Origin of the sequence: Bradyrhizobium sp. TM239 (genome assembly GCF_036247985.1) — a bacterium.
GTDB classification, from domain to species: Bacteria; Pseudomonadota; Alphaproteobacteria; order Rhizobiales; family Xanthobacteraceae; genus Bradyrhizobium; species Bradyrhizobium ottawaense.
In genome coordinates this window covers 1-56,585 of the sequence record NZ_BTIR01000025.1, presented here as the reverse complement: position 1 = coordinate 56,585, position 56,585 = coordinate 1, and the positions used below count along the sequence as shown (strand labels likewise).

Annotated in this window: 56 protein-coding genes and 1 pseudogene (1 of these 57 running past the window's edge); 41 read left to right on the top strand and 16 right to left on the bottom strand. The window is 63.7% G+C overall.

Going from position 1 to position 56,585, the window contains the following annotated elements; genetic code table 11:
- From AABA84_RS32200 to AABA84_RS32170, 7 genes are all read right to left on the bottom strand, one after another.
- Positions 1–299, bottom strand: the 5' portion of a protein-coding gene (locus AABA84_RS32200; RefSeq protein WP_338314137.1) for a hypothetical protein. Its footprint begins 232 nt before the window's first position; the window shows 299 of its 531 coding nt (coding positions 1–299); the start codon lies at positions 297–299; the stop codon falls past the left edge of the window.
- A complete protein-coding gene (locus AABA84_RS32195; RefSeq protein ID WP_338314136.1) occupies positions 296–1,453 on the bottom strand; it encodes a MotA/TolQ/ExbB proton channel family protein in 1,158 nt (385 codons plus the stop codon). Before AABA84_RS32195 ends, AABA84_RS32200 begins: the two co-directional genes overlap by 4 nt.
- 2 nt (positions 1,454–1,455) lie before the next feature.
- Positions 1,456–3,582, bottom strand: a complete 2,127-nt coding sequence (sctV, locus tag AABA84_RS32190) for a type III secretion system export apparatus subunit SctV (RefSeq protein WP_338307343.1) — start codon at positions 3,580–3,582, stop codon at positions 1,456–1,458.
- A 70-nt stretch (positions 3,583–3,652) separates the two neighbouring features.
- Entirely contained in the window at positions 3,653–5,059 is a 1,407-nt protein-coding gene (locus AABA84_RS32185) for a hypothetical protein (protein ID WP_338314135.1), read from the bottom strand.
- Between the two features lie 129 nt (positions 5,060–5,188).
- Positions 5,189–6,199, bottom strand: a complete 1,011-nt coding sequence (locus AABA84_RS32180) for a hypothetical protein (RefSeq protein ID WP_338314134.1) — start codon at positions 6,197–6,199, stop codon at positions 5,189–5,191.
- Positions 6,196–6,807 carry a hypothetical protein gene (locus AABA84_RS32175; protein ID WP_338314133.1) on the bottom strand — a complete coding sequence of 204 codons (612 nt, stop codon included), beginning with the start codon at positions 6,805–6,807 and terminating at the stop codon, positions 6,196–6,198. The genes AABA84_RS32180 and AABA84_RS32175 overlap by 4 nt, the downstream gene beginning before the upstream one ends.
- Positions 6,808–6,812: 5 nt before the next feature.
- Complete coding sequence (locus AABA84_RS32170) at positions 6,813–7,289, bottom strand: pathogenicity island protein (protein ID WP_338307339.1); 477 nt, start codon at positions 7,287–7,289, stop codon at positions 6,813–6,815.
- Between the two features lie 371 nt (positions 7,290–7,660).
- Here AABA84_RS32170 and AABA84_RS32165 point away from each other — a divergent pair, with 371 nt between their 5' ends.
- The 3 genes from AABA84_RS32165 (at position 7,661) to AABA84_RS32155 (ending at position 9,924) form a co-directional block, all read left to right on the top strand.
- Positions 7,661–8,047: a hypothetical protein gene (locus AABA84_RS32165; RefSeq protein ID WP_338314132.1), complete on the top strand. Its 387-nt coding sequence runs from the start codon at positions 7,661–7,663 to the stop codon at positions 8,045–8,047.
- Positions 8,048–8,189: 142 nt separating this feature from the next.
- A complete protein-coding gene (locus AABA84_RS32160; protein WP_338314131.1) occupies positions 8,190–8,930 on the top strand; it encodes a hypothetical protein in 741 nt (246 codons plus the stop codon).
- 238 nt (positions 8,931–9,168) lie between these two features.
- Positions 9,169–9,924, top strand: coding sequence for a hypothetical protein (locus AABA84_RS32155; RefSeq protein WP_338314130.1), 756 nt, complete (start codon positions 9,169–9,171; stop codon positions 9,922–9,924).
- A 152-nt stretch (positions 9,925–10,076) separates the two neighbouring features.
- Here AABA84_RS32155 and AABA84_RS32150 read toward each other — a convergent pair whose 3' ends face one another.
- From AABA84_RS32150 to AABA84_RS32140, 3 genes are all read right to left on the bottom strand, one after another.
- Positions 10,077–11,156, bottom strand: a complete 1,080-nt coding sequence (locus AABA84_RS32150; protein WP_212252492.1) for a YeeE/YedE family protein — start codon at positions 11,154–11,156, stop codon at positions 10,077–10,079.
- 71 nt (positions 11,157–11,227) lie between these two features.
- A complete protein-coding gene (locus AABA84_RS32145; RefSeq protein WP_028137430.1) occupies positions 11,228–11,578 on the bottom strand; it encodes an ArsR/SmtB family transcription factor in 351 nt (116 codons plus the stop codon).
- A gap of 37 nt (positions 11,579–11,615) precedes the next feature.
- Positions 11,616–11,987, bottom strand: coding sequence for a thioredoxin (locus AABA84_RS32140; protein WP_338314162.1), 372 nt, complete (start codon positions 11,985–11,987; stop codon positions 11,616–11,618).
- 104 nt (positions 11,988–12,091) lie between these two features.
- On the opposite strand from AABA84_RS32140, the gene AABA84_RS32135 reads away from it, so the two are divergent.
- A complete protein-coding gene (locus AABA84_RS32135; RefSeq protein WP_338314129.1) occupies positions 12,092–12,823 on the top strand; it encodes a cytochrome c biogenesis CcdA family protein in 732 nt (243 codons plus the stop codon).
- Between the two features lie 2 nt (positions 12,824–12,825).
- Here AABA84_RS32135 and AABA84_RS32130 read toward each other — a convergent pair whose 3' ends face one another.
- A complete protein-coding gene (locus tag AABA84_RS32130) occupies positions 12,826–13,530 on the bottom strand; it encodes a hypothetical protein (protein WP_338314128.1) in 705 nt (234 codons plus the stop codon).
- A 47-nt stretch (positions 13,531–13,577) separates the two neighbouring features.
- On the opposite strand from AABA84_RS32130, the gene AABA84_RS32125 reads away from it, so the two are divergent.
- From AABA84_RS32125 to AABA84_RS31990, 28 genes and pseudogenes are all read left to right on the top strand, one after another.
- Positions 13,578–14,192 carry a SoxW family protein gene (locus AABA84_RS32125; protein WP_338314127.1) on the top strand — a complete coding sequence of 205 codons (615 nt, stop codon included), beginning with the start codon at positions 13,578–13,580 and terminating at the stop codon, positions 14,190–14,192.
- A 129-nt stretch (positions 14,193–14,321) separates the two neighbouring features.
- Entirely contained in the window at positions 14,322–14,777 is a 456-nt protein-coding gene (soxX, locus tag AABA84_RS32120; protein ID WP_212252483.1) for a sulfur oxidation c-type cytochrome SoxX, read from the top strand.
- 18 nt (positions 14,778–14,795) lie between these two features.
- Positions 14,796–15,248: a thiosulfate oxidation carrier protein SoxY gene (soxY, locus tag AABA84_RS32115; protein ID WP_338314126.1), complete on the top strand. Its 453-nt coding sequence runs from the start codon at positions 14,796–14,798 to the stop codon at positions 15,246–15,248.
- Between the two features lie 17 nt (positions 15,249–15,265).
- Positions 15,266–15,592 carry a thiosulfate oxidation carrier complex protein SoxZ gene (gene soxZ, locus AABA84_RS32110; protein ID WP_212252479.1) on the top strand — a complete coding sequence of 109 codons (327 nt, stop codon included), beginning with the start codon at positions 15,266–15,268 and terminating at the stop codon, positions 15,590–15,592.
- 29 nt (positions 15,593–15,621) lie between these two features.
- The gene (gene soxA, locus AABA84_RS32105; RefSeq protein ID WP_338314125.1) at positions 15,622–16,446 is read left to right on the top strand and encodes a sulfur oxidation c-type cytochrome SoxA; all 825 of its coding nucleotides are present in this window, start codon (positions 15,622–15,624) and stop codon (positions 16,444–16,446) included.
- Positions 16,447–16,473: 27 nt separating this feature from the next.
- Complete coding sequence (gene soxB / locus AABA84_RS32100) at positions 16,474–18,165, top strand: thiosulfohydrolase SoxB (protein ID WP_338314124.1); 1,692 nt, start codon at positions 16,474–16,476, stop codon at positions 18,163–18,165.
- Positions 18,166–18,171: 6 nt separating this feature from the next.
- Complete coding sequence (soxC, locus tag AABA84_RS32095; protein WP_338314123.1) at positions 18,172–19,443, top strand: sulfite dehydrogenase; 1,272 nt, start codon at positions 18,172–18,174, stop codon at positions 19,441–19,443.
- Complete coding sequence (locus AABA84_RS32090; protein ID WP_338314122.1) at positions 19,427–20,119, top strand: c-type cytochrome; 693 nt, start codon at positions 19,427–19,429, stop codon at positions 20,117–20,119. Before soxC ends, AABA84_RS32090 begins: the two co-directional genes overlap by 17 nt.
- A 26-nt stretch (positions 20,120–20,145) precedes the next feature.
- Positions 20,146–20,580, top strand: coding sequence for a DsrE family protein (locus tag AABA84_RS32085; protein WP_338314161.1), 435 nt, complete (start codon positions 20,146–20,148; stop codon positions 20,578–20,580).
- 14 nt (positions 20,581–20,594) lie between these two features.
- On the top strand, positions 20,595–21,500 hold the full coding sequence (locus AABA84_RS32080; protein WP_338314121.1) for an alpha/beta hydrolase: 906 nt from the start codon (positions 20,595–20,597) through the stop codon (positions 21,498–21,500).
- 10 nt (positions 21,501–21,510) lie between these two features.
- Complete coding sequence (locus AABA84_RS32075) at positions 21,511–21,954, top strand: DsrE family protein (protein ID WP_338307325.1); 444 nt, start codon at positions 21,511–21,513, stop codon at positions 21,952–21,954.
- A gap of 115 nt (positions 21,955–22,069) precedes the next feature.
- Positions 22,070–23,155, top strand: coding sequence for a YeeE/YedE family protein (locus AABA84_RS32070; protein WP_338314120.1), 1,086 nt, complete (start codon positions 22,070–22,072; stop codon positions 23,153–23,155).
- A gap of 151 nt (positions 23,156–23,306) precedes the next feature.
- Complete coding sequence (locus AABA84_RS32065) at positions 23,307–24,566, top strand: extracellular solute-binding protein (RefSeq protein ID WP_338314119.1); 1,260 nt, start codon at positions 23,307–23,309, stop codon at positions 24,564–24,566.
- Positions 24,567–24,568: 2 nt separating this feature from the next.
- On the top strand, positions 24,569–25,510 hold the full coding sequence (locus AABA84_RS32060; RefSeq protein ID WP_338314160.1) for a carbohydrate ABC transporter permease: 942 nt from the start codon (positions 24,569–24,571) through the stop codon (positions 25,508–25,510).
- On the top strand, positions 25,503–26,351 hold the full coding sequence (locus tag AABA84_RS32055) for a carbohydrate ABC transporter permease (RefSeq protein ID WP_338314118.1): 849 nt from the start codon (positions 25,503–25,505) through the stop codon (positions 26,349–26,351). Before AABA84_RS32060 ends, AABA84_RS32055 begins: the two co-directional genes overlap by 8 nt.
- Before the next feature lie 22 nt (positions 26,352–26,373).
- Positions 26,374–27,471: a Gfo/Idh/MocA family protein gene (locus AABA84_RS32050; RefSeq protein WP_338314117.1), complete on the top strand. Its 1,098-nt coding sequence runs from the start codon at positions 26,374–26,376 to the stop codon at positions 27,469–27,471.
- A gap of 10 nt (positions 27,472–27,481) precedes the next feature.
- Positions 27,482–28,126 carry a ThuA domain-containing protein gene (locus AABA84_RS32045; protein WP_212252458.1) on the top strand — a complete coding sequence of 215 codons (645 nt, stop codon included), beginning with the start codon at positions 27,482–27,484 and terminating at the stop codon, positions 28,124–28,126.
- Positions 28,123–29,172 carry a LacI family DNA-binding transcriptional regulator gene (locus AABA84_RS32040; protein WP_338314116.1) on the top strand — a complete coding sequence of 350 codons (1,050 nt, stop codon included), beginning with the start codon at positions 28,123–28,125 and terminating at the stop codon, positions 29,170–29,172. The genes AABA84_RS32045 and AABA84_RS32040 overlap by 4 nt, the downstream gene beginning before the upstream one ends.
- Positions 29,173–29,187: 15 nt before the next feature.
- A pseudogene (locus tag AABA84_RS32035) lies at positions 29,188–29,379 on the top strand (UbiD family decarboxylase); the annotation flags it as partial.
- Positions 29,380–29,520: 141 nt separating this feature from the next.
- The gene (locus AABA84_RS32030) at positions 29,521–30,360 is read left to right on the top strand and encodes a helix-turn-helix transcriptional regulator (protein ID WP_338314115.1); all 840 of its coding nucleotides are present in this window, start codon (positions 29,521–29,523) and stop codon (positions 30,358–30,360) included.
- Between the two features lie 143 nt (positions 30,361–30,503).
- The gene (locus AABA84_RS32025; protein ID WP_338314114.1) at positions 30,504–33,512 is read left to right on the top strand and encodes a xanthine dehydrogenase family protein molybdopterin-binding subunit; all 3,009 of its coding nucleotides are present in this window, start codon (positions 30,504–30,506) and stop codon (positions 33,510–33,512) included.
- The gene (locus AABA84_RS32020; protein WP_338314113.1) at positions 33,509–34,324 is read left to right on the top strand and encodes an FAD binding domain-containing protein; all 816 of its coding nucleotides are present in this window, start codon (positions 33,509–33,511) and stop codon (positions 34,322–34,324) included. The genes AABA84_RS32025 and AABA84_RS32020 overlap by 4 nt, the downstream gene beginning before the upstream one ends.
- Complete coding sequence (locus tag AABA84_RS32015; protein ID WP_338314112.1) at positions 34,321–34,839, top strand: (2Fe-2S)-binding protein; 519 nt, start codon at positions 34,321–34,323, stop codon at positions 34,837–34,839. Before AABA84_RS32020 ends, AABA84_RS32015 begins: the two co-directional genes overlap by 4 nt.
- The gene (locus tag AABA84_RS32010) at positions 34,832–36,376 is read left to right on the top strand and encodes an AMP-binding protein (RefSeq protein ID WP_338314111.1); all 1,545 of its coding nucleotides are present in this window, start codon (positions 34,832–34,834) and stop codon (positions 36,374–36,376) included. The genes AABA84_RS32015 and AABA84_RS32010 overlap by 8 nt, the downstream gene beginning before the upstream one ends.
- Before the next feature lie 29 nt (positions 36,377–36,405).
- A complete protein-coding gene (locus AABA84_RS32005; protein WP_338307315.1) occupies positions 36,406–37,212 on the top strand; it encodes an enoyl-CoA hydratase/isomerase family protein in 807 nt (268 codons plus the stop codon).
- A gap of 76 nt (positions 37,213–37,288) precedes the next feature.
- Positions 37,289–38,620 carry an MFS transporter gene (locus tag AABA84_RS32000; protein WP_338314110.1) on the top strand — a complete coding sequence of 444 codons (1,332 nt, stop codon included), beginning with the start codon at positions 37,289–37,291 and terminating at the stop codon, positions 38,618–38,620.
- Between the two features lie 738 nt (positions 38,621–39,358).
- A complete protein-coding gene (locus tag AABA84_RS31995) occupies positions 39,359–40,558 on the top strand; it encodes an ABC transporter substrate-binding protein (protein WP_338314109.1) in 1,200 nt (399 codons plus the stop codon).
- Between the two features lie 111 nt (positions 40,559–40,669).
- Positions 40,670–42,472, top strand: a complete 1,803-nt coding sequence (locus tag AABA84_RS31990; protein ID WP_338314108.1) for an AMP-binding protein — start codon at positions 40,670–40,672, stop codon at positions 42,470–42,472.
- Between the two features lie 95 nt (positions 42,473–42,567).
- Here the strand turns inward: AABA84_RS31990 and AABA84_RS31985 are convergent, their stop codons facing one another.
- Entirely contained in the window at positions 42,568–43,080 is a 513-nt protein-coding gene (locus tag AABA84_RS31985; protein ID WP_212252439.1) for a winged helix-turn-helix transcriptional regulator, read from the bottom strand.
- Positions 43,081–43,311: 231 nt separating this feature from the next.
- Between AABA84_RS31985 and AABA84_RS31980 the strand changes: the two genes are divergently transcribed.
- The 7 genes from AABA84_RS31980 to AABA84_RS31950 all read left to right on the top strand — a co-directional run bounded on the left by AABA84_RS31980 (position 43,312) and on the right by AABA84_RS31950 (position 50,216).
- On the top strand, positions 43,312–43,941 hold the full coding sequence (locus AABA84_RS31980) for a 2-hydroxychromene-2-carboxylate isomerase (RefSeq protein WP_338314107.1): 630 nt from the start codon (positions 43,312–43,314) through the stop codon (positions 43,939–43,941).
- 226 nt (positions 43,942–44,167) lie between these two features.
- Positions 44,168–44,905, top strand: coding sequence for an SDR family oxidoreductase (locus tag AABA84_RS31975; protein WP_338314106.1), 738 nt, complete (start codon positions 44,168–44,170; stop codon positions 44,903–44,905).
- Positions 44,906–44,918: 13 nt separating this feature from the next.
- Entirely contained in the window at positions 44,919–46,100 is a 1,182-nt protein-coding gene (locus AABA84_RS31970; RefSeq protein ID WP_212252433.1) for an acyl-CoA dehydrogenase family protein, read from the top strand.
- A gap of 24 nt (positions 46,101–46,124) precedes the next feature.
- Complete coding sequence (locus AABA84_RS31965) at positions 46,125–47,255, top strand: acyl-CoA dehydrogenase family protein (protein WP_212252430.1); 1,131 nt, start codon at positions 46,125–46,127, stop codon at positions 47,253–47,255.
- A 15-nt stretch (positions 47,256–47,270) separates the two neighbouring features.
- Complete coding sequence (locus tag AABA84_RS31960; protein ID WP_212252428.1) at positions 47,271–48,458, top strand: acetyl-CoA C-acyltransferase; 1,188 nt, start codon at positions 47,271–47,273, stop codon at positions 48,456–48,458.
- A 22-nt stretch (positions 48,459–48,480) separates the two neighbouring features.
- On the top strand, positions 48,481–49,485 hold the full coding sequence (locus AABA84_RS31955) for an NAD(P)H-dependent flavin oxidoreductase (RefSeq protein WP_212252426.1): 1,005 nt from the start codon (positions 48,481–48,483) through the stop codon (positions 49,483–49,485).
- Between the two features lie 119 nt (positions 49,486–49,604).
- Positions 49,605–50,216 carry a TetR/AcrR family transcriptional regulator gene (locus tag AABA84_RS31950; protein WP_338307307.1) on the top strand — a complete coding sequence of 204 codons (612 nt, stop codon included), beginning with the start codon at positions 49,605–49,607 and terminating at the stop codon, positions 50,214–50,216.
- A gap of 85 nt (positions 50,217–50,301) precedes the next feature.
- Here the strand turns inward: AABA84_RS31950 and AABA84_RS31945 are convergent, their stop codons facing one another.
- The 3 genes from AABA84_RS31945 to AABA84_RS31935 all read right to left on the bottom strand — a co-directional run bounded on the left by AABA84_RS31945 (position 50,302) and on the right by AABA84_RS31935 (position 53,564).
- Positions 50,302–51,462, bottom strand: coding sequence for an iron-containing alcohol dehydrogenase (locus tag AABA84_RS31945; protein WP_212252423.1), 1,161 nt, complete (start codon positions 51,460–51,462; stop codon positions 50,302–50,304).
- 990 nt (positions 51,463–52,452) lie between these two features.
- A complete protein-coding gene (locus tag AABA84_RS31940) occupies positions 52,453–52,668 on the bottom strand; it encodes a hypothetical protein (RefSeq protein WP_212252421.1) in 216 nt (71 codons plus the stop codon).
- A gap of 704 nt (positions 52,669–53,372) precedes the next feature.
- The gene (locus tag AABA84_RS31935) at positions 53,373–53,564 is read right to left on the bottom strand and encodes a hypothetical protein (protein WP_212252419.1); all 192 of its coding nucleotides are present in this window, start codon (positions 53,562–53,564) and stop codon (positions 53,373–53,375) included.
- Positions 53,565–53,794: 230 nt separating this feature from the next.
- On the opposite strand from AABA84_RS31935, the gene AABA84_RS31930 reads away from it, so the two are divergent.
- Together AABA84_RS31930 and AABA84_RS31925 are read left to right on the top strand one after the other, a co-directional pair.
- A complete protein-coding gene (locus AABA84_RS31930; RefSeq protein WP_212252417.1) occupies positions 53,795–54,913 on the top strand; it encodes a serine/threonine protein kinase in 1,119 nt (372 codons plus the stop codon).
- Positions 54,900–55,976 (top strand): nucleotidyltransferase family protein, encoded by a 1,077-nt coding sequence (locus AABA84_RS31925; RefSeq protein ID WP_246550952.1) that lies wholly within the window; start codon positions 54,900–54,902, stop codon positions 55,974–55,976. The genes AABA84_RS31930 and AABA84_RS31925 overlap by 14 nt, the downstream gene beginning before the upstream one ends.
- A gap of 134 nt (positions 55,977–56,110) precedes the next feature.
- On the opposite strand, the gene AABA84_RS31920 is transcribed toward AABA84_RS31925, so the two are convergent.
- Positions 56,111–56,494: an H-NS histone family protein gene (locus AABA84_RS31920; protein ID WP_212252415.1), complete on the bottom strand. Its 384-nt coding sequence runs from the start codon at positions 56,492–56,494 to the stop codon at positions 56,111–56,113.
- Positions 56,495–56,585 lie beyond the last annotated feature (91 nt).

The following is a 56,585-nucleotide window of genomic DNA, read 5'->3' as shown; positions in this document are numbered from 1 at the left end:
CGGTCCAGCGGAATCAGATTGGCCGGGGAGCCGTCGATCGCAAGTCCGGCTCTGGTTGCCAGCCAAGGCGTGACGCGGCGCCCCTCCAGCTGAAAGTCGACATCAGCCGGAAGCGCTCCGATGGCGTCTGCCGTCGATGCATTTCGTTGTGGCAGGCTGGGCAGGACGGCAAGGACCGCCAGCACGATGACCGCCGCGACGCTGAGCAGGAGATCTGCCAGCGGATCGCTCGCCAGCACGGGATCGAGCTCGTCGCGCTCGGGCATGACGGCCTCGAAGCCGTTGGGCGGGTTGATCATCGGGCTTCCCGCGCGTTGTCCACGATCAGCATGCACATGGCGGCCAGCTCGGTTTCCCGCTTCTCGAGCAGACCAAGGGCGAGCGAGCAGACGATGCTCGCAATCAATCCGAGCAACGTGGTCTCGAACTTGACGGCGAGCCCGGCGAGGCTTGCGGAAATGTCGATGTTGTGCCCCGACGACGCGTTCAGGTCGTGCGGAAGGTCCGATATTGCGCTTGCCAGGCCGATCACCGTGCCGAGAAAGCCGAGCAACGGCAGCAGCGGCAACAGCGACCGGACGAACTGGCGTGACGCCGACTGGAAGCGGTCGAACGACAGGGCCGCCAGGCGCGACGGAGCGGCTACCTCCGGTCCTGCGCCGTCAATCGCGGCGTTCAGCAGCCGGACCGCACGGGTGTGGGCGGCTGGTGCGAGCTGCCGTGTCAGGATGGCGGAAAGATCGGGGTGACGACCCTTGTCGCGCTCGGTTTCGATCATGCGGCTGAAGCCGGCGATGACCCGGCTGTCCGCAACATGCAAATGCGCGGCTTCGAAGATCGAGGCCATCACGACGAAGAACAGGAAGATGATGGCGCTATGCACGACGGTCCGTCCGAGCACGGCCGACACGACGGCGGATTGCACCGGTCCGGGGCCGGGTGCCATGACGTGAGGGATCACCAGGTAGAACAGCAGAATAAGGAAGCAGGCGAGGGCGACCGGCGCCGCGGTCGACTGCATCTCGACCGGCCCGGTCCGGTCGAGCGGCCTTAGCCAGAAGCGGGCGAAGGCAAGATGATTTTCGCTCGCCAATGCACGGCTTGCGATGAGCGTGACGAGAAGCTGGGGCCAGACAGAAGAGCGGGCGACGAGGGCGACGATCGGCTCGCCGGCCGACAGGGCCTGCACGATCAACGGAAACAGCAGCGCGTGAATCGTTCCGGCGATGATGCCACCTCGCAGCCATCGGTGGTGGATCTTCCATGCGCCGAACGACGTCATGAGAAGCACGGCAGCGGCGATGGCGGGCCAGTGTTCGAGGCCTCCCGAGCCGAGATAGAGCAGGTAGGAAACGATGAATCCGACACTGTAGATGCGCACCCGCCAATATTCGACGCGAAGCCGGGACTCGATCTGGCCGGGCAGCTCTGGGCGTTCTGCGAAGGCGGTCAAGGTCACGCGGCGGAGAGCTGGTTGACGAGCTTGATTCTCTCGAGCGGCTGCACGTTCGAGCTCGGCTCGAGTTCCTGATAGGACAGCACGGCGAGGTCGGGGAAGTCGCGCTCGATCACCTTGCGCATGAAACGCCTTATGTCCATCGGCGCCAGCAGCACGGGCGACAGGCTATGCTGGCCGGAGCTGCGGATCACGTTCTTCATCGAGGCGATGAGCTGGCGATGGATGTCGGGAGCGAGCGCAAGGTAGGAGGCGCCGCTGGTCTGCCGGACGGCGCCGCGCACCGCGTCCTCGATCTCCTTGGACAGCAGATAGGCGGGGATGATGTTCTGGCCGCCCGAGAATTTGTGGGTGATGTAGCGGGACATCGCGCCGCGCATGTGCTCGACGAGGATGATGGGATCCTTTTCCCGCTGCCCCCATTCGACCAGCCCTTCGAGGATGGTTCGCATGTCGCGGATCGAGATCTGCTCCATGACCAGCCGTTGCAGGACGTCGGTGATGGTGATGACTGGAAGAACGCGCGTGGCCTCGCGCACGAGCTCCGCGAAATTGTCCTCCATCTGGTTCATCAGGTACATGGTCTCCTGAATGCCGATGAATTCCGACGCGTGGCTCTTCAGCACGTGAGCGAGGTGATAGGTCAGCATGCTGGAGGGCGTCATGATCTGCATGCCGGCGCGCTCGACCAGCGGCAGATGCTTCATCTGAACCCAATAGCTCGGCGTGTTCGGCAGAAAGTCCTCGCCGCGTTCGAACGGGATCTCGAACATGTTGAGGTTGTCCTCGGTCTCGCGCACGATGAACCAGTTCGGCTGGAGCATTCCCGCGGCCACCGGAATCTCGTTCACCAGGATGCGGTATTGGCCCTCGCGAAGATTGTCGTTCAGGCGAAGGTGAACGCCCGGGAACGGAACACCGAGATCGAAATAGAGCGCCCGGCGCACGCGCGCCACCTCGCGGTCGAGCTTGTTCGGGCGGATCGTGTTGCGGACTGCGGAGGAGAGGTCGACGATCAGGGGAACGACGAGGGTGAACTTGACGTTCTCGATCGGCTCGTTGTCCTCGGCATCTTCCTTCGGGAAGGAGGGCACGTCGCCTCCGGACAGCGCGGCGGCGAGCGCGGGCATCTCTTGCGTGCGCTGGTCGGACAGATTGCGCTTGCGGGCGCGGGCGGTCAGAATGCCGGCGGCGGCGCAGGCCATCGACAAAGCGATGAAGACGATCGGAGGGAAACCGGGAACGATGGCGAAAATGCCGAGGATCCCGGCCGTGATCATCAAGGCCTTCGGCTCGTTCATGAGCTGGGAGGCGATGTCGGTGCCGAGGTCCTTGTTCTCCTCGGAGGAGACGCGGGTGACGATGAAGCCGGCGGTGATCGAGATGAACAGCGCGGGGATCTGCGAGACCAGGCCGTCGCCGATGGTGAGCAGCGAATAGCGCTCCAGCGCCTCGGCGGCCGTCATGCCGTGCTGCAAGGTCCCGATGGCGATGCCGCCAATGAGGTTGATGGCGATGATGATGAGGCCCGCGATGGCATCGCCCTTGACGAATTTCATGGCGCCGTCCATGGCGCCATAGAGTTGGCTTTCCTTCTCGAGCTTGTTGCGGCGGCGTTTCGCCTCGCTGAGCTCGATCTGGCCGCCGCGCATGTCGGAATCGATCGACATCTGCTTGCCAGGCATCGAATCCAGCGAGAACCGCGCCGACACCTCCGCAACGCGTTCGGATCCCTTGGTGATGACCATGAAATTGACGATGGTCAGGATCAGGAACACCACGAGGCCGACGACGAGATTGCCGGCGACCACGAACTGGCCGAACGTCTCGACGATGTGACCGGCGTCGGCCTGGATCAGGATAAGGCGGGTCGTGGAGATCGCCAGCGCAAGTCGAAACAGCGTGGTGAGCAGCAGGATCGAGGGAAAGGAGGACAGCTCGACCACGTTCTGAAGATAGACCGACGCCATCAGCAGGATGGCCGCGAGCGTCAGGTTGATGCCGATCAGAAGGTCGATCACCTGCGTCGGCAGTGGCAGGATCATCATGAAGACGATGCAGACCAGCATGAAGGCCAGCATCAGGTCGTTTCGCTTGGAGATCGTTCGCAGGAAGCCGGTCAGCATTTTCAATTCCTCTTATCGTCTTGCGGCGGTCGCGGCTGTAGTCCCCGCGTCTCGGCTCGCGCGGACGGAGCTAGATTGGAATCCGCAACCGGCCCGAGCCGTCCTGCAGGTTCGCGGGCGTGAGCCCGTGTCCCGAAGGGTCGGTTGGGGCCGTTGGCGGATTGAGGAGGTGGTTCAGCGTCGCCACAAGCCGGTCGGCGCGGTCGACCAACTGATTGACCGCGTTTTGATCGAACGCATCGCGGCGCTGAGATCGGTCCGCGATCTCGCGCGCGTCCGCGGTCCTGTCGGTGGACGCAGCGGCATCGGTGTTCGCGGCAAGCCCGTGCTGCAAGACCGCTGCCGCGTCGTGGGCGGCGTTGGAAGAGTCGCCGTCGCGCACGTCGATCGGGAGAGTGGAGTTCCGCGATCCGTCAGGAGCAGGCGCGATCCCGCGGTCATGGCGGCGGTCGGCCCGCACCGGATCGTCCTCGCGCACATCTGCGATGTCGTCCGTCGAGGGGAGCCTGGCCAGCGCGGCGATGATCGCCGCCGCCTCAGTCCGTCGGGTGTCGTTGGACAGTGCAGACGGATCATTGGACGATGCAAGTCGCGGGGGCAGCTCGCTCGCAAGTGCTGGATCGGGGCGGGCCGTCTCCTGCGATTGCCGGCCGGCTCGCGCGACGGTGTCTTCCTTTGCGTCTCGAGTCGTCGTTTCCCGGTCCTCGGCCTGATTGTCGTCAGCGATTGCACTTCTCAGTGTTGCCGCCGTGTCGGCGTTCTGCCGCGACGCGACAGCGGCCTGCTGTGTCGTGATCTCCTTCTCATCGGCGGTCCGGTCCTGCAGCAGCTGTTGCTCCTTGATCGCTTGAGCTTCGTTGAGGAATTGCTGCACGTCGGCATAGATGCTCTCGATCAGGCTGATCGAGCTGTCGTTGTCCGCGCCAACGGCGCGCTGCTCGCTGGCGAGGTTGCGGCTGATTGCGGCTGCGATCGACGCAAAACCGGCGAGGAAGCCCGATTGCAGGCTGGCGATCCTCGCGGCGTTTGCGTCCGATTGGGTCTGGAGAGTTCCGATCGCCTGCGTCAGCGCGGCGATCGAGGCCTGGATGGCCGCGATCGCATCCAGGTCGGCCTTGACCAGATCGGGATCGGGAGAGTCGAGTTGCTGGTCGTGCTGCAGCTTGTCCTGGGCGGCGACGAGATCGGACGTGGCGCTGCTCTTCTGCTGCTGCAGGCCAGCGATCTCGGCCGCATTGGCGGCATTCTGATCGAGCAGTCGTTGTCGCTGGATGGCATTGGCGCCGATCGCGCCAATCACGCCGGCAAAGCCCGTCAGGAGGGCGCGAATCCGGTTCGCCGCGGCCTTGTCGCCGTCGCTCCGCAGGATCGAGAGCACGAGCTGCAGGCTGGCGTCGTCGCTCGAAGGTCCGATGGGCGGCAGGCCGGTGGCAAAGGCTCCCGATGTTCCGTCCGGTCGCGGGGCGTCGGCCGGCACGTCCGGCAATTCGAGCCAGAGGGAGGAGGCATAGGGCGAGACGCCTGAGACGGAGGACATTGCATTTTTCCTTCGCTTGATGGACGGCGCGAGCCTAGTCAGGCCGCGCGGCGCCCGTTGTGCAGAAGATCACTCGATGTAGAGCCGATGCCGAGCACCGGTCCGCCCGTGAGCGTTCGCGGCCGCCCGATCTTGCGCGAGGGCCGTTTCGTCCCCGGAAAGCAGGGCGAGCTCACTGGCGATCGCGTCGACGACCGTCTCGATCGCGGTCAGCATGGCCGCCAGGCAGATGAGCAGTCGCTTGCCGGCGGGCGGCCGCGACTTCCGCAGCTTCTCGACCAGTTCGCCTTGTGCGCCCACATTGGCGAGATAGGCGAGAAGCTCTTCCTCGCTGATCCCTGGGGCGCCGGCCACGAACTGCGTCTGGTAAGGCCATCCCGGAATCATCGCGGCGTTCAATGCGAACGAAGCGATGATGCCCCGCATCTCGCTCATGGGCGAGTTGGCCGCAATCAGGTTCCCGGGACCGTGCGCCTTGTCCGCAGCACGCGGCTGCTGATCGGGCGAAGCGACGGAGTCTGCGGTCGTGAGGGACGCTGGAGGTTGCGTCCCGGCATCGATCCCTTCGCCGCGTTGCGGCTGCGCGTTCGATCCGGACGTCGCCCCTTCCCACAAGTCGGTCCGGGAACCGCTCGCGACGACCTGCTGATGCAGGGGCATCGCGAGGCGAGGGACCGATGACGGCGTGGCGAGCAACTGAGCGGCATCTTCCTTGGCAAAACCCTGCTGCTCCGCGGCGCTCTCGGGCAGCGCGGCCAGGGCCTGCCGGATTGCGGCCGATAGCGCAACTGAGGGCGCCTCGGATGCACCCGGGTTGCCGGCTCCAGTGAGGCTCATCAACAGCGCGCGGACGATCTCGGCCTCGAGCCGGTCGGAAAATGCTGCGGGAGACCGCAGGCCCGCAAAGCCGGGCGCGGTGGCCTGCGGGGAGTTTGCGCTGGCGGCGTAGCTGTTCGCCGCGGGCATCTCGGTCGATGTCCCATCATCGGAGCCAGGCGCGAGCGCCTTGGCAATTTCCACCGCCATGCTGGTGCGCATCAGATCGTCGAGCGTGTGAAGGAGACCTTCGATCGGTGTCACGGACTGGGTTCTCCCGCGATGTGCGCGCCCGGCTGTTCGGACAGGTGCAGCTCGATTGCAGCGCGGTAACGGTCGGCCTCCGCAGTCAGGGCGAGCGGTGTCTGTGTTGTCGTCTTCTGTTCGAAGGCGGCAAGCTCAGCCGCCGCCCTGGTCCAGTCGCGACGGCGGGCGCTGAGTTCGAGCAGGTGCAAGTGCGGGATGTCCCAGTGTGGCCGCAACCCCGTTGCGCGCTCGAAGGCGGCCACCGCTTCAGGCCAGAGCGAACGCGCCCTCAGGCAGATGCCGAGGCCGACCCAGTGATCTGCGCAGCCTGCTTCGATGATGCAGAGCGCCCGGAACAGCCTCTCGGCCCTCGCGTGCTCGCCGATCGTCCCCCAGCGATGGGCCCGGGCGTACAAAAATTCGACCGGCTCGCGCTTGAGTCCGAGCGCCTGACCGAGCAGGACGCCATCTTTCAGTCGCGCGATGATCTTGCGGCCCGGCAAGCCCTTTACGGTCGCGGCCGCGACGAAGAGCTCCTCCAGCAGCAGGAATTCCGTCGCGCCGGGATCGGCATCAGCACCGGCCGGTTCCAGAGCGTCTCGATGGACTGCAGGATCGGCCGACATGGCAATCATTTCTTGAGCACGGCAATCCGATCCAGCAGCTTCCTGGCTTCTTCGAGAATGGCAGGGGCGTCGCCTCGCGGCGCTCTTGCCAGCCGCATCGACTCGGTCAGATCCTCCATCGCTTCGGCGAGCTGGCCCATGGCGAGGCAGGCGCGTCCGGAAAAGAAGTAGCCGCGGGGATCCGACGGCGCGAGCGCGACGATCGCCGATGCCGCGTGCAGAGCGAGGCTGTTTTCGCCGAGCAGCAGAGCGCAATTGGCAAGTCCAGCCTGAAGCTCGGGATCGCTGGGATCGCACACGACGAGGGCGGCATAGGTGCGGAAGGCCTCTATCGGCGCGCCCTTCTGAAGCTGATTGCGCGCGACGTCGAGGCCGAGGCGAAGATCGACCGGCTCCAGTCCGAGCGCCTTGCGAACGGCCCCCTGGGCGATGAGACGCTCCGCTTCGCCGAGCTCGGCGGCGCGTTCGCCCGTGTCGTGCATGAGAGGCCTTCGTGGAATCGCAACGGACATCTAGACGCTCGCGTTGTTTCAAGGCGTGGGTGCCGCAGGGCGGCTCCGGTTATAGCGGGGCGCTATGGGGCAATAATCCCCCGATCGTCGGAGGCGCGGCGCCGGCGGTTTGGTCAATGACGACAAAGCCTGTGCTGTAAACGAACTCTCCCTGTCATTCCTCAGATACGCAAACGAAGGTGACGGTCCGATAGACCATGAAAGAAGTGAGCGCCGTGTGCCGCATGTGACAAGGGCAATGCAATTGGCCCCGCGCGGCGGGAGTTGGCATCGCGAAGATCGGTGCGCTATATCCACGGCGGTTGATGCACCGAAGAGCAACCGCTTCTGGATGGGACCGCATGATCGAGCTCACAGCCGACGACGTACGGACACTCGCCGAGTTGGGCTTCATGGCGCTGTCGCGCGGACAGGGTACCAAGGCTGCAGCGATCTTCGCCGGCGTCCAGGCTGCGCGACCGGCGCAGGAGGCCGGCTTTATCGGCGCAGCCCTGGTCGACATGGCCGCGGGCAATTACGCCGGCGCAGTCAAGACAATGCGGGCGCTGCCGCCGACCGATACGCGGCAGGCTTTCCTGGCCATGGCCCTCTATCGCAGTGGCGATCGCATCGCAGCGCGCGAGATTCTGCTCGAGGTCATGCAGACCGCCGGCGACCGACCGGACGCTGCGCTGGCGCGTGAGTTGCTCGGCGAACTGGAGGGTACGAACGAGCCGACGCTCAGATGAGCGAGCGGTCTGGTTGAACCCGTATTCTTCGGCGTCTCCTGCACGTACTGCGTTCGCATGACGCGGAGGCTCAGAGCGGTATGCATGATGCGCGCGCCGCTCGATGGGGGCGGGTACCTCAAGTGCTGCCATGGAGAATTTGATGAGTGGCTCGACGATAGATCCGGCAATGACGCGCACGGTCCATCAGCCGTCGGCGCAGCGCACCGCGCAAGCCGAAACCACACCCGCCAAAAAGAGCGCAGGCATCTCTGGCGTGCAATCGCCTCCACCAGCGGTGAAGCCGCAGCCCGTCTCGACACCGGCAGGAGCCTCCAAGGTCGAGGAGGCGATCACTTCGTTTCTCGATCATCACTATGGTCTCGCCAAGGAATTCGCCGAGATCGACAAGCACAACGTGGCAAAGCAGGGCAAGAGCGATCCGTTCGCGCCGTTCGAGGCGGAGAAGAAGAAGCAGGCGTTGGCAAAGGACGCTGAGCTCAAGGCAAAGGCGCTGGAGTTGGCAAGCGATCAAGTCACGCTTGCAAAGGAGGAATATCAGCGACTTTACGCGGATCCCGGCGCTACTGATGCGCAGCGGACGAATGCGAACCATCGCGTCGCGCGCGCAGAAGAACTCGCCAACAAGCTGACACCGGCGGGTATCGCGGCGGATGCGGGTTTGCGGCTGACGGCGGCGATCAAGGCGGCCGCGAGAGCCGAGCAAGACCATATCGACTGGCTGAAGTCGGACCACGATCCGAAAACGCCGAACACGAATGCAGCAACCGACCGCATCCGCCGGAAAGCGGTTGAAGACGCAAACGACGTCATTCGATACGCGACACATTATCTTGACCAGCAGAAGGCGGCCGCTGCCGCCGGTGGAGCTACCGAGCCTTGATGGCGAAGAACGACTTCGCTTCGTCAACTGGCGTTTTTCAAGTGGTGCTCGCAGCGGGCGGCGCATCGAAATGCAGCGATAACAGTCATCTCGGGCACAGGCGGACGAAGGCCAGCGTGTTAGCCCAATCGCCACCCGGCATTTGCCGGAACGAGACGTGCGGCGTCGAGATCGCGGCGCCGGGGTAACTCCCGGCAATCGCGGGCCTGCGATGCGCGTCAAACAGTGAAGGATCAAAATGGGAATCGTCTCGGATATCGCCGACAAGCTGAACAGCCAGATCGTGTCGGCGCAGGACCAGAGCAAGGACGCCAAGCCGGAAGCGAGGAAAGCTCCGGTATCGTCTGGCGTCCTGGCGGACGGATTTGGTGCGGTAGCAAAGGGAAGCGAGCAGGCGGCAGCCATCGCCGTAGAGAATTTCGTGTCCTACGATCGTGCCCCTGGCAGGGATTGGGAGATCAATTCTCAATACCAGCAACACGCCGTCGCGGTCGCCAAGGCGAACTACGAGACGCAGTTGCTTGCAAAGAAAGTCGGCGAAGCCATGGGCGACCCTGCCGACCAGACGGTTCATGTCGACTACGCCAAATATCTGCTCGAACAGGCGAAAGATCCGCAGGCGCGGCTAGCTCGATCGGCCAAACAACAGGCCCAACCGATGCAGGCGGTCGAACGGAAATTCGGAGCCGCAAACAAGAAGAACGAGAGCGTAAAGGAGGACTTCGCCAACAGTCAGGCAGGTCTCCTGGACCGGGAGGTCACCGAGGCGGATCTGGGCAAGGCTGGCCGAGCGTTGCTGGCGGCGAAGAGCGATTTCAATTTGCGTGCCGAGCAGAACAAGGACCTGTGGAAGCATGCGCTGGAGGTCGCCAAGCTCGATTCGCAGCTCCGTCCATATGCAGGCGAAGTGAGGCAGGATCTGGCGGCGTGTCAGGACGGGTTCAGTGAAGCCTCGAAACGGGTCAATGAGGTCGTTGAGGCAACTTCGAACTGACCTGGGATGTCGATGACGGGCTATCTCGGCCGCGACGCCGACTGTGCGGGGCGGTTCGGCTAGGGCTCAACATGCTGAGCCCTAGCCAATTCACAGCGTCAGCGCATGGCCTCGTTCCGATCCCGTCAAGCAAGCGTTGAAGGCGAATTTCGTCAGGTCGAAACCCCGAACAGTCTGCGCACCGCCGGCAGCCACTCGCCGGTCATCGTGAACTCGAGCCCGAGGCGCGCGCCGCAGGCGATAGCCACCATCGTGACGGGCGCCGAAACCGCGAGCGTCGAAAACGCGCTCAGGCCCTGACCGATGGTGCAGCCCAACGACATGATGCCGCCGATGCCCATCAGCAGCGCGCCGATCATGTGACGCTTCAATTCGCGCGCGTCGTCGCACGCCTCCCAGCGGAAGCCGCGCGCGAGCATCGCGGCTGCAAACGAGCCTGCGACGACGCCAGCAACGGAGCCGATGCCGAGATTAAGCCGCGCGCCGGAGAAGGTGGCGATGTAGAGAATGGCGTCACCGAGCGGCGCCACGAAGGTGAGCGAGGAGACCCGCGCGGGATCGAACTCGTCGTCGGCAAGCCATCCGGTCGCAAACCAGCCGAACGCGATCGCGGCGCCGACGGCAAGACCGGACGCCAACAGCCGCGGCGACCGCATCAGCCTGCCGTCCGCAAGGGCCCAGAAGGCGAGCGCGGCGGAAATGGCCACGACGAGGATCGCGTGCATCGCGTTGCCCGCGCCGAGCAGCGACGTCAAAGTCTGGGTGCTTCCCTCGGGTAGCCGCAACGACAACGGCTCGATCAGCTTCAGGCGCAGCATGCCGGTGATGCCGCGCATGGTCGCGAGCGCCGACAGGCCGAGCACGAGAAAGACCACGATGGCGCGCAGATCGCCGCCGCCGATGCGCACCAGCGTGCCGAAGCCGCAGGTGCCGACCAGGGCCATGCCGACGCCGAACATCAGCCCGCCGATAATCGCACCGCCAAGCCCGATCGATGCCGTGAGGTAGATCGACCGCGACAGGTCGACGATGCCGAACGCGGCGAGGGCCTGGGTCGCGAGCAGGGCGACCGCCGCGGCCAGCGCGAAGGATTTCAGCCGCCGATAATCCGATCCGAAGAATGCGTCCTCGAGCATCGCCAGCGTGCAGAAACGACCCGCGCGGCCGGCAATGCCGAGCACGGCACCGGCGGCAAGCCCGCATGCAAACGCTATGGTCGAAGGGCTCAGCATTCCTCCCGCTTCTTCTTCGCTGCCTTGCGGGTAGTCTGCGCCGGTGGGGCGCGAAAAGCCAGCGCGGAGAACTACCGGCGGCGCCGGCGCACCGGCTCGCAGAACACGTCGTAAACGGCGGTGAGAATCTTGCGGACGTCTTCGCTGGCGAGACTGTAGTAGATCGTCTTGCCGTCGCGGCGGGTCGTCACCAGCCGATCGAGTCGTAGCCGCGCGAGCTGCTGCGAGACGGTCGATTGTCGCTCGCCCAGGAACTGTTCGAGCTCCGTCACGGATTTCTCGCCCTCGGCGAGGATGCAGAGCAGCAGCAATCGGGACTCGTGGGACAGCGCCTTGAGCATGTCGCTGGCCTCGCGCGCCTTCTCGATCATCTGCTCGAGTTCGGCGGAGCCCTCGATCTCCTTCAGCTTTGGCAACGGCATCGCGTCAAGTTCCTCTCAGCAAACTCCGCAAGAACGGTCACGACTTCTCGGGCTCCGATCCCGTGTTTGACAGGATTCGGTTCAAGAGGCCAAAGAAGAAGGCATCCCCCGGATAGCCGCGAATGCGCCCGATCTCACGGCCCTCTTGTACCACGACGAAGGTCGGCGTGAAGGGACCCGGATCGATTCCGGCGAGATCGGCGGGAAGGGGGCCGCTCAGGTCGACCCGGCGCAGCGGGGCGGCCCGGCTTTCCCCGGTCTTGCCGTAGATCGGGCCGATCTCGGCGTTGAAGCGCGCGCACCAGGCGCAGCCGGCGCGCTCGAACATGATGAGCTCGGCAGCGCGCGATGCGGTGGCGGGCAGCGCGAGCCCGGCCGCGAGGGCGAGCAAAACGATGATTCTGTTCATGCGGCGTAACCGGCCTTTTCGGACTTGCCTGGCGGACTTGCTTTCCAAACGTTCTCGGCGCTTTATATCATTAAATTCGTATATGTGCTAGGGATGGGGCGGAAATGACCTTGGACGTCACGCTTGGCGCGGCCTTTGTCGCGGGCCTGTTGTCGTTCCTGTCGCCCTGCATCCTGCCCCTGGTGCCGCCTTTCCTGTGCTACATGGCCGGCGTCTCGGTCACGGATCTGTCCGGCGACAGGCCGGACCTGCGGCCGCGCATCCTGCTCTCGGCGCTCTCCTTCGTGGCGGGCTTTTCGCTGGTCTTCGTCGCGCTCGGCTCGACCGCCTCGATCGCGGGACGCTTCGTCTCCGCGCACCTTTCGACTCTGGGCATCATCGCCGGCGGGCTGATCATCGTCATGGGCCTGCACTTTCTGGGGCTGCTCAGGATTCCGCTGCTCTATCGCAGCGCGACCGTGCAGGTCGACAACCGCCCGGCCGGCGTGGCGGGGGCCTTCGTCATGGGACTGGCATTTGCGTTCGGCTGGACGCCCTGTGCGGGCCCGATCCTCGCCGCCGTGCTGCTGATGGCGGGATCGGAGGACACGACCGGGCGGGGCGCGCTGCTGCTGCTCGCCTATTCGGTCGGGACCGGCATTCCCTTCCTGATCGCGGCGGCCTTCACCGGCCGCTTCATTGCCGCGCTTGGCCGCGTGCGCCGGCATCTCGGCCTGATCGAGAAGACGATGGGCGTCTTCCTGGTCGCGACCGGCCTGATGTTCCTGACCGGATTGATGCCCGCGGTCTCGGAGTGGCTGCTCGAGCACTTTCCTGGACTGACCAGCATCGGCTGAGGCTAGCCGTAACGGAAGTCGAGCAACTGGGCAAAGGACTGCAGCTCGATGAGGTAACGATGCACGAGGGGGCCGTCGCCCGCCATCGCGGCATGCGCGATCTCGCCGCTGCTGGCGAGTGCGCCATCGATCAGGCGGCGGAACTCACCTTGGGCCGCGATCTCGCTATTTGCCCATTCGTTACAGCGTGCGAGCCGATCGCGGAACGCGCCTGCGGCGGCGACGGTCTCCTCGGCGTTCGCCGGCGCCGGCTGTTCGCCGTACCTGATGGCGGCGACACGCAATGCTTCCATGGCGGGCGCGATCTCGAAGATGCAATCGCCGAGATCGTAGAGGCCTGCGCGACGCCTGAGCGCGTGAAAAGCCTGCCGAAGCGCAAGCAGCTCGCGGCCGGCGGCGACACTGTCTCCGCCGTCCAGTGCAGCCGCCGCCGTCGTCAGCCGTTCGCGACCTCGGTCGAGAAATCTCGACAACTCGGACGGTTCGTCAGCGGGCAGGGGAGCGAGCCGCTTCCACCCGGCGACCGCTTCGTCGGTCTCGATCTGCGCCAGCGCGATGTTTCCGGTGCGCGCATAGCTCGCAGCGGTGCGCAGATTGGCCATGATCGGCGCCATCGCCGAGACGACATCCGCAAGTCTATCGGCTTCCGCGCCGAGCGCGAGCGCGGTCGAAGCCAGCCACGCCAGCAGCACGATGGTGCAGCGCAAGATCGGATCTCCTTGTCACATTCGTGTATTCGAATATCATAATGAAAATGAGCAACGCGCAAGATCTTCCGACGCACAAAATCCCGACCTCGCTTCGCACGCCGACGCGACGCGGCCTACTGGCATTCGCAGCAGGCGCGGCTTTGATCGGCCGCGGCGCGGCGGCCGAGCCCGCCGTCGGAGAAGACGGGCTCTATCACGAGCCCTGGTTTCTGCAGAGTTTCCTCGATCTGCGCGAGGACCTGGAGAGCGCAGCCGCCGGCGGCAAGCGCCTCGCCATCATGTGGGAGCTGCGCGGCTGCCCCTATTGCCGCGAGACGCACCTGGTGAACTTCGCCGATGCGGGTATCGCGAGCTACATCCGCGACAATTTCGAGGTGTTGCAGCTTAATCTGATCGGCTCGCGCAAGGTGATCGACTTCGACCGCGAAGAATTGTCGGAGAAGGACCTCGCCCGGAAGTACGGCATCAGGTTCACGCCGACCTTTCAGTTTTTTCCGCCGTCCCCCGATGGTCTCGAAGCGAAGGACGCGATGGCGCGCGAAGTGGCGCGAGCACCCGGTTATCTCAAGCCGCCGCACTTCCTGACGATGTTTCGCTTCGTGCGGGAGCGCGCCTATGAGCGCGGCTCGTTCCGGGATTTCCTGGCCGCGAACGGCTGACGGGAACGCGTCCGGCGAATTTCGCTTGACGCCGCCAATCACATGAACATATCATAATAACTGAATTTGATGGATCGTGAGTCCGTCGTGATCAGAAGCGGGCGTCACCCCGCGATAAGGGTAGGGAACATGCGGCGCTCGCTTGCGGCTGCGTTTGCACTTTGTCTGTCGGCTGGCGGCGCTGTCGCCCAGGAGCCGACCAAAGAGCCGATCAGGCTCGACATCGTCAACGATTCCTTGCCGAAATCCCTGACCGGCGCACCCGGCGATGCCGCCGGCGGCAAGAAGGTGTTTCTGGCGCGCACACTCGGCAACTGCCTGGCCTGCCATCAGGTCACCAGCCTGAAGTCCGAGGAATTCCACGGCGAGTTCGGTCCATCCCTGGATGGCGTCGCCGGCCGTTACAGCGAGGCGCAATTGCGCCTCATCATCGCCGACCCCAAGCGCATCTTCACCAATACGGTCATGCCGGCGTTCTTCAGGAACGAGGGCCTGAGCCGGGTGCGACCGGAATTTGTCGGCAAGTCCATTCTGACGGCCGCGCAGGTCGAGGACGTCATCGCTTTTCTCAAGACGCTGAACTGACGGCGAGGAGGATCAGGAATGAAAGCCATCAATCGACGGCAGGCATTTGCGCTCGGGGGCGGCTTCGTCATGCTGACGCTGATGCCCATGGCGGCGGATGCCCAAGTGACGGGCGATGCGGCGAAGTGGATCGAGAAGTTCACCGGCGGCAAGCAGCCTGCCAAAGGCAAGATCGCGCTCGACTTGCCGGAGATCGCGGAGAACGGCAACACCGTGCCGCTGTCGGTGAATATCGAGAGCCCGATGACGGCGGACGCCTATGTGAAGGACGTTCTGATCATCGCCGACGGCAACCCCAATGCGGGCGTGGCGACGCTGTCGTTCACGCCGCTGTCGGGCAAGGCTGAAGCCTCGATCCGGATCCGGCTCGCGACCACGCAGAACGTGGTTGCGGTCGCGAAGATGAGTGACGGTTCGCTGTTCATGGAGCAGAAGACCGTCAAGGTCACCATCGGCGGCTGCGGCGGCTGAGGCTCAGGAGAAAACAGATGGCAGACAAACCGCGCATCAAGCTTCCCAAGGAAGCCGCCAAGGGCGAGGTGATCCAGATCAAGACCCTGGTCTCGCACGTCATGGAATCGGGCCAGCGCAAGGACGCGCAGGGCAAGACCATTCCGCGCAAGATCATCAACAAGTTCGCCTGCGAGTTCAACGGCAAGCCGGTGTTCTCCTGCGCGCTCGAGCCGGCGATCTCGGCCAATCCCTACGTCCAGTTCGACGCCAGGGTCGACGAGGCCGGAACGTTCAAGTTCGCCTGGACGGACGACGACGGCACGGTGATCACGGCCGAAGAGAAGATTGCGCTCAAGGCATGATGCGCATCGCGCATTGAGGGAGGCACGCAATGGCGCGACGATATGTTGGGTTGGCCGCTCTGGTCGTGGCCGCCGCCGCGTCGGTTGCGACGCTCGCGGTCGCAGAGGACGCCGAGCGCAAGGGCATCGCGGCGCCGCCCGGCCACGTCTTCAAGACCATCATCTCCGGCTACGAATTTCGCAGCAAGGAGACCCGCGCGTTGCAGGACGACGATCTGGAAAATCCGGGCTTCCTCGCCGTGGAGCGCGCCGCGGACGTCTGGAAAAAGGCCGAGGGCGGCGAGGGCAAGTCCTGCATGAGCTGCCATGGCGAGGCCGAGACCAGCATGAAAGGCGTCGGTGCCGCCATGCCGAAATGGGACGACAATCTGAAGAAGCCGGTCAATCTCGAGCAGCGCATCAACATCTGCCGCAGCGAGCACATGAAGGCCGAGCCCTGGAAATTCAAATCCCAGGAGCTGACCGACATGACCACCTTCGTGCGCTACCAGTCGCACGGCATGAAGGTCTCGGTGAAGACCGACGGGCCGATGTCGCCCTGGTTCGAGCGCGGCAAGCAGATCTATTATACGCGCTATGGCCAGCTCGATCTCGCCTGCGAGTCCTGCCACGAGCGCAACAACGGCAAGTTCATGCGCGCCGATTTCCTGAGCCAGGGCCAGACCAACGGCTTTCCGACCTACCGGCTGCGCGACCAGCGCCTGGTGCCGCTGCACGAGCGGTTCGAAGGCTGCATGTTCGACGTGCGCGCCGAGCCGTTCAAGCCGCTCTCGGACGAGTTCCTCGCGCTCGAGCTCTATGTCGCCTGGCGCGGCATCGGCTTGCCGGTCGAGACGCCGTCGGTGCGCAACTGAAACGATGAGCTTGCAGGAGTATTGCGCATGATCTCTCGCCGCGAGTTCATTCAGGTCGCCGCGGCCACGGCGGCGCTCTCGGCCAGCGTCGGCACTGGCCTGACCCGGGCGGTTGCCCAGCAGCGCCTGACCCAGAAAGAATTGCTGGCGTTCGAGCCGCTCGGCAACGTCACGCTGGTGCATGTCACCGATATTCACGGCCAGCTGATGCCGCTGTATTTCCGTGAGCCCTCGACCAATCTCGGCGTCGGCGAGGCCAAAGGCCTGCCGCCGCACGTCACCGGCAAGGAGTTTCTTTCCCGTTTCGGCATCGCGCCCGGCTCGTCAGCGGCCTACGCTCTGACGTCGGAGGATTTCGAGGCCCTTGCGAAGAGCTACGGCCGGATCGGCGGCCTGGATCGCGCTGCAACCGTGATCAAGGCGATCCGCGCCGAGCGCGGCGACAAGGTCGCGCTGCTCGACGGCGGGGACACCTGGCAGGGCTCGTGGTCATCGTTGAAGACGCGCGGTCAGGACATGATCGACTGCATGGCGCTGCTCAAGCCCGACGCAATGACCGGCCATTGGGAGTTCACCTACGGCGCCGATCGGGTCAAGCAGGCCATCGAAGGCCTCGGCTTCCCGTTCCTCGGTCTCAACATCCGCGACACCGAATGGAACGAGGCGGCGTTCGAGGCCTCGACCATGATCGAGCGCGGCGGCGTCAAGATCGCGGTGCTCGGCCAGGCCTTCCCCTATACGCCGGTCGCCAATCCGCGCTGGATGATTCCAAACTGGTCGTTCGGCGTGCGCGAGGAGGACGTCCAGGCGCAGGTCGACAAGGCGCGCAAGGGCGGCGCGCAGCTCGTCGTGCTGCTCTCCCACAACGGCTTCGACGTCGATCGCAAGCTTGCGAGCCGCGTCAAGGGCATCGACGTCATCCTGACCGGACATACCCACGACGCGCTGCCTGAGGCGGTGAAGGTCGGCAAGACGCTGCTGATCGCATCGGGCTCGTCCGGCAAGTTCGTGTCGCGGCTCGATCTCGATGTCCGCGACGGCGAGGTCAAGGCTTACAGGTACAAGCTCATTCCGCTGTTTTCGGATGTGATCACGGCGGACGCCGAGATGGCGGCGAAGATCGCCGAGGTCCGCAAGCCGTTCGCGACCGATCTGGCAAAAGTGCTCGGCAGGACCGACTCGCTGCTCTACCGGCGCGGCAATTTCAACGGCACGTTCGACGATCTGATCTGCCAGGCGCTGCTGCAGGAACGCGACGCCGAGATCGCGCTGTCGCCCGGCTTCCGTTGGGGCACCAGCGTGCTGCCGGGGCAGGACATCATCTTCGAGGACGTCACCAACGCAACCGCGATCACTTATCCCGCGGTCTACCGCATGGGCATGACCGGCGCGCGGCTGAAGGAGATCATCGAGGACGTCGCCGACAATCTCTTCAATGTCGATCCCTACTACCAGCAGGGCGGCGACATGGTGCGGATCGGCGGATTGTCCTACGCGATCGACGTCGCCAAGCCGCAAGGGCAGCGCATCTCGGACATGCAAATGGCCAAGACCGGCACGCCGATCGATCCCGCCCGGGAATACCAAGTCGCGGGCTGGGCCAGCGTCAACGAAGGCACCGAAGGGCCGCCGATCTGGGATGTCGTGGCCAATTACCTGACCCGACAAAAGACGGTTCGTCTCGAACCTAACAGAGCTGTCAAAGTGACCGGAGCGTAAGAAGCGATGTCGAAGATGGACAGTCCCCTGCAATCCCGACGCAGTTTCCTGGCCGCTGGCGCTGGCGTTGCGGCGTCGATGCTCGCCAAGCCCGCCGTGGCCGGCGCCGGAAATCCCGCCAACCAGCCGCCCAATGTCCCTGAATGGACCAAGTCGCTCGGCGAGGGCGTGGCGGTCCGACCCTATGGCAAGCCGTCGAAGTTCGAGAAGGACGTCGTTCGGCGCGATGTCGAATGGCTGACCGCCTCGCGCGAATCCTCGGTGAGCTTCACGCCGCTGCATGAGCTCGAAGGCATCATCACCCCGAACGGGCTCTGCTTCGAGCGGCATCACGGCGGCATTGCGGAGATCGACCCGGCCGACCATCGTCTGATGATCCATGGGCTGGTCGAGCGTCCGCTCATTCTCACGCTGGAGGAGCTGAAGCGCTATCCGCGCGTCAATCGCATCCACTTCATGGAGTGCGCTGCGAATTCGGGCATGGAATGGCGCGGAGCCCAGCTCAATGGCTGCCAGTTCACCCACGGCATGATCCATTGCGTGCAATATACCGGCGTCTCGCTGCGCACGCTGCTCGAAGAGGCCGGCGTCAAGACCAACGGCAAGTGGCTGCTGGTCGAAGGCGCCGATGCGGCCGCGATGGATCGCAGCCTGCCGATCGAGAAGGCGCTCGACGATTGCATCATCGCCTACAAGATGAACGGCGAGGCGCTCTATCCCGAGCAGGGCTACCCGATGCGGCTCGTGGTGCCGGGCTGGCAGGGTAATCTCTGGGTCAAATGGCTGCGCCGCATCAAGGTCGGCGATCAGCCCTGGCACACGCGCGAGGAGACGTCGAAATACACGGACCTCATGCCGAACGGCAAGGCGCGCCGCTTCACCTGGTCGATGGACGCCAAGTCTGTCATCACGAGTCCGAGTCCGCAGGCGCCGATCAGGCACGGCAAGGGTTTCACCATCGTCTCGGGTCTGGCATGGAGCGGCAACGGCAAGGTCAAGCGCGTCGACGTGTCGCTCGACGGCGGCCGCAATTGGTGGCCGGCGCGGCTCGACGGGCCCGTGCTCGACAAGGCGCTGACGCGCTTCTACTACGAGTTCGACTGGAACGGCGAGCCGCTGCTGCTGCAATCGCGGGTGCAGGACGAAACCGGCTATTTGCAGCCCAGCAAGGCCGAGCTGCGCAAGATCCGCGGCGTCAACTCCATCTATCACAACAATGGCATCCAGACCTGGCATGTGCAGGCCAATGGTGAGGTCGAGAATGTCGAAGTCGCTTAAGTTCATTGCAGCCGCGCTGCTCGCCAGCGCACTGGGCGCACCGGCGCTTGCGCAGCAGAAGGCGGATGCCAAGGGCGGCCCCCGCTATCACATCGGCCGCGCGCCAACTGTGGACGAGATCCGCGGCTGGGATATCGATGTGCGCCCCGACGGCCAGGGCCTGCCGGAGGGCAAGGGCACGGCCATGCAGGGCGAAAAGCTGTTCATGGACAATTGCGCGACCTGTCACGGCGAGTTCGGCGAGGGCAACGGCCGCTGGCCGGTGCTGGCCGGCGGCAAGGGCTCGCTGACCTCGGACAATCCGGTCAAGACGGTGGGCTCCTACTGGCCCTACGCGTCGACCGTGTTCGACTACGTCCGTCATGCCATGCCTTATGGCAATACGGGGTCGTTGTCCGTCGATGAGTATTATGCGCTGGTCGTCTACGTCCTCTATCTGAACGACATCGTCACCGATCAGAACTTCGAGCTGAACAAAAAGACCCTTGCCGCGATCAAGATGCCGAACGAGCAGGGCTTTGTGATGGACGACCGCGCCGCCAGCGAGAAGTTGTTCTGGCAGAAGGACCCCTGCATGAAGGATTGCATCGCCCCGGTGAAGATCACCGGGCGCGCTGCCGCCATCGACGTCACGCCTGAGGACGGCAAGGAGAAGAAGTCGAGGGGTGTGGAGTGAGAGGTGGCCGGGCGAGCCGCCGCACGCTGCTGCGCGCGGCTCTCGCGGCCGGCCTGCTCGTCGCGATCCATCCGGCCGTGACCCGGGCGGCGGAGCCGCACAGGCTCGCGCTGCAGATCAGCGACGACGACCCGGTCAAGATGCGCGCCGTCCTCGATGTCGCCGCCAACGTCTCGCGGTATTATTCCGGGCAGGGCGAGGACGTCGAAATCGTCGTCATCGCCTTCAACGGCGGCCTTGATATGCTGCTTGCGGACCGCTCGCCGGTGAAGGAGCGCCTGGCGAACTTCCTGAAATCGATGCCGAATGTGAGCTTCATCGCCTGCGGCAACACGCTGGAGACGCTGGCGGCGAAGGAGGATAAGCGGCCGCCGCTGATCGAGGGCGTCAGCGTCACGCAGGTCGGGGTTGCCGTGCTGATGGAATTGGCGGAGAAGAACTGGACGATTGTCCGGCCCTAGGGAGAGAGCCGCCGATGCGATGGTTGATGGGATTGGCTGTCTTGGTGTGGCTTGCGGCGCCTGCGAGTGCCGCCGAGCAGGAACTCGAGCTGTCGGTCCACGGCCGCACGACGCTTGCGACGCTGCGCACACCCGCGGCGATGACACCGGACACGCCGCTCGTGGTGATGACCCACGGGACGCTCGCGCACAAGGACATGGAGGTCATTCAGGGCGTTGCCAAGGCGCTGGAGCAGCGCGGCATCGCTTCGCTGGCCCATACGCTGTCGCTCGGGCTCGATCGCCGCAAGGGCATGTATGACTGCGCCGTGCGGCATGACTATGTCGTCGAGGATGCGGTTGCCGAGATCGGCGCTTGGGCCGCGCGGGCGAGGAGCATGTCCCGGCTCGTCGTCGCGTTCGGCCATTCGCGCGGCGGCAACCAGGTCGCACGGTATCTCGCAGCAAGCGAGACTCCTGCGGTGGCGGGTGGGGTGCTGCTGGCGCCGGTGACCGCAAAAGCCGAGGCCGATCTGCGTGCCTCCTACGCCAAGACCTATGGCAAGCCGCTCGAGCCGGTTCTGGAGCTGGCGACGAAAGCGGTTGTGGCGGGCCGGGGCGGGGAGTGGATGGACGTCCCGGGCTTCATCTATTGTCGCAATGCCGTGGTCACCGCGCGAGCCTTTGCGTCATTCTATGGTCGCGATACCGGCCAGGACACGGCCGCGCTCGTGGCGCGCCTGAAGCTGCCGGTGCTGGTGCTCGCCGCGACCAAGGATACCGTTGTGCCCGACGTGGCAGCCGCCTTCGCTTCGCTTGCCGGTTCGAGCGGGGGCAGGGTCCAGCTCGACAGGATCGAGGATGCCGATCATTTCTTCCGCGACCTGTTCGCGGAAGACGTCGCCGACCGCATCGCCGAGTTCATCAAGCAGACACGATAGGAGGGGGACCATGCAGCGTCGATCCATGCTTCGCGCGAGCCTTGCCGGACTATTTGGTGCGTTCGCGGTGCGCGAGGCGTCCGCGGCGACCGAAACGCCTGCGCGGCAGCGCGTCGTCTATCATCTCGCCGATGCCGACCGCGTCGTCTTCGTTCTGGGTAATCTGCAGAACCATGTCGACGGCGTCGGCGGACCCGGCAAGGCCGACATCAGGCTGGTCGTGCATGGGCCGGCGCTGCGCGCCTTCCACGCGCTCGCGGCCCAGGACCACACAATTGCGATGATGACGAAGCTCGTCGATGCCGGCGTCGGCTTCGACGCCTGCGCCAACACGATGAAGGCGCAGGGCGTCAAGCTGGACGATCTCACGCCCGGCTTCGTGGTGGCCGAGAAGGGCGGCGTGGTGCGGCTCGCCGAGCTGCAACAGCAGGGATATGCCTATTTGCGCCCCTGAGGCCGCTGTGTTCCGGCATGTAGCAGGCGCCGAGCTTTGATCTGGCTCATGGGACGTGGCGAGGAGATCGCTAGAATCGCATGCGCGCAGGAACAGCCGAGGCGGACGTGCTGACGTGCTGACGTCGATCATTGATCTCTTGGGTGAAGACCGGCTGTCATGGCTCGGCGGCCTCCTGGTCGGAGGTCTGTTCGGGTTCTTCGCGCAGCGCAGCCGCTTCTGCCTGCGTGCCGCGGCAGTCGAATTCTCCCGCGGCGAGGGCGGGCCGCGCCTTGCCGTCTGGCTGCTGACCTTTGCCGCGGCGCTGGTGGGTACGCAAGGCCTGGTCGCGCTCGGCTGGCTCGAAATATCCGAGGCGCGCCAGCTCGCGCAGCAGGGCAGCATCTCCGGCGCTCTCCTCGGCGGCGTGATGTTCGGTTGCGGGATGATTTTGGCGCGGGGCTGCGCCAGCCGGCTGTTGGTACTCTCGGCCAATGGCAATCTCCGGGCCCTGCTGTCGGGGCTGGTGTTCGCGGTGACCGCGCAGGCCTCCTATCGCGGCCTGCTGTCGCCCGCGCGCGAATGGGTGACCAATCTGTGGGTGGTCGATGGCGGCCCGTCGCGCGACATCATGGCGATGTTCGGCGCCGGCACGCCCGAGAAGCTCGCCTTCGGAAGCGTGTGGCTGATTGCGGGGCTGTCCTTCGCCTTTCGCAGCCGGCTGCCGCGCCGGCTGATCCTCGCTGCGCTTGCAACGGGGGCCGCCGTCGTCGCCGGCTGGCTCTTCACCTACCAGCTGTCGCAGGCTTCCTTCGCGCCGGTGACGCTGAAGAGCCTCACCTTCAGCGGACCGTCGGCCGAGTTGCTGATGCTGGTGCTCAACAGCGCGCAGCTCCGGCTCGGCTTCGACCTCGGCATTGTCCCCGGCGTGTTTCTAGGCTCGTTTCTGGCCGCGGCGCGTGCGCACGAACTGAGGCTCGAGGGATTCTCCGACGGGCTCGGCATGCGGCGCTATCTGCTCGGCGCGGTGCTGATGGGGTTCGGTGCGATGCTTGCCGGCGGCTGTGCGGTTGGCGCCGGCGTGACCGGTGCCTCGGTCTTCGCACTCACCGCCTGGCTCGTGCTCGGTGGCATGTGGTTTGGGGCAGGGCTCACGGATCTGCTTGTCGACCGCGCTGGCATGCCGCAGCAGACGACGAGCTTGCCGGCAGCGAGCGGCTGAAATCAACTCAGCATCAGAACACATTCGCGACTGCGCGCCGCAGGCCTCCACCTCGTCTGTCTGAGGTGCGTAGATCAGAATTTTAGTTGCGTACCTCAAAAATCGGGAGCAGGATCGCGGCAAAGAACAAGATCGGTCGGGAGGAGATGTGATGAGACTGCTCAGGAAGCTGGGACTCGCCGCTGCCGCATGCCTGCTTTTGGCCGACGCCGCCGCAGCCGATACGATCGTAAAATGGCTGCACATCGAGGCAAATCCGGCCCAGGTGAAAATCTGGGAAGAGGTCGCGCGCGCCTATGAGGCCGCCCATCCCGGCGTCAAGGTCGAGATGCAGTTCCTCGAGAACGAAGCCTACAAGGCCAAGCTGCCGACCATCCTGCAATCCAAGGACCGGCCGAACATCATCTACAGTTGGGCCGGCGGCGTCCTGAAGACCCAGATCGAGGCGGGTGTTCTCGACGACATCACCGAACAGGTGAAGGGTTACAGCGACAGTCTCACCCCGGCCGCGCTCGCCGCGTTCACCGCTAACGGCCGCGTTTATGGTCTGCCGACCGCGCTGTCGCAGGTCGGCTTCCTCTGCAACAAGGAGCTGATGGCCAAGGCGAAGGTCGATCCTGCAGGGATCAAGAGCTGGGACGATCTGCTTGCGGCTGTGAAGACGTTGAAGGCCGCCGGCGTGACCCCGATTGTGGTCGGCGGCGCCGATAAATGGCCATTGCACTTCTACTGGACCCATCTTGCGGTGCGTATCGGCGGCAAGCCGGCATTCGACGCTGCATTGCGCGGCGAGAATGGCGGCTTCGCCGGCGAGACGTTCCAGAAATCCGGCGAGCTGTTCAAGCAACTCGTCGATCTCCAGCCGTTCCAGAACGGCTTCCTCGGCTTCAAGAATCCGCAGGCCGTCGGCTATTTCGGCGACGGCAAGGCGGCGATGACGCTCGCGATCAGCACGGTCTATCATTTGCAGCGCGCTCTCGCCGCCGACAAAGTCGGATTGAGCGAAGACAAGATCTGCTGGTTCGACTTCCCGGTGGTGGCCGGCGGCAAGGGCGCGCCGACCGACACGCTCGGCGGCATCACCGGCTGGCTGGTCACCAAAGGCTCGCCGAGAGAGGCGGTCGATTTCCTGAAGTACTTCGTCTCCAAGGACGTGCAGACGCGGCTTGCGGCGGGTAACTTCATCATCCCGGTGGTGCAAGGCGCGGACGCCGGCCTCAACAATTCCTTCATGAAGTTGATCGCGACCAATCTGGCGAAGTCGAACTACCATCAGAACTTCTATGATCAGAGCCTTGGTCCGTCGGTCGGCCGGGTCGTCAACGACGTCACGGCGGAGATCGCCGGTGGCAGCATGAGCCCGCAGGATGCGGCGAAGGCGATCGAGGCGGCGTGGAAGCAGGGCAACTGACGGTGGCGCGGCGTATCGCGAACTCGCCCGCGCTTGGCGTTGCGGAGACACCGTTCGCTTCGCTCGCGGTCCGCGGCCCGGCTTGGGACGGCCGCTTCACGGTCCTGATCCTGTTCCTGCCGCCGGCGCTGCTATTGTTCACGCTTTTTGTGGTGCTGCCGATCGGCGAGGCCGCCTGGTACTCGGCCTTCAATTGGAACGGGTTCGGCAGGCCGACCAACTGGATCGGCTTCGACAATTACCGCTTCGTGCTGGAGACGCGCGCCTTCTGGCTCGCGCTGCGCAACAATGGGCTGATCATCGCGGTCTCGCTCGCGGTCCAGCTGCCGCTCGCGCTGACGCTGGCCTTGATGCTCGCCGAACGCTTTCGCGGGTCGGTGGCGCTGCGCATGCTGTTCTTCATGCCCTATATCCTGGCCGAGATCGCGACCGGGCTGATCTTCAGCTTCGTCTATGACGGCGACTACGGCCTCGTCGCCTCGATCTGGCGCAGCTTCGGCGCCGAGCCGCCGCATCTTCTGGCTTCAACCGACACCTCGATGCTGGCCGTGCTGATCGTGATCGTGTGGAAGTACTTTGGCTTCCACATGATGCTGTTCATCGCAGCGCTCCAGAGCCTCGACAAGAGCCTGATCGAGGCGGCGCGCATCGACGGGGCGACACGGTTGCAAGCCCTGCGCCATGTCGTCATTCCCTTGCTCTATCCGACGATTCGCCTCTCGGTGTTTTTCGCCATTGTCGGCTCGCTGCAGCTGTTCGACCTCGTCATGCCGCTGACACGCGGGGGACCTGCGGACTCCTCGAACACCATGGTGAGCTTTCTCTACAACAACGGCATCTCTCGCATGCGGGTCGGCTATGGCAGCGCCATCGGCGTCATCCTGTTCGCGATCTGCGTGACATTTGCCTTTACCTACAAGCGTTGGTTCATGCGCGATGAGTAGTGCGAAGATCTCCCGCACGCCGGTCGATCCCGCCGTGCTGTTCAAGGCAGTGTTCCTCGCCATCGTCGCCATCTTCGTGCTGGTGCCGCTGCTCGCGACGCTGCTCGGCGGCTTCAAATCGCTCGGCGAATTGCGCGTCAACCCGTTCGGTTTGCCGCATCACTGGGAGTGGCAGAATTATGCCGACATCCTGCTCTCCGCGCGCTACTGGCAGCTCCTGCGCAACTCGCTGATCATATCGACGCTCGCGGTGGTGTTGACCCTGATCACGGCCTCGATGGCGGCGTTCACCTTTGCCCATGTCAGGTTCTACGGCAGCTCGATGCTGCTGAGCTATCTCACGCTCGGCCTGCTGTTTCCGGCGGCGACCGCGGTGCTTCCGCTGTTCATCAAGGTGCGCGATCTCGGGCTGCTCGATACCTATTTCGGCGTTGCGCTGCCGCAGGTGGCCTTCAGCCTCGCGATGAGCGTGCTGCTGCTACGGCGCTTCTTCAAGGACATTCCCTACGAACTGCTCGAGGCTGCGCTGGTCGACGGCTGCAGCTATATCAAGTTCTTCCGTTATGTGACGTTGCCGCTGTCGCGGCCGATCCTGGCGACCGTCGGGACCATTACCTTCGTCAACAGCTGGAACGCCTATCTGCTGCCGCTGGTGATGCTCAACACGGATGCGCTCTATCCCTGGCCGCTCGGCATCATGGTCTATCAGGGCGAGTATTCATCCGAATGGCACCTGATCCTGGCCTTCATCACGTTGACCATCCTGCCGACGATCATTCTCTTCCTTCTGGCGCAGAAGCATATCGTTGCCGGCCTCACCGCAGGTGCGGTCAAGGGATGAACGGACCCTTACGGAGATCACAATGAGAAAAGTCGGAATTGGAATCATCGGCTGCGGTGTCATCAGCACCGCTTACCTCAAGGCGGCGCAACGCTTCCCGGTCATGGAGGTCAGGGCGCTCGCCGATATGCGCAGTGAAGTCGCGGAGCGGCAGGGGGCCGCTTTCGGGCTGCCGGCGATGCGGGTCGATCAATTGCTCAGGCGCGATGACGTCGAGATCGTCATCAATCTCACGGTGCCGCTGGCCCACACCGACGTCAGTCTCGCGGTGTTGAACGCCGGCAAGCATGTCCATTCCGAGAAGCCGCTCGGTATCGACGTCGCGGAAGCCCGCAAGGTGATCGATCTCGCTGCACAGAAGAACCTGCGGGTCGGCTGCGCGCCTGACACGTTCCTCGGCGGCGGGCACCAGACCGCCCGCAAGCTGATCGACGACGGTGCGATCGGCACGCCGGTGGCGGGCAGTGCCTTCTTCGGCTGCCCGGGCCATGAGCGCTGGCACCCGGCGCCGGGCTTCTATTACTTGCGCGGCGGCGGGCCGATGCTCGACATGGGGCCGTACTACATCACCGATCTCGTGCAATTGCTCGGCCCGGTCGCGAGCGTGATGGGCTCGACCGCGCGGCCGCGATCCGAGCGCGTGGTCACCAGCCAGCCGATGAACGGCACGCTGATCCCGGTCGAGGTTTCGACCCATGTCGCGGGCACGCTTGAATTCGAGAGCGGAGCGGTCGTCTCGATCGCGATGAGCTTCGATGTACCGAAGCACCGGCACGCGCCGATCGAGATCTATGGCGACAAGGGCAGCATGCAGGTGCCGGACCCGAACCGCTTCGGCGGCGAGGTGCAACTCGCCCGGACCGGCGGCGAATGGGAAGCGATGCCGTTGACGCACGGCCATGACGAGGGCGAGTTCCGCTCCATCGGGGTCGCAGACATGGCATCCGCGATCCTGAACAACCGACCGCACCGCGCCAGCGGCGCGCTTGCGTTCCACGTGCTGGAGGTGATGGAGGCGTTCCAGACCTCCGCCGACGAAGGACGCCGCGTCAAGATCGAAAGCAGCGTCGAGCGGCCGGCGATGCTGCCGGCGGGACGTGAAACGGGACAGATCGACTGAGGGAATGACCATGCGCAAGGCAATGATTGTATGGGGCGGCTGGCCGGGACACGATCCTGATCTCTGCGCCTCGATGATTCGCGGCTGGCTGAGGGCCGAAGGCTTCGAGGTGCGGATCGAGACGACGACGGCGGCATTCGCCGATCCCGCGATCCACGACATGTCGCTGATCATCCCGATCTACACGATGTCGAAGATCGAGAAGGCGGAAGCGCTCAATCTCTGCGCCGCAGTGCGGAGCGGCGTCGGGCTCGCCGGTCATCATGGCGGCATGTGCGACGCGTTCCGCGATTCCGTCGACTACCAGTTCATGTGCGGCGGGCAGTGGGTCGCCCATCCCGGCAACATCATCGACTACAAGGTCGACTTGACGAAGTCGGATGACCCCATCATGAAGGGCCTGAACAGTTTCGAACATCGTTCCGAGCAGTATTACATGCATGTCGACCCCGCCAACGAGGTGCTGGCGACGACGACCTTCACCGGCGAGCACGCGCCGTGGATCGAGGGTGTGGTGATGCCCGTGGTCTGGAAGAAGCGCTACGGCGCGGGCAGGGTGTTCTATTCCTCGCTCGGCCACCGTGCCTACGAGCTCGACGTGCCGGAGATCCGGACGCTGATGACCCGCGGCATGCTGTGGGCTGCGCGCGAATGACAGGTGGAGCGACGCAACCGGCGATTCGCGCTACGCTCGAGGATGTCGCGCGTGCGGCCGGCGTTTCGCTTGCGACCGTCGATCGCGTCGTCAACCGACGCGAGGGCGTGCGTGCCAAGACCGTCGCGCGCGTCGAGGCCGCGGTGGCAAAACTCGGCTATCGCGCCGACGTCGCGGCCGCGCGGCTCGCCCGCGGGCAAACGTTCTGCTTCGCCTTCGTGCTGCCGACCGGCAGCAACAGCTTCATGACCAACCTGAGCGAGCAGGTCCAGCGCACCGCGGACTGGCTCGCCGGCCAGCGCGGCTTTATCGATATTCTCCATGTCGACGTGTTCGATCCGGATGTGCTCGCAGGCGCCCTGGAAACCCTGTCGCCGGCCTACCAGGGCGTCGCCGTCATCGCACTCGATCATCCCAGGGTTCGGGCCGCGATCGACGAGCTCGTCGGACGCGGGGTCGCCGTGGTGACCCTCGTGTCGGACGCGCCAAGCTCGCGCCGCCTGCATTATGTCGGCATTGACAATCCGGCCGCAGGTCGTACCGCCGCAACGCTGATGGGCCGCTTCCTTGCTGGGCGCGAGGGGACGGTCGCGGTGATCGCGGGATCGCTGTCACTGCGTGACCACACCGAACGGCAGTTCGGTTTCCACCAGATCCTGTCCAGCGAGTATCCGAACCTGCCCCAGCTACCGGTCATCGAGGGCCGCGACGACAGCGATCGCACGCGGGAACTCACGGCAGCGCTGCTCGCGCGCCATGCCGATCTTCGCGGCATATACTGCTGCGGCGCCGGAAACCGCGGCATCGCCGATGCGCTCGAGGCCTCGGGCCGGGCTCGCGAAGTGGTCTGGATTACCCATGAGCTGACCCAACACACACGGCGTTTCCTGGTCCGCGGCACCCTCGATGCCGTGATCAATCAGGACCCCGGGCACGAGGCGCGCTCCGCGGCACGCATTCTGCTCGCGCATTGCTCGGGCGAGCCAATCAGCCCCGACCAGGAGCGCATCCGCATCGACATTTTTCTGCGGGACAATCTGCCGTAGCTCGAGCGCGGTACTGCCAGCGCGCTCGGCTCGAAACTCGATCCGACCACGGATGACGGCATCAGCGCCAAGATGGGTCTGGATGCAACGGCTCCGGTCAGCGCGCCCGAGCTCGCCTTCAAGCGCATCCGCGTCAAGGGCGAGGAGGGGGTCGATCTGACGACAGCCTTGCAGGCCGATCCGGGCGCTGCGGTCGCGCGCTTCTTGCGGAGGCGCGGATGTGAGCGGGTTACCGCCTGGAAGCGGCTTGCGTCCGTTTGCGCCGTTGGAATATGTAGCTGGGCCTGCTTATAGTGCCTCACCAACAAGGCAACCATTTTGCGGCGCAACGCCGGGAGGAATAAACTGATGTCGACGGCCCTGCGCATCGCTCATGGCGCTTTCGGCAGGGTCGCTCTGCTCGACATGGATCGTTCGCTGGTCCGCCACGCCCATCATCATTGCCACGTCCTGCTCAAGGTCGAGGGCTCCGACACCCAGTTCCTGGTCGGCGACCAGGTCACGCCGCTCACGGACACGGCCGCCGTTCTGGTCGACGGCTGGAAGCCGCATGCCTATGTGCATGACGTCAATCGCCCGCGCACGCTCATCATGGCGCTCTATATCGAGCCGGAGTGGCTGAAGGAGTTCCGGCGCGGATGGGCCGCGAGCGGCGCGCCGGGCTTTTTCGAGCGGCCCTCGGGCGAAGTTTCGCCGCGCATTCGCCAGCTCACGCTGCATCTTGCGGCCGAAATGATGGCGAATCCCGACGCGGTGCGAACCCACGAGCAGACCCTTTCGGACCTCATGATCGCGGTGATCGAGCGTTTCACGCCCTGGCGCAGCTTTCCGACCTCGATCCGCGGCATGGGCGCGTTGAGCTGCGACTGGCGGATCCGCCGCGCGATGGACGCGATGCGCGTGAACGATTCCTATGCCAACGTCGACCAGTTCGTGAGGGGCGCAGGGCTCTCGCGCGCGCAGTTCTTCCGCCTGTTCGAGACCTCGCTCGGCGTTTCGCCGAAGCTTTACCTCAACGTCGTCCGCATGGAGCGCGCGCTCGACGCGGTGATGCGCGAGGACACAGCGCTCGGCGAGCTCAGCGAGCGCTTTGGTTTTCCGGAGCCCGCGCATTTCACGCGCTTCTTCCGCGATCATGCCGGCGTCAGCCCGCGCGAGTTTCGCAACGTTTCGCGTCTCGCGGGCTGATTTTTGCGGGCTGATATTGCGCCGCACGCTCTCGAATGAGACGATTTGGTAAGTCGTGAGAGCGGGCGGTATGGCCCTCGCACCTCCTGTCCTGACAAACGTCGCCGTCGCGTCAAAGAGCGTGTCGGGAGGTATGCCGGGACATGGTGCAGGCTGCGGTCAAGTCCGCAAATTCGGTTGATCAGAGTGGCGACAAGCCGTGGGTCGGGCGTTCAATCGAGCGCGTCGAGGATGCCGCGCTGCTCAGCGGCCGCGGCCGTTTCATCGACGACCTCGGCGTCCAGCCCGGCACGCTGCATGCGACGATCCTGCGCTCGCCGCACGCCCACGCCGATATTGTTTCGATCGACGCCGAAGCGGCCAGGCGGCTGCCGGGCGTCGCCGCGGTCCTGACCGGCGAGCAGATCAAGGCGCTCACCACTAGTCTCGTCGTCGGCGTGAAGGCGCCGGTCGAGTGCTGGCCGATCGCAGTCGAGCGTGTGCGCTATGTCGGCGAACCGGTCGCCGTGATCGTGGCGACTGATCGTGCCCGCGCCGAAGATGCGGCCGAACTCATCAATGTCGAGTATCGCCCTCGAGCGGCTACAGTCGATCCGCTCGGAGCGATGGCACCGGGTGCGCCGGTCCTGCACGACGGCTTTCCCGGCAATCTCGCCAGCGACCGCGCGTTTCGCTACGGCGATCCTGAGAAGGCGTTTGCGGATGCGCCGCACCGCTTCTCCATCGACATCCGCTATCCCCGCAACTCCTGCACACCGATCGAGACTTATGGTGTCGTTGCCTCGCATGATGCCGGCGAGGACGCCTTTGAGGTTCTCGCGAATTTTCAGGGGCCCTTCAGCATCCACACCGTGATTGCGCGTGCACTGAAAGTGCCGGGCAATCGGCTGCGGCTGCGCACGCCGCCGGATTCCGGCGGCAGCTTTGGTGTCAAGCAGGGTGTGTTTCCGTACATCGTTCTGATCGCGGCTGCGGCGCGCGTCACGGGGCGGCCGGTGAAGTGGATCGAGGACCGGCTCGAGCATCTCATCGCGTCGGTGTCGGCGACCAACCGCGCGACGACGTTGGCCGCGGCGGTTGCGGCCGACGGCAAGATTCTCGCGCTCGACTGGGACCAGGTCGAGGATTGCGGTGCGCATCTGCGCGCGCCCGAGCCCGCCACGCTCTACCGCATGCACGGCAACATGACGGGGGCCTACGACATCAGCCACGTCAGGATCCGCAACCGCGTCGTCGTCACCAACAAGACACCGACCGGCCTCAACCGCGGCTTCGGCGGGCCGCAGGTCTATTTCGCGCTGGAACGCCTGGTGCAGCGGATCGCGATCGGGCTCGGTCTCGATCCGCTCGATGTCATCAAGCGCAATCTGATCGAGGCGGGTGCTTTTCCCTATCGTACAGCGACGGGCGCATTGCTCGATTCCGGCAACTACCAGGATGCGATCGCGCGCGCGGTCGAGCAGGGCAGGCTGGCGGAACTGAAGGCGCGGCGCGACGCGGCGCGGGCGGAGGGGCGTCTCTACGGGATCGGATTCACGGCGGTGGTGGAGCCCAGCGTCTCCAATATGGGTTACATCACAACGGTGCTGACCGCGGCCGAGCGCCGCAAGGCCGGGCCGAAGAACGGCGCGCAGGCGACAGCGACCGTCGGCCTCGATCCAGTCGGCAGCGTCACCGTTCACGTCGCCTCCGTGCCGCAGGGGCAGGGCCATCGCACCGTGCTGTCGCAGGTGGTCGCCGACGTCTTCGGCCTGGAGCCGAAGGACATCCGCGTCAACACCGAGATCGACACCGCCAAGGACGCCTGGTCGATCGCGTCGGGAAATTACGCCAGCCGCTTCGCCGCCGCGGTGGCCGGCACGGCAAAGCTGGCAGCCGAGCGCGTCGCCGGACGTCTCGCCCGCATCGCCGCCAGCCAGTTGAACGTCGAAGCCGCGGACATCGTGTTTGCAAACGGTTTCGTTGCCTCCAGGCACAATCCGGAGAACCGGATTGCGTTTTCGCGTGTCGCCGCGCTCAGCCATTGGTCGCCTGGCTCGCTGCCTGACGATGCCGGCCAGACCATCCGTGAGACCGTGTTCTGGACGCCGCCGGAGCTGACGCCGCCCGGCGAGGACGACCGCATCAACTCCTCGCTGTGCCATGGCTTCATCTTCGACTTCTGCGGCGTCGAGATCGACCGCATTACCCTGCAGACGCGGATCGACCGCTACGTCACCATGCACGATTGCGGCACCATCCTGCATCCCGGCATGGTCAATGGCCAGATCCGTGGCGGCTTCGCCCAGGCGCTCGGTGCCGCGCTCTACGAGGAATATGCCTATGCCGAGGACGGCAGTTTCCTGACGGGAACGCTCGCGGACTATCTGCTGCCGACCGCCACCGAGGTGCCCGATCCCGAGATCTTCCACATGGAGACGCCGTCGCCATTTACTCCACTCGGAGCAAAGGGCGTCGGCGAGGGCAATTGCATGTCGACGCCGGTCTGCCTCGCCAATGCGGTTGCGGATGCGCTCGGCGTTGCCGACATCACGCTGCCTCTGGTGCCCGCGCGGCTTGCCGAGCTGGTGCGCGGCGCCGAACCGCCGCCTCCCGCGGGGGGCGTGGCCGCGGCGCCTGCGCGCGAAGCAGATCGGCGGCTTCGCGGCGAAGGACAGGCCTCGGTGAAGGGGACGCCCGAGCAGGTCTGGGCCATGCTGCTCAATCCCGCCACGCTCCAATCGGTCATTCCCGGCTGCCGGCGCGTCGACAAGATCACCGACACGCATTTCCGCGCCGACGTCACGCTCGGCATTGGCCCCGTCACCGGGCGCTATCGCGCCGACGTGGAGCTGTTCGATCTCGATCCGCCGCGCGCGGTGACCCTGCGCGGCGGCGCCACCGGCGCGCTCGGCTTCGGCAGCGCGGAGGGGCGCATCACGCTCGCGCCCGACGGCAGCGGCGGGACGAAGCTGACCTACAGCTATGACGCCGCGATCGGCGGTAAGATCGCGAGCATCGGCGGCCGTCTGCTCGACGGCGCGACGCGGGTGATCATCGGCCAGTTCTTCGCAGCGCTCACCCGCAGGGCCGCCGGTGGTGTCACCTCGGGCGGCTTCTCGCTGTTCGCCCTGCTGGCGAAGGTCGCCGGCCGGTTCGGGGGGCGCCGATGAAGCCGCCCGCATTCGACTATCTCCGCGCCGAAACCGTTGGTGACGTCCTCGAAGGTCTGGCGCAGCAAGGCGGTGACGCCCGTGTGCTTGCCGGCGGACAGTCGCTGATGGCGATGCTCAATATGCGCCTCGCCAAGCCGAAGCTTCTGATCGACATCATGCGCATCCAGGAACTCCGCCGGATCGAGCGGAAGGCCGATGCCGTCGTCGTCGGCGCCGGCGTGCGTCAGGCCGATCTGCTGGCCCGGCCGGATCTGCCCGAGACATTGCCGCTGGTGGCGCTGGCGCTTCCCTGCGTCGGTCACGTGCAGACCCGCAGCCGCGGCACCATCTGCGGCTCGCTCGCGCATGCCGATCCCAGCGCCGAGATGCCGCTCGCGCTGGTCGCGCTCGGCGGCGAGGTGCTTTTACGCAACGCCAAACGCCGTCGCCGCGTCGCGGCCAAAGATTTCTTCGCCGGGATGATGCTGACCGCACGTGCGGACGACGAGCTGATCGAAGGCATTTCGCTGCCGGTCGCCAGGGGATCGCGCTTCGCGTTCCGCGAGGTCGCGCGCCGGCACGGCGATTTCGCCATCGTGGCCTGCGCCGCGATGAAGACGCCATCCGGCGTCCGCCTCGCAGTCGGCGGCGTCGCGGACGTCCCGACCGCGCGGGACTGGCCGCAGCTCGAGGGCAGTGCGCTCGACGATGCCCTCAATGCCTTTGCCTACGAGCTGGGCGCCCGCGACGACGTCCACGCCACCGCGCGCTATCGCCGCGACCTCGTGCGCATGATCGGCCGCGATCTGATCGGCGAGGTTCTGCGATGACCCGTCTCAAATCCGGCGCCCGCCATCCCATCCACATCTCGCTGAATGGCGAGCCCGTTGAGGGGGAAGCCGAGCCTCGGACGCTGCTCTCCGACTTCCTGCGCCATCAATTGGGCGCCACAGGTACCCATGTCGGCTGCGAGCACGGCGTCTGCGGCGCCTGTACCGTCGTCGTCGACGGCATGCTGACCCGTTCCTGCCTCACCCTGGCGGCGCAGGTCGACGGCTGCGAAATCAAGACCGTTGAAGGGCTTGCACCCGCGGCCGATCGCCTCGGCGTGCTGCAGCAGGCCTTCCGCCGTCACCACGCGCTCCAATGCGGCTTCTGCACCGCCGGCATCCTGATGTCGCTCGATCATTATCTCGCCAGGAATCCGACGCCGACCGAGGCGGAGCTTCGCGATCTGCTGAGCGGGCATCTGTGCCGCTGCACCGGCTACACGCCGATCATCCAGGCGGCCCTCGAAGCCGCCGTCCAACTCGCTTCATCGAAAAATGAGACGTCAGATGCTTGATCTCGCCAGCAGCTTCGTGGCCAGCGCCGCGCGCGATCCGCGCGCCATCGCGCTGGTCGACGGCGATCTCCGCCTGACCTACCGGCAATGGTACGACAAGATCTCTGCTTTGGTCGCATCCTTCGGCCGCCTGGGCCTCAAGCCCGGCGACCACGTCGTCACGCTGCTGCAAAACCGCTGGGAGGCCGCGACACTACATTGGGCCTGCCAGTTCGCAGGACTCGTGATCACCCCGATCAACTGGCGCGCCAAGGCCGACGAGCTGGACTACTGCATCGAGAACGCCGAGGCCTGCGCGGTCGTCTACCAGGATATTTCCGCCGAGGCGGTGCAGGGTTCATCGCTCGCCGGCCGGCTGCTACGCGTGTCGGTCGATCCGGGCACAGGCGAGGCGACCGGCTTTGCCGATCTGGTCAGGGGCAGCGCGCCCGACGCCGAGCCGTGCGTCGGCTCTGAAGCCTGGTCGATCATGCTCTACACCTCGGGCACAACCTCGCGGCCAAAGGGCGTGCCGCGGCGGCATCGCGCCGAGCGTGCCGCGGCGATCGCCCATGTCGCACAAAATCTCTACGGCCGCGGCGAGCGGACGCTGGGCGTGATGCCGCTCTACCACACCATGGGCGTCCGCTCGCTGCTGGCGATGTCGCTGATCGGCGGCAGCTTCATCTGCCTTCCGCGCTATGACAGCCGTCAGGCGCTGGAGCTGATTGAGCGGGAAGGGATCACCAATCTCTATCTGGTGCCGACGCTCTATCACGATCTCGTCCATCACGAGGCCTTTGCCCGGACCGACGTTGCCAGCGTGCGCAAGCTCGGCTTCGCCGGCGCCTCGATGACGGATGGCCTCCTGAAGAAGCTGAACGAGGCCTTCAGGCCCGAACTGTTCGTCAATCACTACGGCAGCTCCGAAATCTACACCTTCACGATCGACCAGAACGCCGCCGCAAAGCCCGGCTCGGCGGGCAAGGCCGGATTGAACCAGCACGTCAAGGTCGTGCGCATCGGCGCGCGTTCGGTCGCGGACCTTGCCGCGGTGGGCGAGGAGGGGGAGATCATCGCCACGCTCGCGGGCGACGAGGCCTTTGAGGGCTACTGGCGCCGACCGGAGGCCGACGCCAAGTCGCTGCGCGAGGGCTGGTACTTCACCGGTGACACCGGCTTCGTCGATCCGGACGGCGACCTGTTCGTCACGGGCCGGGTCGACGACATGATCATCACCGGCGGCGAGAACGTCTCTCCTGTCGAGATCGAGAGTTGCCTGTCGCTGCACCCTGGGGTCGACGAGGTCGCCGTGGTCGGTGTCGCAGACGAGAAGTGGGGCAAAGTCGTCGCCGCCTTCGTCAAGCGCAATCGCAACGTCTCCGAGATCGAGCTGGAGCAGTTCTGCCGCACCTCGGGCCTCGCCAACTTCAAGCGGCCGCGCCGCTATGTCTTCGTCGACGCGATTCCCAAATCGCCGGTCGGCAAGCTGCTGCGGCGCCTGCTCGTCGCCGGAGAATACGAGACCGAGCGCCGTCCGCCATCGGACGCCGCTTGATCGTCACGCATCAACAGAAGGAAGCGAAAATGCCGTCACCCTATACTTTTGCCGATCCCCGGCTTGCCAAGCTCGATGGGTTCAAGGTCGAGATCGACGAGGCGCATGAGCGCGCGGACATCATCCTGGGACGTCCGCCCTACAACGTCGTGGCGATGCCGCAGCGCGACCAGCTTCGGCTGACCTTCGAGACTCTGGACGAGGATCCGCGCGTGCGCATCATCGTGCTGCGCGGAGAGGGCGAACATTTTTCGAGCGGCGGCAATATCGGGGGCTTCATGGAAGCGAGCCCCGAGCACGTCTCCAAGCTCGCCTGGAACATCGCCGCGCCGGCGCGTTGCGCCAAGCCTGTCATCGTCGCCAATCGCGGCTATTGCTTCGGCGTCGGCTTCGAGCTGTCGCTGGCCTGCGACTTCCGTATCGCCTCGGAGACCACGCAGTACGCGCTGCCCGAGCAGAAGCTCGGCCAGATCCCGGGCTCCGGCGGGTCGGCGCGGCTGCAGAAGATGGTCGGCATCACCCGCACCAAGGACATCGTGATGCGCTCCAAGCGCATCTCGGCGAAGCAGGCGCTGGAGTGGGGCATCGCCACCGAATGCGTGCCCGATTCCGAACTGGAGAAGGCAACCGACAAGCTCGTCGACGAGCTCCGCAGCTTCTCGCCACTGGCGCAGCGCACCGCCAAGAAGCTCCTCAACGATACCGAGGATTCGACACTCGCCATCGCCATCGAGCTCGAAGGCCATTGCTACAGCCGCCTGCGCCAGTCGGAAGATTTTAGGGAAGGCGTCGAGGCGTTCAACGCCAAGCGTCCGCCGAAATTCGTCGGCCGCTGATACGGGACGCAACGAACTGCCGCGGTTCGCAATGGCGCGGACCGCGGCCCTATTCAAACGGGGGAGGTAAAACAAAATGGCTGAGATGGATATGCCGGTCGCCGGCGCACAGGCATCGGTGGATAACAAGCAGATGGTCAACGCGATCATCGCGTCGGTGCTCGGATGGGCACTCGACCTGTTCGATTTGTTCATTCTGCTCTATGTGGCGCCGGTGGTCGGTGCGCTGTTCTTTCCGTCGAGCAATGCGGCGCTGTCGCTCGCCGCGGTCTACGGTTCGTTCGCCGTTACGCTGCTGATGCGGCCACTCGGTTCGGCGATCTTCGGGCACTACGCCGACGTGCACGGCCGCAAGCAGGCCATGCTGATCGCCATCATCGGCGTCGGCATCAGCACGGCCGCGTTCGGCCTGCTGCCTACCATCGCGCAGGTCGGCGTGATCGCGCCCATCCTGTTCCTGATCCTGCGGCTGGTGCAGGGCGTGTTCGTCGGTGGTGTCGTGGCCTCGACCCACACGATCGGCACGGAATCGGTGCCGCCGCATTGGCGCGGCGCGATGTCGGGCCTGGTCGGCGGCGGGGGCGCCGGCATTGGCGCGCTTCTGGCGTCCTTCATCTTCCTGATCACGTCCTCGGTGTTTCCCGGAGATGCCTTTGCCGTCTGGGGCTGGCGCTTCATGTTCTTCTCGGGGCTGCTGAGCTCTCTGCTCGGCTGGTTCATCTTCCGGAACCTCGAAGAGTCCCCGTACTTCCAGGAGCTCAAGCGCCAGCAGGGCAATAAGCAGGCAAAGGTCTCGAAGGCGCCGGTCAAGGATGTGCTGTCGCGTGAATATCGCGGCGTCCTGCTGATCAACCTGCTCATTACCTTCGGCGGCGGCGCCGGCTATTATCTGACCTCGGGGTACCTGCCGAGCTTCCTGAAAGTCATCAACGCGGTTCCGAACCAGACCTCCTCGCTGATCCTGATGGGCGCGAGTGTCTCGGCATTCTTCGCCGCGGTGATGGTCGGCGCGCTGAGCGATCTCATCGGCCGCAAAAAGACGTTCCTGCTGATCGGGGTCCTGGCGGCGGTGCTGTTGCCGCTGTGCTATCTGAACCTCGCCACGACCAGGGACACCACGCAAATCACGCTCTATGCGCTTGCCATCGCCTTCATCGGCAATGCCGGCTACGCGCCGGTGCTGATCTTCCTGAACGAGCGTTTCCCCACGGCGCTCCGCGCCAGCGGCACCGGCCTGTCCTGGAACATCGGCTTTGCGCTGGGCGGAATGATGCCGACCTTCGTCTCGCTGGTGAGCGGCAGTCCCGCGCAGATTCCGATGTCGCTGGCCTACTTCGCGGTCGGCGTGTTCGTGATCTATTTGATCGGCGCGGTCGTGATCCCTGAGACCAAGGGCAATTTCCGCTGAGCGAAATCGGCGCGGCTGCACCTGCGGCCGCGCCAGCCTGCAAAGGTGTGAGAGCGGGCATCTGTTGCCAGTGAGGCGCTTCGGATTCGGTCGGGAGACGCGGGATCGACAGCTCTTGTCGCGAAGCGGACGAGGCCGCATCCGTGCTGGCCACTACCCCGCAAGAGACTCGCCATCCCACGCTCGCTGCGAGCGGAACGCCATGCACGTCTGGAACGTGCCCGTGAGATTGACGTCGAGCACTTTCATGAAGGTCTCGATCTCGTATTCCCTGTCCCGCGCTAGTCTAAAGCTGATCGCCGGCCTGCTGGCCGCGCGCGTTGCAGCGCCGCCATTTGAGAGCTCACCTCCGATCACTTTCTGAAGTTCAATAATAGAATGAACTGACTGGATGTTATGGCGCGATATCCCTTCTGACAGAAGCGGCTACCGCGGCTGGGCATCAGGACCAATCCTCTAACGAGGATGATGCCAGGCTAAACGTACAACTCCTCACAAAGTCGCAAGCGCTTCCTCTCGCTGTCAGGGGAGGCGCATGTAAGCGCTTGACTAGTTCTAAAAAAGAACTGTAGGTTTCAAGGCGTGAGGCGGCCGGTCCAAGAGCCGAAACGGTTGACGCGCTTTGCCATCGAGGCTTGGCGGCGCGCTCAATTTCGCGCGGCATGACGCCTGGCGAGCCGTTAGGGACACATAACATTGAAGCGCGCACCGGAAGAGTGCGCATCAGGGAGGATGCCGATGTTGCGGAAATGGAAGAGTCTTGCCGTTCTGCTCGCGCTGTTGGGCAGCCCGGCATTCGCGGCCGACGAGCCCGGGGTTACGGCGACGGAAATCAAGATTGGCGGGGTGTTTCCGTTCAGCGGACCGGCTTCATCGATCGGTCTCGTGGGCAAGGGGCTGATCGCCTACATTCAGTCCCTGAATGATCGCGGCGGCATCAGCGGGCGCAAGATCAATTACGTCGCCTATGACGATGCCTATAGCCCGCCCAAGGCGGTGGAGCAGGTTCGCAAGCTCGTTGAGAGCGATGAAGTTGCATTCATGTTCGGCCAGCTCGGCACTCCCGCCATCTCGGCGACGGCAAAATACCTGAAGTCGAAAGGGGTGCCCAGCATCGCGATCGTCAGCGGATCGTCCAAGTTCACCGACGTCGCCAGTTACCCGCTGATCACGACAGGTCTCGTCAGCTACGATACCGAGGGAAAGATCTACGCAAAATACCTCACGAAGGCTCTGCCGAACGCCAAATATGCGATCCTCTACCAGAATGACGACCTCGGAAAAGACTACGTCAACGCCTTCAAGGCGTTTCTCGGCAAGGACTACGATCGCAGGGTCGTCACCGCGTCCTATGAGGTCACTGAACCGACCGTCGATTCGCAGATCACCAACCTGAAGAGCTCCGGTGCGGATGCCCTGATGATCGCGGGCACGCCGAAATTCGCTGCGCAGGCGATCCGGCAGGCCTCTTTGATTGGCTGGAAGGCGACCGTCATCATCAACTTTCCGTCCGGTTCGGTTGGAGGCACGCTCACGCCGGCCGGCCTCGACAAGTCGACTGGAGTGATCGTCGGCACCATCAACAAGGATGTCGTGGATCCGAAGTGGAAAGATGATCCCGGCATGCAGGCCTATCGGGCGTTTATCGACAAATATCTGCCCGGCGTCGATATCACCAACGGCAGCTATCTCACCGGTTATCAGCAGGGCATCCTGCTGGAACAGATCTTGAAACAATGCGGCGATGACCTGTCCCGCAAGAACATCCTGGCGCAGGCCAAGAACCTCCGGGACTTCGTCGTCCCGACCGCACTGCCGGGCATCAAGATCAACACCAGCGAAACCGAGAACATGATCTGGACGCAGATGCGCCTGCAGCGCTGGACCGGATCGACTTGGGAAGCCTTCGGAGAAGTGCTGGACGCCAGGTCCGAATGAGCACGTAACAGGCGAGAGGCGAGCGGCATTGATGACGTGCCGGCGCCCGCGTCCTGCGCGACACGAGCGCAACTGGTGCGATCGCCATTCCGGTACTTCAGGAGATCAATCATGTCGACGAAGGCACTGACGTTTGCGCCGCGCGAGGTTTCAATGGAGCGCCGACCAGATGGCGCGCTGATATTGAGCTCACCCCTGGAGTGGAAGCCATGTGATTGGCGTATCACGGACTTCTTGCCGAACTGGGCAAGCGCCGCCCCGGACCGGATATTCCTCGCGCAGCGCAACGCGAAAGGCGGGTGGGACGAGATCACCTACAGCGAGGCATGGTCTCAGGTCCAGGCGGTGGGCCAGAGCTTGCTTGATCTGGGTGCAAAGCCAGCGGACAAGCTCGCCATCCTCTCCGGAAACTCGATCGAGAACGCGGTGGTTTCGTTTGCGGCGATGTCAATCGGCGTCATCCTGGCGTCAATATCGCCAAACTACACACTGATGCCCGGTGGACTTGCTCGTCTCAAGGACATCGCCGAAGTGCTGCGCCCGAGCTTCGTGTTCGTCCAAAGCGGACGCGAGTTTTCCGCAGGCCGCACCATTCCGGAATTGGCGCCCGCGACCTGGATCAGCGTCGATGGCGCGCCGGACACGGTGCCCTTCCGCACCCTGACAGCCAGAACCGCGTGCGACGGATTTGCCGGGGCATCTCGTGCGGTCTCGTGCGACGCTGTCGCCAAGATCCTCTTCACGTCGGGTTCCACCGGCTTTCCCAAAGGCGTGCTCAACACCCACCGCATGATGGCAAGCTCCCTGCAAATGGGGAGCCTGCTCGTGTCTCCTCCGGCTGCGCCAGTCCAGGTGGAGTGGCTACCTTGGCACCACACGATGGGCAGCAACGTCATTCTTCACGGCATCCTCAAGAATGGCGGGACGCTCTATATCGACGACGGCCGTCCGCTGCCGCAGCTCTTTCACAAGACGGTCGCCAATCTCAAGGAAGTGTCGCCAACCGCCATGTTCAACGTGCCTGCCGGCTATAATCTCCTCTGTGACGCGGTCGAGAAGGATCTCGATCTGGGCGCCAGTGTATTCAAGCGGATGGACCGAATGAGCTACGCCGGCGCTGCAATTTCAAAGGATACGCTGGAAAAGCTCTATCGCTTGACTCTCTCGGTGACCGGCCGGCGAATTCCGGTCATGTCGGGTTACGGTACGACCGAAACCGCCCCGACCATCAGTACGACCCATTGGGCGACGGATCGACCCGGCGAGATCGGTCTTCCCGCGCCGGGACTGCAGCTCAAGCTCATTCCGGTCTCGGATACTTACGAGGTCAGGGTCAAGGGACCCAACGTCACGCCCGGCTATCTCGGACGGCCGGATTTGACGGAAATGGCCTTCGACGAGGAAGGCTTCTATCGCATCGGCGATACCGTCTCGTTTCTGGATCCGCAGAAGCCTGAGCTCGGGCTGCGTTTTACCGGACGAATTTCCGAGAACTTCAAGCTTGCGAATGGGACCTGGGTCTCGATCGGCAATATGCGCGCGGCAATCCTGGCCGCAACGCGCGGCGTCTTGCTCGACATCGTGGTCGCGGGCGAAAATCGTGAGGCGTGCGCGCTGCTCTGCTGGCTGAACCCCACCGAGGCCGCGCGGATCTCGAAAGCTCCGGGTGCGGATTTGACCTCCGATCTTGCCGTCGTCAAGTTCCTGCAAGATCGGTTTCGGGACTACAATGAGACCGTCGGAAGCAGCGAGCGGATCTGCTCCTTCATTCTGCTGAAGGATCCGCCATCAATGGCGGCAGGAGAGATCACCGACAAGGCCTATGTCAACCAACGTGCTGTGCTGAAAGTTCGATCCGAACAGGTTGAGCGTCTCTACACCCATGAAGCTGGCGCCGATGTGATCCGGGTCTGAGAGCGAGCTCGTCGCTGTGCGGCCGTTACCGACTCCCGGTCCGCCAGATCGCGTCTGCTGGCATCTTCCGCGGTACTGTCTGCCGCGGGAGGGCCTCAGGCGGCCCGCGAGCGCGCCTTCGTTTTCGAGGTCGCCGGCGCCGCTGCCGCCGGCGCGCTGCGAGCACCCGGCCCGGGATGAGTATGAACCTCCTTGGCCGACAGCGGCTCGCCGCATTCGGAGCACACCATGACCGGATCGAAATCTTTGCCGCACTTGCGATGCTGGTGCAGCAAGGGGCGGCCGCGCTCGTCGACCATGTGAGTATCGCCCCAATGCACGATTGCCATCATGATCGGATACAGATCGAGCCCCTTCTGGGTCAGGATATATTCGTGCCGCTTGGGGGATTCCTGATAGGGAATGCGGCGCAGGATGCCCTGTCGGACCAACTTCTTCAGACGTTCGGCGAGCAAGTGCCGGGTGATTCCGAGTGCCGACTGAAATCCCTCGAAGCGGCGCGTGCGCAGAAAACACTCGCGCAGGATCAGAAGGGTCCAGCGGTCGCCGATCACGCCGATAGTCCGGGCCATCGAGCACGGCTCTTCCTCGAGTTCCTTCCACTTCATCCACACACTCCAGTCGCCGCCGCGGCACGGACCTCGAATCGTTGCGGAGGCCGGCGCAGGATTTGGCATTCTAGATAGGTACTAAATTCCAAACAATACCCTTCCAGGCAAGGTGAAATCAGGAGATTGCGGGATTGTTTGACAGTTCTATTTTAGAACTGTATGTTTGGGGGAAGTCAGGCCGGCGACCGGATTGCCAGTGCCGTCACATGTTTTACGGGAGGAGCCGAGATGACCTTGAAGGTTGAATTCCAGTTCGATTTCGGCAGCCCGAACGCTTATCTGGCGGAGGTGGCGATTCCGGGCATCGAGCAGCGCACCGGCGCGAAATTCGACTATGTCCCGGTCTTGCTTGGCGGCATCTACAAGGCGACGGGCAACATGTCGCCGTTCGACTCGCTTCGTGGGATCAAGAACAAGCCGGAATATCAGGCGCTCGAAACCCAGCGGTTCATCCGACGCCACGGCATCACGAAATTCCGCCAGAATCCCTTCTTTCCGGTCAACACGCTGATGCTGATGCGGGGCGCCGTGGCAGCCCAGTTCGAAGGCGTGTTCGAGCCCTATTTTCGTGCGGCCTATCATCATATGTGGGAAGAGCCGAAGAAGATGGACGACCTCGACATCTTCCGGAACGCGTTCATCGCTTCGGGCCTCGATATCGACCGATTGATCGCCCGCGCCCAGCAGGACGACGTCAAGAAGAGGTTGATTGATCTGACCAACGACGCCGTCAGCCGAGGCGCGTTCGGTTCGCCAACCTTCTTCGTCGACAAGGAGATGTTCTTCGGCAAGGACCAGCTTCGTGACGTCGAGGAGTCCATTCTCGAGCAAACCAAGCCGGTCGCAAGGACGGCATAGAGCTGGCAAGTTGAAGAGTACTAAAAAAGAACGTTAAGTTCGGTTCGTGATATGTGCTGCATAGACGGACGCTCATCACCCGAAAGATCGGCAGTGGTGGCCATTTCCAGCGCAGCCGATATCGCAGACGGCCGCATATCGATGGCCGGCGAATATTCCATCCCGCCGGCTGCCCAGGCACTCGCAGAACAGCTTCGATAGGTTCAATCCAACCGGGAGACGATCCATGCAAAAGAGAAACGCTACTGTCGCAGTGATCGGTGCCGGCGACTATATCGGCGGCGAGATCGCCAAGAAGTTCGCCTCGGAGGGCTTCACGGTGTTTGCCGGGCGCCGGAACGGGGCCAAGCTCGAGCCGCTCGTCAAGGAGATCGAGGCCGCCGGAGGCGAAATCCATGCACGCTCGCTGGATGCCCGCAAGGAGGAGGAGGTCATCTCCTTCCTCGCCGATGCCGACCAGCATGCGCCGCTGGAGGTCTGCATCTTCAACATCGGCGCCAACGTCAACTTTCCGATCCTAGACACGACCGAGCGCGTCTTCCGCAAGGTCTGGGAGATGGCCTGCTATTCCGGCTTTCTCGCCGGCCGCGAAGCTGCGCGGCTGATGCTGCCTCGCGGCGGCGGCAACATCTTCTTCACCGGCGCGACAGCGTCGCTCCGCGGCGGCAGCGGCTATGCCGCCTTTGCCAGTGCGAAGTTCGGCCTGCGGGCAGTGGCCCAGGCGATGGCGCGCGAACTCGGCCCGAAGAACATTCACGTCGCGCATCTCATCATCGATTCCGGCGTCGATACGGAATGGGTGCGGCAGCGCCGGCTCGAGGCACTCGGTCCGAATGCGCTCGACGATCCCGATCTCTTGATGCCGCCGTCGTCGGTCGCGGCGTCCTATTGGCAGCTTTATCAGCAGCCGAAGAGCGCGTGGACGTTCGAGCTGGAAATCCGTCCCTTCGGCGAGAAGTGGTAAGGAGGCCGTTCCGATGGAGCTTGCGCTGTCTGCCGCGGACGCGGCTTTCCGCGATGAAGTGCGTGCCTTCATCGCGGACAATTATCCCGCGCAGATGCGCGTTCCCAATCCGGAGACCGACCTGACCAAGGAGCAATCATTGCTCTGGCACCGGATCCTCCACAAGAAGGGCTGGATCGCGCCGTTGTGGCCCAAGGAGTATGGCGGCCCGGGCTGGACGGTCACGCAGCGCTTCATCTTTGAACAGGAGGCCTCCCGGGCCGGAACGCTGCCGCCGCTTGCCTTCAGCGTGACCATGGTCGGGCCGGTGATCTACACGTTCGGCAACGAGGCGCAGAAGAGGAAGTTTCTGCCCCGAATTCTGTCCGGCGAGGATTGGTGGTGCCAGGGTTATTCCGAGCCGGGCTCCGGCTCTGACCTTGCTACGGTTAGAACCAAGGCGGTGCGCGAGGGTGACCACTACGTCGTCAACGGGCACAAGACCTGGACCACGCTGGCCCAGCACGCCGACTGGATCTTCTGCCTGGTGCGAACCGATCCGGATGCGAAGCCGCAATCAGGCATCTCCTTTCTGCTGATCGACATGAAGTCGCCCGGCGTCACCGTGCGGCCGATCATCACGATCGACGGCAGTCACGAGGTCAATGACGTCTTTCTCGAAAACGTCCGCGTGCCCGTCGAGAACCTGGTCGGCGAGGAGAACAAGGGCTGGACGTACGCCAAATTCCTGCTCGGCAACGAGCGCACCAGCATGGCGGGGATCGGCCGGTCCACCCGCTATCTCCGGAAGCTCAAGCAGATCGTGAGGGCCGAGATACCGGCCGACGATCCGGCGCATCTGGAATTTCTGCGCGACATCGCCCGCGTCGAGCTCGACGTGCTGGCGCTGGAAGCGACCGAACTGCGCGTCGTCGGCCAGATGGCGCGTGGCATCGATCCCGGTCCGGCGGCGTCGCTGTTCAAGATCCGCGGCACCGAGATCTTCCAGGACATCACCGAGCTCACGCACCGCGCGATCGGCAATTATGGTCTTGCGATCCGTGAACATCCGGTCAGCGCGAACCACTTCATGCCGGGCCCGGACTACGGCCACACCGCGTCCGAGAAATATCTGAACGCGCGCAAGCTCAGCATCTATGGCGGATCCAACGAGATCCAGCGAAACATCATCGCCAAAGCCGTGCTCGGGCTCTAATCCACGGCGGATCGGGAGGATCGGATGGATATTCAGTTCACGGAAGAGCAGGAGTTGCTGCGATCCAGCGTTCAGCGCCTTCTGCGCGACCAGTACGATTTCGAGGCGCGGCGCAAGATCGTGGCGAGCGAGGAGGGCTTCAGCCGGAAACGGTGGCACACCTTCGCCGAGCTCGGCCTGCTCGCGGCGCCGTTCTCCGAGGACGCCGGCGGCCTCGGCGGCGGTCCTTTGTCGACCATGATCATCATGCAGGAGTTCGGCCGTCACCTCGTCGTCGAACCTTTCGTCGAAACGGTGGTGCTTGCCGGCGGCCTGATCGAGCAGCTTGGTACGTCCGAGCAGAAGCAGGGATTCGTCCCAGGCATCATCGACGGCTCCAAGATCTGGGCGCTGGCCTGGACCGAGAGAGCCTCCCGGTTCGATTTCGCCAACGTCGCGACCAAAGCGCGGCGCGAGGGGGGCGACTACGTTCTGAGCGGCGAGAAGACCATGGTGATGGCGGCGCCGTGGGCGGATCATTTGATCGTCTCGGCGCGGACCGCCGGCGACAATCGCAACCGGGACGGCGTCAGCCTGTTCGTGGTCGACCGTCATGCCGCCGGCGTCGATCTCCAAGGCTTCAAGACGATCGACGGACGCCGCGCCGCCGAGATCAGCTTGCGCGAAGTCCGCGGGCAATTGCTGGGAGCGGAAGGCGAGGGCGTTGCCGCGCTGGAAACCTGCCGTGACCGTGCGGTCGGCGCACTCTGCGCCGAGGTCGTCGGCGCGATCGGCGAGCTGAATGCCGCCACGCTGGACTATTCGAAGACCCGCAAGCAGTTCGGCACCACCATCGGCTCCTTCCAGGTGTTGCAGCATCGGATGGTCGACATGTTCATCGCTCATCAGGAGGCGCTCTCCCTGATGCAGCATCTCAGTCTCAGCCTCAGCACCGGTGATTCCGGCCTGTCGCGGCTCGCCTCCGGGGCCAAGTCGAAGATCGGCTATGCCGGCAAGTTCGTGGCCGACCAGGCGGTGCAGCTTCACGGCGGCATGGGAATGACCGACGAGCTGAACGTCGGACACTATTTCAAGCGAATCTCCTCCATCAACATCCAGTTCGGCGATCCCGCATTCCACGTGCTGCGCTACGCGCAGCTGGATGCGGCCGCGTAAAGAGAAGAGGCCAGCATGACCACCGAAGCAGTCATCGTTTCCACCGCACGCACGGCCGTCGGCAAGGCCTATCGTGGCGCGCTCAACAATACGGATGGCCCGACCATGGCCGGGCACGTGATGGCCGAGGCGGTGAAGCGCGCCGGCATCGCGCCGGGCGAGGTGGAAGACGTGGTGATGGGCTGCGCGATGCAGCAGGGCACCATGGTGATGAACGTTGCGCGCAAGGGCGCGATCCGCGCTGGCCTGCCCGTGACGGTGGCCGGCACCACGATCGACCGGCAATGCGCGTCCGGCCTGCAGGCCATCGCCGTTGCCGCGCGGTCGGTGATGCTGGATGGGGTCGAAGTCGCTATCGGCGGCGGCATCGAGTCGATCAGCCTCGTGCAGAACGAGCACATGAACAAGTTTCACGCCGTCGACGACGAGCTGATAGCGATGAAGCCCGAAATGTACATGTCGATGCTCGATACGGCGGAGGTCGTCGCCGAGCGGTACAAGATCGGCCGCGACAAGCAGGACGAATACAGCCTCGAATGCCAGCGCCGCGTCGGTGCCGCTCTGCAGGCCGGCCGCTTCAGCGATGAAATCGTGCCGTTCACGACCAGGATGGCGCTCGTCAACAAGGACACCAAGGAGGTCACCTACGAACAGGTGACGCTCACGAAAGACGAGGGCCCGCGTCCGGAAACCACGGCCGAGGGCCTCGCCAAGATCAAGCCGGTGTTCGAGGGCAAGACCATCAGCGCGGGCAATGCCAGCCAGCTCTCGGACGGTGCTTCGGCCTGCGTGATCACGAGCGGCAAGTTTGCAGCCATCAAGGGGCTGAAGCCGCTAGGTATCTTCCGCGGATTCGTCGCCGCCGGCGTCGAGCCGGACGAGATGGGCGTCGGCCCGGTCGCCGCGATCCCGCGCCTGCTCAAGCGCCATGGTTTGAAGATCGACGACATCGATCTCTGGGAGCTCAACGAGGCCTACGCGGTGCAGGTGATCTATTGCCGCGACAAGCTCGGCATCGATCCGGACAAGCTCAACGTCAATGGCGGCTCGATCGCGATCGGCCACCCCTATGGCATGACCGGCTCGCGGCTCACCGGCCACCTCCTGATCGAGGGGCGGCGGCGCAAGGCGAAATACGGCGTGGTGACCATGTGCATCGGTGGTGGCATGGGCGCCGCGGGCTTGTTTGAAATCATCCACTGATGGAAACGCGCGGAGATCATTCGTGAAGACAGCGATCACTGAACTGTTCGGTATCGAGCATCCGATCATCCAGGGCGGAATGCACTATGTCGGCTTCGCCGAAATGGCAGCCGCAGTATCCAACGCCGGCGGGCTCGGCTTGATCACAGGCCTCACCCAGCGGACGCCGGAACTGCTTGCCAAAGAGATCGCGCGGTGCCGGGACATGACCGATAAGCCGTTCGGCGTGAACCTGACGTTCCTGCCGACCTTCAGCGCGCCGCCTTATCCGGAGTACATCGCCGCCATCAGGGAGGGCGGCGTCAGGATCGTCGAGACGGCCGGACGTAGCCCTGAACAATACATGCCGGCCCTGAAGGCGGGCGGGATCAAGGTGATCCACAAGTGTACCTCGGTCCGGCATTCGCTGAAGGCCGAACAGATCGGCTGCGATGCCGTAAGCGTCGACGGCTTCGAGTGCGGCGGTCATCCGGGCGAGGATGACATGCCGAACATGATCCTGCTGCCGCGTGCGGCCGAAGAGTTGAAGATCCCGTTCGTGGCCTCCGGCGGCATGGCCGACGCACGCAGCCTGGTTGCGGCGCTGGCGATGGGAGCCGCGGGAATGAACATGGGGACGCGCTTTATTGCCACCAAGGAGGCGCCGGTGCACGAGAACGTCAAGAAGGCGCTGGTCGCGGCGTCCGAGCTCGACACCAGGCTCGTTATGCGCGCGCTCCGCAATACCGAGCGGGTCCTGAACAACAAGGGCGTCGAGCATCTGCTCGAGATCGAGCGCGAGAAGGGCAAAAGCCTCAAAATCGACGACATCCATGATCAGGTGGCGGGCGTCTATCCCAAGGTGATGATCGACGGCGACATGGACGCGGGCGCCTGGAGCTGCGGCATGGTCGTCGGACTCATTCACGATATTCCGACCGTGAAGGAGTTGATCGACCGCATCATGGCGGACGCCGAGCGATTGATCAGGGACAGGCTGACGGGATTCCTTGACGCCGATAGCGGGGCCAATCTCAAGGTCGCGTGAAGCCGCGGCTTGACGATCCGCACTGCAGACGACATCCCGTCGTCTCTGCGCGGGCTGAGAAGCTCCGGTCATGATGGGATTGTCATCAGCTAATATCTTGTGCCAAGCCGGAGCAGGCGATGCGTTACCCGAAGGACCATGGGCAGCATACCCGCAGGCGCATCGTCGAAAGCGCTTCCCGCGGTCTGCGCCAGGCCGGTGCCGATGGCCTGAGTGTGGCCGACCTGATGAAGCTCGCGAATCTGACGCATGGCAGCTTCTACGCCTACTTCAGATCGCGCGACGCGTTGGTCGTCGAAGGGCTCGCCCTGGCCATGGATCGAACCATCGTGCATTGGCTCAGTCTCACGCAGGGGCTGCCCGCCGCGAAGGGATTCGACGCACTTGTCGAGTCTTACCTGAGTGACCGCCACCGTGACGATCCGGGACGCGGTTGCGCGCTGCCCGCTTTGGCCGCGGATATCGGGCGGTCGGGTCCGGAGGCGCGGCGCACCCTCGAACGAGGGCTCGGCAAGATGATCGATATCATCGCGCGGCTGACCGCGGCGAGGCCATCATCGGATGCGAGACAGACGGCCGCCGGCGCAATCGCGACCATGGTCGGGTCGATCGTGCTGGCGCGTGCGGTCGACGACAAGCGTCTGTCTGACTTCCTGCTGGAGGCTGGACGGCAGGCATTGGGCAATCCCGTCGCGAGCGACTGCGAGAGAATGCATTCGGCCGACGGTTGAGGCGCGGCTTAACCGACGTTGGCTTCTGGGCGGAGCGGGCCGATGGCGGAGACTGTGCCTCTACCATCGGCCGCTGCCTTGGCAGCTACGCCGCCATTCGCAGCAGGTCGACGATTTCGGCTTGGTCGTTGAAGGGGCGCGGATTGGCCTTGACGAAGCGATGGTTGATCGCGATTTCGCTGATCTTGCCGAACTTGTCTTCGCTGATGCCGACCTCAGCGAGGCGGCCCGGTAGTCCAAGTTGCCTGACGAACCCCGCAAAGGCGTCTGCCGCGTCCCCACCGGGAGCACCCAATGCCGCCGCCAAACGCTTCTGTGCGTCATCGGTGAACGGCTTGTTGTAGCGTAGAACGCTCGGCATGATGACGGGCGTGCAATAATAATGAGGAACGCCAAAAGTCCCGCCAAGCACGTGGCCGATGCCGTGACTTGCGCCCATCGGGACGCGTGCCTGCAGCCCAAAGGAGGCAAGCCATGAGCCGTATTGAGACAAGCGGCGCGCTTCGAAATCGTCGGGTTGTTGCAGGGTCCGGAGCATTCCCTCGCGCAGCGTACGGATACCTGCCAGAACCACTTCGTCGGCAAGGGGGGTGCCAGCTGGCGAGCACAATGCTTCGATGCCGTGATCCATGGAGCGTGTGCCCGATCCCATCCAGAGGCTCGAAGGCGTATGAAGCGTGAGCGCCGGGTCGAGGACGATCGCCACCGGCATCATGTGGGGGTGAAAGAATATCTGCTTCAGCCTGTTGCGCTCGTCGGTGACAAGCGCTGCGGCATTGTATTCGCCGCCATTCAGCGTTGACGGCACGGCGATCTGTCGGACTGCAGGCGCGCGGAACGGGGAATGGCTCACGCCCGGGCCCATGGGAAACGGATCAAAGCCCGCTTCATCGCGGATATCGTGCTCCATCGCCATGATGACGATCTTGGCGAGGTCAACGGCAGAACCGCCGCCGACGGCCACGACGAGATCTGTGCGTGCGTCCTTGGCATGAAGGGCAACTTCAGCGGCCTGCTTGCGCGTCGTGTGCTGTGCAATTCCGTCGAAGGTCGCGGCATGTTTGTCGCTGAGCGCATGCCGGATTCTCTCAATCTCGTCGGTCTTGGTGTTCAAGGTGCGGCTGACGATAAGGAAGACGCGCTTTGCATTCAATCGTTCCGCTTCTTCGTTGATGGCCTCAGCCGCCGGTTTGCCATAGATCACGCGATCAATTGCCGGAAAATTGTGTGCACCAGTCCTGCGCATTTTTATCCTCCCATTGGAACTGCGGTCGAAGCCGATATAGTCTTTTATATTATGATTATCATGCAATATCAGTTCAGAAATATCGCACGACCTCAGGGTTCTACAGCCTTCGCCAACGTTCCAGGCGAAGCACGGCCCAGGGGCTTGCCGACTTCGCGTACGCAATTCTCGATGTCGAGTGAGTGAAGGCCGCCACGCGTGTGCACGCACTCCGGCTCTCGTGTGCACCGAAAGGTCAAAGCGGGTATAAAATTTCGGCTAGTTTGGAGTGCACACGTCCGGTGCTTCTTTCCATTGAGGGCGTAAGTTAAATCATTGGAATCGCAAGGCTACCTACCTCTTTTCCGTAGCCCCCATGATGGGCTGGAGCGAGAGTTTGAGCTTTTCAATTCGTTGGAATGTGGCGTGTGCATGAATGTGCACCGGGAGATCAAAAGAAAATCCATCGAAGGCGAGGGGGCCGGCGCCTGTCGAAAGCGGGCTAGACATGACGCGGCACGCTTGCGGAGAATAGGCCTTGCGCATCCATACCGGTCTCTAATTCAGCCAGCATGGTGATCAGAAATGCACTGACTTGGGAATCCTTCGCGTGCGATATCTCGTTGCTCGGGGCCTTCCCGCACGCGACGCCGATGGCCGTCTTTCTCCCGAGCGCCGTGCTTCGGCCCTTCGTACTCGCTCCCGGAGATGCTTCAATTGAGCGAGCAGGCTAACGAGCTCGATCGCTGTATGATGCAGAACAGCCAGACTGCAAACCCCACTACTCACTACAACACCCCAAACAGGCCTTGCCGAATCCGTGACCCGAAGATCGAATTTGTTACGACTTGCCAGTGATTTCTAAGCAATGGATCCCGGAGCCGTCCGTTCGCTTTACGACGATACGCAGAAATATTTTCGAGCACTCCCGCTCGGATGCGTTGCAGCAAAAATGCTTGCACCGGACGAGGGAATTTGGACGCGCTCTTTGAAGCGGCCTTGATATCTGCATCAGCGCGAAGGAGCCGCCCGAAGGATATCCACCGTCCGGGCGATTGACTCTTCGACCCAGGCCTCGCGGGCGAACCAGTTGTGATTGGCCTCACAGATTGGGCAACGAGTATTGCCGAAGAACACGATGCTCCGCAGAAAAGTCTCGCGATCGGACTTGATGCCGGTGGGAATCGCGCGACCCGTTTGCGGACACTCGACCATGATCATACCCATGTGAGCCTCCCAGAAACATATTGCTGAAAAAGGGGCCGGTCGGCTGGAGTGCGCTCTCGTCGGTGCGGGTTACTTGGGGGGCATCGCACCTGGGGTCGTTGTTCGAGCAAAGGGCAGCTTGCTCGTGACGACGCTTCTCCAACCGACCGGATTCCTGCTTGGTGAATTCTCGGGATACCGCCGGCTTTGGCCGGCAGGCCTATGAAATGGAGCTTCGACCTCAACCGAAGGCTTCTGGGAGGCCTCTCACAATTATGATGTCCAAATCCCTGCGGCTTCGTGCCGAATATTCCGCGCGCAACGAAGCCAATATCTTCCTCTTGACGGACAGATCAGCCAACCGGATCACAGGTCTCACTCCCCCTCACGCAATTCGTTAACATTATCTTTTTTGATTTAATGCGCAATTAAATTCGCGTTGTCGGTCCGGTTTGCGACTCTCGACCGACTTATTTTGCTGGCTGTCGCGGCGGGATGCCGTCATCGAAAGGTCAGGCCATTCACGCTCAGGCCATCGCTCACCACCTGCCATCGGTTCGGTTCGCGCCGCGATTTGACTTTGGTAACGGATGGGTTGTGCTCGGTTCAAATCTGAAATTAATTTTGATTATATGGCAATGGTGTAAATATCGTTGTTAATTGCTGCCGATCACGTAAGCTAAGCTCGTCCAGGTTTCGTTCGGCTGGAGGAGACAATGTGGGATTTAAATCTTAGCGAGTACGATTTCGACCACGATGCGCCGCAGTTGGCCCAGATGCGCGCGGAATTGATAGGTATTGGCGAGAAGGAACGCATTCTGCGAGAACGCAGTGCCGATCGCGAAGCCTACCGGTACCTCCTGGATGCGCATCGGTCGAGCGCGGGCGCGCTTTCTTTGAGAGGAGGTGTTGAACATTTCTCCGGAGGGAGGGGGTAGGGGCGGCCAGCTGTGGCATGACGGACCGGATTGTCGTTTCGAAACGAGACCGACTGGGTCACTTATGCCCGGCAGACGAGAATTGTCGCGCCGCGGACGGTTCGGATTGAACTTCGTGGGCTGCCGAGGGCCGCGACGCTAGCATCTCAGGCGCTGTCGTCGCTTCGCCGGTACAGGCGGAGGCGGATTTCTTCACATTGGTTGGAGCCGTGCTGGAAAGATCGTCGGCAGAGATGGTGTTGAGACCGGCTTCGGATGCAGTGTTCGCGCTGCTGGACGGTCGATCAATGCTCTTCAGCGGAGCGGGGCAGAAGATCTTTGAACTGGACCGGGTAGGGGCATTCATCTGGTGCAAGCTGGCGCAAGGCGCCTCTCTGGAAGACACCTGTAAGGGGCTTGGAACGCTGGGCATTGACGAGCAGACGGCGCGCCAGTTCACACGACAGGTTGTGGATGTCTGGATCGATCGAGCGTTGCTCGAGGTCGACTGGCGAATGCCGACCGATTTTGCCTTCTCAGCGGTACTAGGCCGGCACCGAATAGGGGTCCGGGCTGCAAATCGGGACCTCTTGAGGCGGCTGTGTTCGCTGTTTTGTGTTTCGGACCAGAGCGCTGGCGGCGAGGACGACGTTACGATCGAGGCAATGATGCTGGACGAGCAAGTGCTCCTGCGCGGAGATGATTCCAGCATCTCCAGATGTCAAGTCGAAGCACTGGCCCCCACGATCAAAGCTCACATCACCGAGCGGCTTATTCGAAGCAATCGCTGGACCTTCTCCCTTCATGCCGCTTCTCTTGTGAAGGACGGTATGGGCCTGCTGTTGTGCGGCCAGCCGGGAGCTGGAAAGTCTACCCTCACACTGCAGCTGGTGGACGCCGGACTTCGGTACGCCGGCGATGACGTTGCGCTGGTTGGAGCTGACGGAGCGATCTGCGGCATCCCGTTTGCTCTCACCCTCAAGGAGGGATCGTGGGACTTGCTCTCGCGACTATATGGCGGCCGGCACGACGCGACGCATTGCCGCTCCGACGGCGTTCTGGTGCGGTACGTACCCATTGCGGATGCGCACCACCAATGCTTTTCCGCAAGCTGGATCATCTTCTTGAACCGTGTCGCGAGCGGTCCGGCCGAACTAGCCGCGATAGATCAACTGGATTCGATGAAGCGGCTCATCGACAACGCATTTGCGGCCGACGGAAGACTTTCGCAGGCCGGCTTTTTCGCTTTGAAGCGGATCGTCGCGGGCGCGCGATCGCTTCAACTCACCTACTGCGAGGCCGTGGAGGCTCGGCGCGTGCTCATGGATCTATGCAATGGCAAGGCATAGCGCGGCGCTGACGAGCCTCTGCAACTGCTTGCGAGGCATGCCACCTGGCGATGTCGAGTGGACGTCGGTCATCGGGCTCGCAAATCAGACTCTGACGACGCCGGCGCTCATTGATTTTGTCGATAAATTTGCACCGATCCTGTCGGAGGACGTCTGCGGATATATTCGCCAGATCCACCGCCGAAACGTGCTGCGCAACAATCGGCTCGTCGCTCAACTCGAAGAAGCCGTCGTTGCGATGAACGGCCTGGGAATTACGCCGATCATGCTCAAGGGGGCATCGACACTGGCGACCGCGCCCGAGGAGCGACGAGGCGTTCGGCTAATGTCTGACCTGGATATTATGGTTATGCCGGACGAAGCCAGAATGGCAGTCTCCGCTCTATGCGGAATTGGTTACGCTATTGACTATGAGACCCCTCCCGAAAGCCAGAGATGGCATGTCGAGCTGAATCGCTCGCAGGATGTCGGGACCATCGACCTACAGCGGGCAGCTCCAGGTCCTGCGTACCTCTACCAGAGCCTCGGGCACCCGCTGAACCATTGCATCCCCGCGCCGCTGGGGCGCGGACGCGTGTATATCCCCACGCCTACCTACCGGGCGCTCATGTTGATCATCCATGATCAATTTCAGGACTACGGATATTGGTTGGGCGACCTCGACCTGCGGCACTTGGTTGAATTGCGCGATATAAGCAATTCTGCCGAGGGCCTCGATTGGAAGGAGCTTACCTCTCTTGTCTCGGGCGCATTGATGAAGAACGCGGTTGAAACCCAGCTGTTCGCTCTTGCAGAGTTGCTTGGCGTCGAGATTCCGCAGGAGTTGCGCTCTCGGCTGATTCCCCGTCTGCAGTTCATGCGACAGTTGATGCAGGCACGATTTCCGGCCACACGTGTGCCCTTCCTCGCAATGATGATGCTGGATCTCGGAAACTACCGGAAGGTGGCACATGACACCATCCAACCCGCCGCGGGCCGGCGTGGAGTGTGGTCCTTGCCGAGGATGGGAACCCTGCAATTTCTGTTGAAGGCGACCGTCGCGGTGCGCGCAGGGAAGGCCTAAACCACAAGCTCCTTCGTTAGGACGGCAGACCCGAGGCGGACGCTTTCAGTTAGCCGCGTTCCGAACGAGTGCCAGCTTGCGGATTCGTGGATCTGACGATTTCGTGCATGGGGGAATTGGCGGTGGCAGGGCTATCAATGCTCCTGACCACCCGCATTCTGGTTGGAGGCTCCACCGTTCTCGTGAATCCTGAACTCCTCCAATGTGTGTCCTGATTGTAGCGCGGCGACCAGCCAGCGCGGCTGTTTGCCACGCCCAGACCAAGTCTCTGTCGGTTTGAGGGGGTTGAAGTACTTCGGTACGACCTTCGGGTATTTGCGGCGGGGAGGCTGGTTTAGACCCAGCTCTGCCGCCCCGCTCTCGGGCCCGCCGACTTGTTCCGGTTGATTGAGTTGCGCCAGGCGCTTCTCCAACTCCCGCTTTTCGGCCGTGATCTTTTCAGCAAGAATCTTTGTCAACTCCTCGTGGAGGAGCCATAGTTCTTCAAAATCCATGGCTTCGAGATCTTGCCTGCGCATAGCATTCTCGTCACCGTTCGACCCACGCCCCGACTACCTTGTCATCTCCGCGCCGAATATCGTTTTCGAGCGCCGAATACCGGATAGGTCC

Bases quoted from the DNA above. Each gene is read 5' to 3' on its own strand.
- sctV (WP_338307343.1), bottom strand. From the start codon at position 3,582: ATGCTGACCGGCTTCCTGCGAACGATCTCCAAGCGAAACGACCTGATG.
- AABA84_RS32175 (WP_338314133.1), bottom strand. From the start codon at position 6,807: ATGTCGGCCGATCCTGCAGTCCATCGAGACGCTCTGGAACCGGCCGGT.
- AABA84_RS32170 (WP_338307339.1), bottom strand. From the start codon at position 7,289: ATGCACGACACGGGCGAACGCGCCGCCGAGCTCGGCGAAGCGGAGCGT.
- AABA84_RS32165 (WP_338314132.1), top strand. From the start codon at position 7,661: ATGATCGAGCTCACAGCCGACGACGTACGGACACTCGCCGAGTTGGGC.
- AABA84_RS32160 (WP_338314131.1), top strand. From the start codon at position 8,190: ATGAGTGGCTCGACGATAGATCCGGCAATGACGCGCACGGTCCATCAG.
- AABA84_RS32155 (WP_338314130.1), top strand. From the start codon at position 9,169: ATGGGAATCGTCTCGGATATCGCCGACAAGCTGAACAGCCAGATCGTG.
- AABA84_RS32150 (WP_212252492.1), bottom strand. From the start codon at position 11,156: ATGCTGAGCCCTTCGACCATAGCGTTTGCATGCGGGCTTGCCGCCGGT.
- AABA84_RS32145 (WP_028137430.1), bottom strand. From the start codon at position 11,578: ATGCCGTTGCCAAAGCTGAAGGAGATCGAGGGCTCCGCCGAACTCGAG.
- AABA84_RS32140 (WP_338314162.1), bottom strand. From the start codon at position 11,987: ATGAACAGAATCATCGTTTTGCTCGCCCTCGCGGCCGGGCTCGCGCTG.
- AABA84_RS32135 (WP_338314129.1), top strand. From the start codon at position 12,092: ATGACCTTGGACGTCACGCTTGGCGCGGCCTTTGTCGCGGGCCTGTTG.
- AABA84_RS32125 (WP_338314127.1), top strand. From the start codon at position 13,578: ATGAGCAACGCGCAAGATCTTCCGACGCACAAAATCCCGACCTCGCTT.
- soxX (WP_212252483.1), top strand. From the start codon at position 14,322: ATGCGGCGCTCGCTTGCGGCTGCGTTTGCACTTTGTCTGTCGGCTGGC.
- soxY (WP_338314126.1), top strand. From the start codon at position 14,796: ATGAAAGCCATCAATCGACGGCAGGCATTTGCGCTCGGGGGCGGCTTC.
- soxZ (WP_212252479.1), top strand. From the start codon at position 15,266: ATGGCAGACAAACCGCGCATCAAGCTTCCCAAGGAAGCCGCCAAGGGC.
- soxA (WP_338314125.1), top strand. From the start codon at position 15,622: ATGGCGCGACGATATGTTGGGTTGGCCGCTCTGGTCGTGGCCGCCGCC.
- soxB (WP_338314124.1), top strand. From the start codon at position 16,474: ATGATCTCTCGCCGCGAGTTCATTCAGGTCGCCGCGGCCACGGCGGCG.
- soxC (WP_338314123.1), top strand. From the start codon at position 18,172: ATGTCGAAGATGGACAGTCCCCTGCAATCCCGACGCAGTTTCCTGGCC.
- AABA84_RS32090 (WP_338314122.1), top strand. From the start codon at position 19,427: ATGTCGAAGTCGCTTAAGTTCATTGCAGCCGCGCTGCTCGCCAGCGCA.
- AABA84_RS32080 (WP_338314121.1), top strand. From the start codon at position 20,595: ATGCGATGGTTGATGGGATTGGCTGTCTTGGTGTGGCTTGCGGCGCCT.
- AABA84_RS32075 (WP_338307325.1), top strand. From the start codon at position 21,511: ATGCAGCGTCGATCCATGCTTCGCGCGAGCCTTGCCGGACTATTTGGT.
- AABA84_RS32065 (WP_338314119.1), top strand. From the start codon at position 23,307: ATGAGACTGCTCAGGAAGCTGGGACTCGCCGCTGCCGCATGCCTGCTT.
- AABA84_RS32055 (WP_338314118.1), top strand. From the start codon at position 25,503: ATGAGTAGTGCGAAGATCTCCCGCACGCCGGTCGATCCCGCCGTGCTG.
- AABA84_RS32050 (WP_338314117.1), top strand. From the start codon at position 26,374: ATGAGAAAAGTCGGAATTGGAATCATCGGCTGCGGTGTCATCAGCACC.
- AABA84_RS32045 (WP_212252458.1), top strand. From the start codon at position 27,482: ATGCGCAAGGCAATGATTGTATGGGGCGGCTGGCCGGGACACGATCCT.
- AABA84_RS32040 (WP_338314116.1), top strand. From the start codon at position 28,123: ATGACAGGTGGAGCGACGCAACCGGCGATTCGCGCTACGCTCGAGGAT.
- AABA84_RS32030 (WP_338314115.1), top strand. From the start codon at position 29,521: ATGTCGACGGCCCTGCGCATCGCTCATGGCGCTTTCGGCAGGGTCGCT.
- AABA84_RS32025 (WP_338314114.1), top strand. From the start codon at position 30,504: ATGGTGCAGGCTGCGGTCAAGTCCGCAAATTCGGTTGATCAGAGTGGC.
- AABA84_RS32020 (WP_338314113.1), top strand. From the start codon at position 33,509: ATGAAGCCGCCCGCATTCGACTATCTCCGCGCCGAAACCGTTGGTGAC.
- AABA84_RS32015 (WP_338314112.1), top strand. From the start codon at position 34,321: ATGACCCGTCTCAAATCCGGCGCCCGCCATCCCATCCACATCTCGCTG.
- AABA84_RS32010 (WP_338314111.1), top strand. From the start codon at position 34,832: ATGCTTGATCTCGCCAGCAGCTTCGTGGCCAGCGCCGCGCGCGATCCG.
- AABA84_RS32005 (WP_338307315.1), top strand. From the start codon at position 36,406: ATGCCGTCACCCTATACTTTTGCCGATCCCCGGCTTGCCAAGCTCGAT.
- AABA84_RS32000 (WP_338314110.1), top strand. From the start codon at position 37,289: ATGGCTGAGATGGATATGCCGGTCGCCGGCGCACAGGCATCGGTGGAT.
- AABA84_RS31995 (WP_338314109.1), top strand. From the start codon at position 39,359: ATGTTGCGGAAATGGAAGAGTCTTGCCGTTCTGCTCGCGCTGTTGGGC.
- AABA84_RS31990 (WP_338314108.1), top strand. From the start codon at position 40,670: ATGTCGACGAAGGCACTGACGTTTGCGCCGCGCGAGGTTTCAATGGAG.
- AABA84_RS31985 (WP_212252439.1), bottom strand. From the start codon at position 43,080: ATGAAGTGGAAGGAACTCGAGGAAGAGCCGTGCTCGATGGCCCGGACT.
- AABA84_RS31980 (WP_338314107.1), top strand. From the start codon at position 43,312: ATGACCTTGAAGGTTGAATTCCAGTTCGATTTCGGCAGCCCGAACGCT.
- AABA84_RS31975 (WP_338314106.1), top strand. From the start codon at position 44,168: ATGCAAAAGAGAAACGCTACTGTCGCAGTGATCGGTGCCGGCGACTAT.
- AABA84_RS31970 (WP_212252433.1), top strand. From the start codon at position 44,919: ATGGAGCTTGCGCTGTCTGCCGCGGACGCGGCTTTCCGCGATGAAGTG.
- AABA84_RS31965 (WP_212252430.1), top strand. From the start codon at position 46,125: ATGGATATTCAGTTCACGGAAGAGCAGGAGTTGCTGCGATCCAGCGTT.
- AABA84_RS31960 (WP_212252428.1), top strand. From the start codon at position 47,271: ATGACCACCGAAGCAGTCATCGTTTCCACCGCACGCACGGCCGTCGGC.
- AABA84_RS31950 (WP_338307307.1), top strand. From the start codon at position 49,605: ATGCGTTACCCGAAGGACCATGGGCAGCATACCCGCAGGCGCATCGTC.
- AABA84_RS31945 (WP_212252423.1), bottom strand. From the start codon at position 51,462: ATGCGCAGGACTGGTGCACACAATTTTCCGGCAATTGATCGCGTGATC.
- AABA84_RS31940 (WP_212252421.1), bottom strand. From the start codon at position 52,668: ATGGGTATGATCATGGTCGAGTGTCCGCAAACGGGTCGCGCGATTCCC.
- AABA84_RS31935 (WP_212252419.1), bottom strand. From the start codon at position 53,564: ATGTTCAACACCTCCTCTCAAAGAAAGCGCGCCCGCGCTCGACCGATG.
- AABA84_RS31925 (WP_246550952.1), top strand. From the start codon at position 54,900: ATGGCAAGGCATAGCGCGGCGCTGACGAGCCTCTGCAACTGCTTGCGA.
- AABA84_RS31920 (WP_212252415.1), bottom strand. From the start codon at position 56,494: ATGCGCAGGCAAGATCTCGAAGCCATGGATTTTGAAGAACTATGGCTC.